The organism is Mitsuaria sp. GD03876, from assembly GCF_029840635.1.
In the GTDB taxonomy this organism is placed as follows: domain Bacteria; phylum Pseudomonadota; class Gammaproteobacteria; order Burkholderiales; family Burkholderiaceae_C; genus Roseateles.
In genome coordinates this window covers 56784-114454 of sequence record NZ_JAOCCU010000018.1, presented here as the reverse complement: position 1 = coordinate 114454, position 57671 = coordinate 56784, and the positions used below count along the sequence as shown (strand labels likewise).

Annotated in this window: 41 protein-coding genes (2 of these 41 cut by a window edge); 24 read left to right on the top strand and 17 right to left on the bottom strand. The window is 69.1% G+C overall.

Annotated features, from left to right (window positions below):
* Window positions 1–1266: the 3' portion of a cation-translocating P-type ATPase gene (locus tag N5D62_RS13655; RefSeq protein WP_279758372.1), read on the top strand. The gene continues 1227 nt to the left of window position 1, outside the view; 1266 of the gene's 2493 nt are visible here — the last part of the coding sequence; its start codon lies off the left edge, out of view; its stop codon occupies window positions 1264–1266.
* 239 nt (window positions 1267–1505) lie between these two features.
* On the top strand, window positions 1506–3050 hold the full coding sequence (locus N5D62_RS13650) for a peptide MFS transporter (protein ID WP_279758371.1): 1545 nt from the start codon (window positions 1506–1508) through the stop codon (window positions 3048–3050).
* A gap of 90 nt (window positions 3051–3140) precedes the next feature.
* Here N5D62_RS13650 and N5D62_RS13645 read toward each other — a convergent pair whose 3' ends face one another.
* Complete coding sequence (locus tag N5D62_RS13645) at window positions 3141–3842, bottom strand: hypothetical protein (RefSeq protein WP_279758370.1); 702 nt, start codon at window positions 3840–3842, stop codon at window positions 3141–3143.
* A 201-nt stretch (window positions 3843–4043) separates the two neighbouring features.
* On the opposite strand from N5D62_RS13645, the gene N5D62_RS13640 reads away from it, so the two are divergent.
* Window positions 4044–4781 (top strand): hypothetical protein, encoded by a 738-nt coding sequence (locus N5D62_RS13640; RefSeq protein ID WP_279758369.1) that lies wholly within the window; start codon window positions 4044–4046, stop codon window positions 4779–4781.
* A 14-nt stretch (window positions 4782–4795) separates the two neighbouring features.
* Here N5D62_RS13640 and N5D62_RS13635 read toward each other — a convergent pair whose 3' ends face one another.
* A complete protein-coding gene (locus N5D62_RS13635) occupies window positions 4796–5677 on the bottom strand; it encodes a hypothetical protein (RefSeq protein ID WP_279758368.1) in 882 nt (293 codons plus the stop codon).
* A 378-nt stretch (window positions 5678–6055) separates the two neighbouring features.
* Between N5D62_RS13635 and N5D62_RS13630 the strand changes: the two genes are divergently transcribed.
* From N5D62_RS13630 to N5D62_RS13620, 3 genes are read left to right on the top strand one after another with little or no spacing between them, the layout of a single operon-like run.
* Window positions 6056–7249 (top strand): efflux RND transporter periplasmic adaptor subunit, encoded by a 1194-nt coding sequence (locus N5D62_RS13630; protein ID WP_279758366.1) that lies wholly within the window; start codon window positions 6056–6058, stop codon window positions 7247–7249.
* A gap of 18 nt (window positions 7250–7267) precedes the next feature.
* Window positions 7268–10570: a multidrug efflux RND transporter permease subunit gene (locus N5D62_RS13625; RefSeq protein WP_279758365.1), complete on the top strand. Its 3303-nt coding sequence runs from the start codon at window positions 7268–7270 to the stop codon at window positions 10568–10570.
* Between the two features lie 20 nt (window positions 10571–10590).
* The gene (locus N5D62_RS13620) at window positions 10591–12006 is read left to right on the top strand and encodes an efflux transporter outer membrane subunit (RefSeq protein ID WP_279758364.1); all 1416 of its coding nucleotides are present in this window, start codon (window positions 10591–10593) and stop codon (window positions 12004–12006) included.
* Window positions 12007–12073: 67 nt separating this feature from the next.
* Here N5D62_RS13620 and N5D62_RS13615 read toward each other — a convergent pair whose 3' ends face one another.
* From N5D62_RS13615 to N5D62_RS13590, 6 genes are all read right to left on the bottom strand, one after another.
* Window positions 12074–14182, bottom strand: coding sequence for an alpha/beta hydrolase domain-containing protein (locus tag N5D62_RS13615; RefSeq protein ID WP_279758363.1), 2109 nt, complete (start codon window positions 14180–14182; stop codon window positions 12074–12076).
* Complete coding sequence (locus tag N5D62_RS13610; protein WP_279758362.1) at window positions 14179–14970, bottom strand: LytTR family DNA-binding domain-containing protein; 792 nt, start codon at window positions 14968–14970, stop codon at window positions 14179–14181. The genes N5D62_RS13615 and N5D62_RS13610 overlap by 4 nt, the downstream gene beginning before the upstream one ends.
* A 28-nt stretch (window positions 14971–14998) precedes the next feature.
* Window positions 14999–16177 (bottom strand): histidine kinase, encoded by a 1179-nt coding sequence (locus N5D62_RS13605; protein WP_279758361.1) that lies wholly within the window; start codon window positions 16175–16177, stop codon window positions 14999–15001.
* A gap of 279 nt (window positions 16178–16456) precedes the next feature.
* Window positions 16457–17212, bottom strand: a complete 756-nt coding sequence (locus N5D62_RS13600) for a class II glutamine amidotransferase (RefSeq protein WP_279758360.1) — start codon at window positions 17210–17212, stop codon at window positions 16457–16459.
* 20 nt (window positions 17213–17232) lie between these two features.
* Entirely contained in the window at window positions 17233–18462 is a 1230-nt protein-coding gene (locus N5D62_RS13595) for a geranylgeranyl reductase family protein (RefSeq protein ID WP_279758359.1), read from the bottom strand.
* 142 nt (window positions 18463–18604) lie between these two features.
* The gene (locus N5D62_RS13590) at window positions 18605–21220 is read right to left on the bottom strand and encodes a TonB-dependent receptor (protein ID WP_279758358.1); all 2616 of its coding nucleotides are present in this window, start codon (window positions 21218–21220) and stop codon (window positions 18605–18607) included.
* A gap of 626 nt (window positions 21221–21846) precedes the next feature.
* Here N5D62_RS13590 and N5D62_RS13585 point away from each other — a divergent pair.
* Together N5D62_RS13585 and N5D62_RS13580 are read left to right on the top strand one after the other, a co-directional pair.
* On the top strand, window positions 21847–24435 hold the full coding sequence (locus tag N5D62_RS13585; RefSeq protein WP_279758357.1) for a TonB-dependent receptor: 2589 nt from the start codon (window positions 21847–21849) through the stop codon (window positions 24433–24435).
* A gap of 75 nt (window positions 24436–24510) precedes the next feature.
* Window positions 24511–26508 (top strand): prolyl oligopeptidase family serine peptidase, encoded by a 1998-nt coding sequence (locus tag N5D62_RS13580; protein ID WP_279758356.1) that lies wholly within the window; start codon window positions 24511–24513, stop codon window positions 26506–26508.
* A gap of 111 nt (window positions 26509–26619) precedes the next feature.
* On the opposite strand, the gene N5D62_RS13575 is transcribed toward N5D62_RS13580, so the two are convergent.
* Together N5D62_RS13575 and N5D62_RS13570 are read right to left on the bottom strand one after the other, a co-directional pair.
* Window positions 26620–29307, bottom strand: a complete 2688-nt coding sequence (locus tag N5D62_RS13575) for a TonB-dependent receptor (protein ID WP_279758355.1) — start codon at window positions 29305–29307, stop codon at window positions 26620–26622.
* 365 nt (window positions 29308–29672) lie between these two features.
* Window positions 29673–31871 carry a malate synthase G gene (locus tag N5D62_RS13570; RefSeq protein WP_279758354.1) on the bottom strand — a complete coding sequence of 733 codons (2199 nt, stop codon included), beginning with the start codon at window positions 31869–31871 and terminating at the stop codon, window positions 29673–29675.
* Between the two features lie 241 nt (window positions 31872–32112).
* Between N5D62_RS13570 and N5D62_RS13565 the strand changes: the two genes are divergently transcribed.
* Window positions 32113–33039 (top strand): LysR family transcriptional regulator, encoded by a 927-nt coding sequence (locus N5D62_RS13565; RefSeq protein WP_279758353.1) that lies wholly within the window; start codon window positions 32113–32115, stop codon window positions 33037–33039.
* 14 nt (window positions 33040–33053) lie between these two features.
* Window positions 33054–33509 carry a DUF2214 family protein gene (locus N5D62_RS13560; RefSeq protein WP_279758352.1) on the top strand — a complete coding sequence of 152 codons (456 nt, stop codon included), beginning with the start codon at window positions 33054–33056 and terminating at the stop codon, window positions 33507–33509.
* Window positions 33510–33554: 45 nt separating this feature from the next.
* Here the strand turns inward: N5D62_RS13560 and N5D62_RS13555 are convergent, their stop codons facing one another.
* Both N5D62_RS13555 and N5D62_RS13550 read right to left on the bottom strand, forming a co-directional pair.
* Complete coding sequence (locus N5D62_RS13555) at window positions 33555–33887, bottom strand: PsiF family protein (RefSeq protein WP_279758351.1); 333 nt, start codon at window positions 33885–33887, stop codon at window positions 33555–33557.
* A gap of 166 nt (window positions 33888–34053) precedes the next feature.
* Window positions 34054–35436, bottom strand: a complete 1383-nt coding sequence (locus N5D62_RS13550; RefSeq protein ID WP_279758350.1) for a serine/threonine-protein kinase — start codon at window positions 35434–35436, stop codon at window positions 34054–34056.
* An 86-nt stretch (window positions 35437–35522) separates the two neighbouring features.
* On the opposite strand from N5D62_RS13550, the gene argS reads away from it, so the two are divergent.
* The 10 genes from argS (at window position 35523) to N5D62_RS13500 (ending at window position 47826) form a co-directional block, all read left to right on the top strand.
* Window positions 35523–37253: an arginine--tRNA ligase gene (argS, locus tag N5D62_RS13545; protein WP_279758349.1), complete on the top strand. Its 1731-nt coding sequence runs from the start codon at window positions 35523–35525 to the stop codon at window positions 37251–37253.
* A complete protein-coding gene (locus N5D62_RS13540) occupies window positions 37250–37912 on the top strand; it encodes an SPOR domain-containing protein (protein ID WP_279758348.1) in 663 nt (220 codons plus the stop codon). Before argS ends, N5D62_RS13540 begins: the two co-directional genes overlap by 4 nt.
* Before the next feature lie 138 nt (window positions 37913–38050).
* The gene (locus tag N5D62_RS13535) at window positions 38051–38731 is read left to right on the top strand and encodes a thiol:disulfide interchange protein DsbA/DsbL (protein ID WP_279758347.1); all 681 of its coding nucleotides are present in this window, start codon (window positions 38051–38053) and stop codon (window positions 38729–38731) included.
* A 173-nt stretch (window positions 38732–38904) separates the two neighbouring features.
* Window positions 38905–39825 (top strand): SPFH domain-containing protein, encoded by a 921-nt coding sequence (locus N5D62_RS13530; protein ID WP_279758346.1) that lies wholly within the window; start codon window positions 38905–38907, stop codon window positions 39823–39825.
* Between the two features lie 21 nt (window positions 39826–39846).
* Window positions 39847–40128 (top strand): hypothetical protein, encoded by a 282-nt coding sequence (locus tag N5D62_RS13525; protein WP_279758345.1) that lies wholly within the window; start codon window positions 39847–39849, stop codon window positions 40126–40128.
* A gap of 66 nt (window positions 40129–40194) precedes the next feature.
* A complete protein-coding gene (locus N5D62_RS13520) occupies window positions 40195–40875 on the top strand; it encodes a TetR/AcrR family transcriptional regulator (protein ID WP_279758344.1) in 681 nt (226 codons plus the stop codon).
* A 423-nt stretch (window positions 40876–41298) separates the two neighbouring features.
* Window positions 41299–42585, top strand: coding sequence for a solute carrier family 23 protein (locus tag N5D62_RS13515; RefSeq protein WP_279758343.1), 1287 nt, complete (start codon window positions 41299–41301; stop codon window positions 42583–42585).
* 2 nt (window positions 42586–42587) lie between these two features.
* On the top strand, window positions 42588–44675 hold the full coding sequence (locus tag N5D62_RS13510; protein ID WP_279758342.1) for a GGDEF domain-containing protein: 2088 nt from the start codon (window positions 42588–42590) through the stop codon (window positions 44673–44675).
* Complete coding sequence (locus N5D62_RS13505) at window positions 44672–46771, top strand: GGDEF domain-containing protein (protein WP_279758341.1); 2100 nt, start codon at window positions 44672–44674, stop codon at window positions 46769–46771. The genes N5D62_RS13510 and N5D62_RS13505 overlap by 4 nt, the downstream gene beginning before the upstream one ends.
* Window positions 46772–46833: 62 nt before the next feature.
* Window positions 46834–47826, top strand: a complete 993-nt coding sequence (locus tag N5D62_RS13500; RefSeq protein WP_279758340.1) for a tripartite tricarboxylate transporter substrate binding protein — start codon at window positions 46834–46836, stop codon at window positions 47824–47826.
* Between the two features lie 193 nt (window positions 47827–48019).
* Here N5D62_RS13500 and N5D62_RS13495 read toward each other — a convergent pair whose 3' ends face one another.
* Entirely contained in the window at window positions 48020–48805 is a 786-nt protein-coding gene (locus tag N5D62_RS13495) for an exodeoxyribonuclease III (RefSeq protein ID WP_279758390.1), read from the bottom strand.
* A 343-nt stretch (window positions 48806–49148) separates the two neighbouring features.
* Between N5D62_RS13495 and N5D62_RS13490 the strand changes: the two genes are divergently transcribed.
* Complete coding sequence (locus N5D62_RS13490; protein WP_279758339.1) at window positions 49149–51410, top strand: TonB-dependent receptor; 2262 nt, start codon at window positions 49149–49151, stop codon at window positions 51408–51410.
* A 90-nt stretch (window positions 51411–51500) separates the two neighbouring features.
* Here N5D62_RS13490 and N5D62_RS13485 read toward each other — a convergent pair whose 3' ends face one another.
* Window positions 51501–51938: an Lrp/AsnC family transcriptional regulator gene (locus N5D62_RS13485; protein ID WP_279758338.1), complete on the bottom strand. Its 438-nt coding sequence runs from the start codon at window positions 51936–51938 to the stop codon at window positions 51501–51503.
* A gap of 150 nt (window positions 51939–52088) precedes the next feature.
* On the opposite strand from N5D62_RS13485, the gene N5D62_RS13480 reads away from it, so the two are divergent.
* Complete coding sequence (locus tag N5D62_RS13480; RefSeq protein WP_279758336.1) at window positions 52089–53021, top strand: DMT family transporter; 933 nt, start codon at window positions 52089–52091, stop codon at window positions 53019–53021.
* Here N5D62_RS13480 and N5D62_RS13475 read toward each other — a convergent pair.
* Window positions 53011–53985, bottom strand: a complete 975-nt coding sequence (locus N5D62_RS13475; protein WP_279758335.1) for a hypothetical protein — start codon at window positions 53983–53985, stop codon at window positions 53011–53013. The genes N5D62_RS13480 and N5D62_RS13475 overlap by 11 nt on opposite strands.
* 163 nt (window positions 53986–54148) lie before the next feature.
* On the opposite strand from N5D62_RS13475, the gene pyrE reads away from it, so the two are divergent.
* Both pyrE and N5D62_RS13465 read left to right on the top strand, forming a co-directional pair.
* Window positions 54149–54838 (top strand): orotate phosphoribosyltransferase, encoded by a 690-nt coding sequence (gene pyrE / locus N5D62_RS13470; protein ID WP_279758334.1) that lies wholly within the window; start codon window positions 54149–54151, stop codon window positions 54836–54838.
* Between the two features lie 23 nt (window positions 54839–54861).
* Window positions 54862–55605: a hypothetical protein gene (locus N5D62_RS13465; RefSeq protein WP_279758333.1), complete on the top strand. Its 744-nt coding sequence runs from the start codon at window positions 54862–54864 to the stop codon at window positions 55603–55605.
* 105 nt (window positions 55606–55710) lie between these two features.
* On the opposite strand, the gene gatB is transcribed toward N5D62_RS13465, so the two are convergent.
* Both gatB and gatA read right to left on the bottom strand, forming a co-directional pair.
* Window positions 55711–57204, bottom strand: coding sequence for an Asp-tRNA(Asn)/Glu-tRNA(Gln) amidotransferase subunit GatB (gene gatB, locus N5D62_RS13460; RefSeq protein WP_279758332.1), 1494 nt, complete (start codon window positions 57202–57204; stop codon window positions 55711–55713).
* 5 nt (window positions 57205–57209) lie between these two features.
* Window positions 57210–57671 carry the final stretch of an Asp-tRNA(Asn)/Glu-tRNA(Gln) amidotransferase subunit GatA gene (gene gatA, locus N5D62_RS13455; protein WP_279758331.1) on the bottom strand. 1029 nt of this gene lie beyond the right edge of the window, so 462 of the gene's 1491 nt are visible here — the last part of the coding sequence; its start codon lies off the right edge, out of view; it ends in the stop codon at window positions 57210–57212.

The following is a 57671-nucleotide window of genomic DNA, read 5'->3' as shown; positions in this document are numbered from 1 at the left end:
CTCGACCGCATGGCCGCGGCGGTGCAGCAGGCGCAGTCGCAGCGCGCGCCGACGCAGGCCTTCATCGACCGCTTCGCCCGCGTGTACACGCCGGCGGTGGTGCTGGTCGCGGTGGCGCTGGCGGTGCTGCCGCCGCTGCTGGGCTTCGGCACCTGGAGCGACTGGATCTACAAGGGCCTGGTGCTGCTGGTGATCGCCTGCCCCTGCGCGCTGGTGATCTCGACGCCGGTGACGGTGGTCAGCGGCCTGGCCGCGGCGGCGCGCCGCGGCATCCTGATCAAGGGCGGCCTGTACCTGGAACGCGCCCGCCAGCTCAAGACGCTGGCCTTCGACAAGACCGGCACGCTGACCGAGGGGCGTCCGGAGCTCGTCGTCGTGCAGCCGCTGTACCCGTCGGTGAACGCCGACCAGGCGCTGCACCTGGCCGCGCGGCTGGACGCCGGCAGCGCGCATCCGCTGGCGCAGGCGATCGTCGCGGCGCACGCCCAGCGACTCGGCACCGCGCTGGAGCCGGTCGACCACCTGCAGAACCTGCCCGGCCTGGGCCTGACCGCGACGCTGGACGGCCAGGAATTCGCGCTCGGCAACGAACGCCTGGCCGAGCAGCGCGGCGCCGTCGACGAGCCGGCGCGCGACGCCGCCCGGGCGCTGCAGGCGCAGGGCCACACGCTGGTGTGGCTGATGCGCGGCGGCCAGACGCTGGCGCTGATCGCGCTGTCGGACACGCCGCGGCCGGAGGCGGCCGAGGTGCTGGCCGCGTTGCGCGCGCGCGGGCTGGCGTTGACGATGCTCAGCGGCGACCAGCGCGCCAGCGCCGTCGCGATGGCGGCGCGGCTGGGCATGGCGGAGGACGCGGTGCGCGCGCCGCTGCTGCCGCAGGACAAGCTGGACGCGATCGCGCGGCTGGCCGACGAGCAGGGGCCGGTCGCGATGATCGGCGACGGCGTCAACGACGCGCCGGCGCTGGCGCGGGCCGACATCGCGATCGCGATGGGCGCCGCCGGCAGCGCGACCGCGCTGGAGACCGCCGACATCGCGCTGATGCAGGACGACCTGCGCAAGCTGCCGGAGCTGATCGGGCTGTCGGAGCGCGTGGCGACGGTGCTGACGCAGAACATCGTCGTGGCGCTGGGCCTGAAGGCGATCGTCGCGGCGCTGACGCTGGCGGGGATCGGCTCGCTGTGGCTGGCGGTGCTGGCCGACGCCGGCGCGAGCCTGCTGGTGGTGCTCAACGGCCTGCGCCTGCTGCGCGAGCCGCGCGCCTGACCGGCTGGCGGACCCGGCGCGAGGCGGCGGCGGGAGCCGCCGTCACCTAGGGTGTCCCCTAATGCCGAGGGCCGGGTCGACGCTGACGTTTGGCTGACAATGGCGCGCCTGCCGCTGGCGGGCCCCGAGGGATCGATCGATCCGGGGCCTGGACCAGCGGCAAGCGCGTTCTGATCCATGGAACGCGCGATGTCCAGCGACCCGGAAGGCCGGGTCTTCGATCCATCACGGAGCGTCGTTTGAACACAATTCAAACTCCCGGAGCGCGGCAGACCATCCTCGGCCAGCCCAACAGCCTGTTCGTCCTGTTCTTCACCGAGATGTGGGAACGGTTCTCCTACTACGGCATGCGGGCGCTGCTCGTGCTGTACCTGATCTCGGAGGTCTCCAAGGGCGGCTGGGGCTGGACGCGGGCGGAGGCGACCAGCCTGTACGGCTGGTACACGATGCTGGTCTACCTGACGCCGATCATCGGCGGCTACATCGCGGACCGGTTCCTGGGCACGCGGCGCGCGGTGGTGCTGGGCGGCTTCATCATCGCGGCGGGTCACATCTCGCTGTTCTTCGACACGCGGGTGAGCTTCTTCCTCGGCCTGGGTCTGGTGATCCTGGGCACGGGCCTGTTCAAGCCGAACATCTCGGCGATCGTGGGCCAGCTCTACGGCAAGGACAACGAGGGCCAGCGCGACGGCGGCTACACGCTGTTCTACATGGGCGTGAACGCGGGCGCGTTCTTCGGCATCTCGCTGTGCGGCTACATCGGCGAGAAGATCGGCTGGCACTACGGCTTCGGCCTGGCGGCGGTCTTCATGATCCTGGGCGCGCTGCAGTTCTGGCTGGCGCAGGGCATCTTCGGCGAGATCGGCGGCGCGCCGGCCGGCAAGGACGCTCCGTTGGTGGATGCGAGCGAGCCGCTGGACGACACGCCGGCGCACATCGTGCGCGACCGGCTGATCGCGATCGGCGTGTTCTCGTTCTTCACGATCTTCTTCTGGTTCGCGTTCGAGCAGGCGGGCGGATCGATGACGATCTTCGCGGCGGACTACACGGACCGCGCGCTGGTGGGCACCAGCGGGCTGGTGTTCAAGATCGTCAATTCGCTGATGACGCTGATCCCGGTGGCGATCCTGAGCTGGCTGCTGATCAAGCTCACGCGCAGCACGGAAGGCCGCTACGGCCTGTCCAACCTGCTGCTGGCCGGCGCGCTGGCGCTGATCTGGGGCCTGTCGCTGTGGATGCTGGGCCGCGAGTTCCAGATGGAGCAATCGGAGATTCCGGCGACCTGGTTCGGGGTGCTGAATTCCTTCTTCCTGGTGATCCTGGCGCCGATGTTCAGCAAGATGTGGGAGCGGCACTGGAACCCGAGCGGTCCGGTGAAGTTCGGTGTCGGGCTGGTGCTGCTGGGGCTGGGATTCGCGGCGCTGTCGTACGGCGCGTCGGGCATCCCGGCGGGCGCGAAGACGGCGCAGGTGAGCATGGTGTTCCTGACGCTGGCCTACCTGCTCCACACGATGGGCGAGCTGTGCCTGTCGCCGGTGGGGCTGTCCTACATCTCGAAGCTGGCGCCGGCGCGACTGCTGGGCCTGATGTTCGGGGTCTGGTTCGTGAACGCGGCGATCGCCAACAAGATCGCCGGCATGACGGGCTCGTACATCGACGCGATCTCGTCGACGTACTCGATGTCGACCTTCTTCCTGATCTTCACCATCGTCCCGGCCGGCGCCGGCGTGCTGCTGATGCTGCTCAGCCCGTGGATGAAGAAGCTGATGCACGGCGTGCATTGAGGGCGCGTCCCGCGCCAACAGGCGCTTCGCGCAGACATGAAGAACCCGGGCAGTGCCCGGGTTTTTTCATGCCCGCCCAGTTGGCTCGAATCAACGATTGCAGCGGCCATTGGCAGCCAACGCCGCTGCCAACTTCTCCTGGATCGAACGCGCGATTGCGAGATCCGAGGACTTCAGCCGTTCGCGGACGGACCCGGCGTGCCGGGAATAGGCGTCGGCAGACGTGGCTGCCGCAGCCACCTGGAAGTAGGCATAGGACCTCGGCAGATCGGCCTCGATGAGGTCACCATCCCTGAGCAACGTGGCTAGCGCGAGCGCGGCCTCCAGCGACCCACGCGACGCCGAAATCTCAAGGCCGATCGCAGCGTCCTTCGTCATCTCGCGGCGCATCTCAAGTGGCGCATTCGACTTTTCCGCAGCCGAGAGGGTGGCGAGGGCGGCTGTCGTGTAGCCGCCCCGCGCGGCAAGTCGCATCCAGGCGGCGCGTTCTTCAACGCTCCAGGCGTTCACGGGAGAGCAGTCCAGCGGCTGGATACCGGGAGGTATCGGTCGCTCGGCTTGCTCTGAACAGCAGAGCGCGAGATCGAACAGTTTGTATGCGGCGCCCGGGTCGTGCTCCTCATTCGCCTGCTTGAGCAGCCACGGCAGATTCTTCAAGGCCTCATAGGGGTCGGGCCAATCGAATCCTTGCCCGCGCGGCCTTTCAAACTCGAAATCCATCGCTTTGAACCAATCGAACGGAAATTCCGTAGGAATTGAGAATGCTGGTTCGTGATTTCCATCATGTGTCATGGAAAACGCCTTGAATTAGTGCTGCGGTAGCAAAGACTGATCATTGAAAATGAATGATTCGGGCAATTGTTGAATCATTCGCTCCCAGATAGAAATACACAGCTCGCCATTCTTTGCCATTAGAAAAGCCAGCCCAACTTCGAAACAATCTGGAGAGTTGATATGCCTGGTTTTCGGGCGATCTTGGGAGGGCGGTTCTTCGTGATCGCATTCCCGCTTTGCGTCATCGTACCGCACGGTCTTGCAGCGCCGCGTGGCGCGGGGGATGCGCAGTGTCATGAGGAGCAAGTGGCAATGGCGGAGGCGCTGTCAAGAATTGGTGATTATCTGCGCGATGAATTCGCTGACCCTCCCGGGAGGGACATCATGAATGGTCCGTTTCATGCTTGGCCATTCAATACCAGTGGTTCCTGGAGAAAATACGCAATCCGCAGCATTCACCACGCCTCAGTGAATAACGGAGCTCCAGGTCAGTTCTGGCGGCGGCGAATGGAAATTGAAATTCACTACATGGTAGAGATGAAGACAAAAGTTGTGCGCCAAATCAAGTTCAAGTCCACCGTCAAAGAAAACTGCGAAGGCGTGCTTGAGCGTGTCGGCGGAGGACGAGGCCAGCCGATCTCCGCTCCGGCAGAGACCTTCGGCGGGTTGATGCCACCCGCACGTCGCGGAGAAGTCATCGTGGGCCCGGTCACCCCGCATCAAGGAGCCCCTGCAGGGGTGTCATGCGCGGCGTGCCATAACGGTCAGATATCCGGATCCAAGCGGGCTCCGCGACTGAAGACACCGACGCATCACCTGGAGTCCGTTTCGAAAGGGCGCGGAGACGCTTCGACCGCGGCAGCGGATGGCGACACATCACCCGAAGCGGACCTGCATCGCTTGATCGCCAGCTTCGAGCCGCAGGTTCGCGGTCGCATCATCGACTCGCTGCTCTGACGACCAAGGCCCGCTCAGCGGGCCTTGTTCTTTTCAAGCGCCTTCGCGAGGCGCTCTTGAAGCGCGCGAGCGAATTCGATGTCGATCGGCCGCAGGGAAGCGCGGAGCTTCTCGGCGTGCTCCGTGTAGATCGGCTCACCGCTCGCCGCGGCGGCCACCTGCAGGTAGGCAAAGCTGCGTCTCAGGTCCTGTTGCACGAGCTGTCCGTCCTTGAACAGCCCGGCCAGGGCCACGATGCAAGCGAGGCAACCTCGTCTCGCGGCGTAGTCCAGCGCCAGTGCCGCATCGGAAGCGGTTTCGGCCAGCAGGGGATTGCCCGGCCGCATGGACTCGGCCTCCTGGAGCATGCTCATCGGCGGCGAAGGGTCGCCGGTGAACACCGCCTGTCGACGCCACCCGCGCCGCTGATCCGCGCTCCAGGACCTGGGGGTGGAGCAATCCAGTCGCAGGTAGTCCGGCGGCAGCTCCGGCGCTTCTCGATGGTCATCGCAGTACTCGGCCAGGTCATGCAGCCGGAGCGCCGCTTCCGAATCGCCTCGCGCCGCTCGTGACAGCAGCCCCTGCAGATCGTCCACCGCATCGAACGGATCGCTCCGACGATGCCGGGCACGGCGCTCGTCGTCCGTCTCGAAGTGCAGCCATGTCGACCATGGCGCCGGGTACTCCGCCGCTGACACCGACACCGTCGAAGCTCTTGGCATCGAGGCAGGGGCAGCCGGTGCCGAAGCAGGCTCCATCGACGTCCTGCTCACGGCGCGTGATGGGTCCTGCGTGATGCCCGGCGTCGCCGGCCCGATGTCGGACTCCGTCCAACCGCTCCAAACGATCAGCGCGATCACGACGCCGAGTCCCACGATCACCGCGCCGCCAGCCCCCTTCATTGCCTGTCGACTCATGAGTCGCTCTCCATTGACGTGAAGGCCAAGCAGTCGCTCATGCACCTTCCTGGTTCGAAGTCGGCCTGCATCCCGCACCCGCCTCGAACATCCTCACTTTCAATCCCTAGGAAAGTTTCCCCCGCGCATCGCTTCGCCTGACCTCTTCGGATCCCCGCATCCGCCTTCGCGCGGTCCGGCGTCCTTGCCCAATCCTCCTGACGTTTTCCGGCAGCGCTTTCATCGAGACTTGCTCACACCCTCGACCGGGTCGTCAATGAAGCCCTCGGTCAAAGGGACAGGTATTGCCCTCGGCACTTTGCGGTCATTCATGTACCGCGTACATTCCGCCGCACGCTGCGGTGCACCAGATGCCGTGGGCGTTTTCGGGAGTGATGCATGGCTGGATCGAATTTCTCGCGCACCGCCGTCGCCGGCGCCTTCGTGGCGCTGCTGCTGACCGCTTGCGGACAACAACAGGACCAACAACAACAGCATGGCGGCCCCCCGCCCGTGAGCGTCGCCCCCGCGATCTCCCGCGAAGTCCAGGACTTCGATGAATTCACCGCGCGCCTGGAAGCGCCCGACACCGTCGAGATCCGCGCCCGCGTCGCCGGCACCCTCGACAAGGTCCACTTCCGCGAAGGCCAGGTCGTCAAGAAGGGCGACCCGCTCTTCACCATCGACCCCCGCCCCTTCCGCGCCGAGGTCGCCCGCGCCGAAGCCCAGCTCGCCGCCGCCCGCACCGCCGCCGACCTCGCCAAGGCCGACCTCGGCCGCGCCGAGAAACTCGTCGCGATCCAGGGCGTCAGCCAGCAGGAAATCGACCAGCTCAAGTCCAGCGTCCGCAACAACGACGCCAACATCCGCGCCGCCGAGGCCGCCGTCACCCAGGCCAAGCTGAACCTGGAGTTCACCGAGGTCCGCGCCCCGGTCACCGGCCGCAGCTCGCGCGCCAACGTCACCGCCGGCAACCTGGTCAACGTCGGCGAGCCGGTGCTCACCACCGTCGTCTCCAGCGACAAGGTCTACGCCTACTTCGACGCCAGCGAGGCCACCTTCCTGAAGTACGCCGCCGCCGCCCGCGCCGGCGGCGCCAAGCGCGAGCAGGCCAACAAGGTCTACCTCGGCCTGGCCAACGAACAGGGCTACCCGCACGAGGGCCGCATGGACTTCGTCGACAACCGCCTGAACCCGGCCACCGCCACCATCCGCGGCCGCGCCGTCTTCGACAACAAGGACGGCACCTTCACCCCGGGCCTGTTCGCCCGCGTCAAGCTCGAAGGCACCGGCGCCTACACCGCCACGCTGATCCCCGAACGCGCCATCGGCACCGACCAGAGCAACAAGGTCGTGATGGTCGTCGGCCCCAACAACATCGTCGCGCCACGCCCGGTCGTGCCCGGCGCCCAGTTCGACGGCTACCGCGCCGTCCAGGGCGTCAAGCCCGGCGAGCTCGTCATCTTCGACGGCCTGCAGCACGCGATGCCCGGCGCGCCGGTCACGCCGCAGACGGTCAAGCTCGACGACAAGGGCCGCGCCGTCGCCCCGCCGCAAGGCGCCGCCCCCGCCGCGCCGGCCGCGTCGAAGTAACCCGGCGCGAGGTCCTCCATGGATATTTCCCGCTTCTTCATCGAGCGGCCGCGCTTCGCGTCGGTCCTCTCGATCTTCATCTTCCTCGTGGGCCTGCTGGCGATCTTCCGGCTGCCCATCTCCGAGTACCCCGAGGTCGCGCCGCCGCAGGTCGTCGTGCGCGCCCAGTTCCCGGGCGCGAACCCGCGCGTGATCTCCGAGACGGTGGCCACGCCGCTCGAGGAACAGATCAACGGCCTCGAGAACGTCCTGTACTTCGACAGCCAGGCCACCGCCGACGGCGGCATGACGCTGACGGTCACCTTCAAGATCGGCACCAACCCGGAAGCCGCGGAAACGGCGGTCCAGAACCGCATCAACCGCGCGCTGCCCCGCCTGCCCGACATCGTCCGGCAGATCGGCGTGACCACCGAGAAGTCCAGCCCCAACCTGACCATGGTCGTGCACATGGTCAGCCCGGACAACAGCCGCGACGCGCTGTACCTGCGCAACTACGCGCAGCTGCAGGTCCGCGACGAGCTGCTGCGCGTGCAGGGCATGGGCTCGGTGCAGGTGTTCGGTTCGGGCGACTACGCGATGCGCATCTGGCTCGACCCGGCCAAGCTGGCCGGCCGCGGCCTGACCGCCACCGACGTCACCAACGCGATCCGTGAGCAGAACACGCAGGTCGCCGCCGGCGTCGTCGGCGCGCCGCCCGCGCCCAAGGGCACCGACTTCCAGCTGCAGATCAACACGCAGGGCCGCCTCGTCTCCGAGGAGGAATTCGCCAACGTCATCATCCGCACCGACACCGCCACCGGCGGCCTGGTCCGGGTGCGCGACGTCGGCCGCGTCGAGATGGGCCCCGGCACCTACGCGCTGCGCAGCCTGCTCAACAACAAGGAAGCGGTCGGCATCGGCATCTTCCAGGCCCCGCAGTCCAACGCGCTGAACATCTCCAAGGATGTCCGCGCGACGATGGAGCGGCTGAAGGCCAACTTCCCGGCCGGCGTCGCCTACGACATCGTCTACGACCCGACGCGCTTCGTCGCCACGTCCATCGAGAAGGTCATCGAGACCCTGATCGAAGCCGTGCTGCTGGTCGTGCTGGTGGTGATCATCTTCCTGCAGACCTGGCGCGCGTCGATCATTCCGCTGCTGGCCGTGCCGGTGTCCATCGTGGGCACGTTCGCCATCCTGCTGCTGCTGGGCTACTCGATCAACACGCTGACGCTGTTCGGCCTGGTGCTGGCCATCGGCATCGTGGTCGACGACGCGATCGTGGTGGTGGAGAACGTCGAGCGCAACCTCGAGGACGGCCTGACGCCGCACGACGCGACGATCAAGGCGATGCGCGAGGTCTCCGGACCCATCGTCGCGATCGCGCTGGTGCTGTGCGCGGTGTTCATCCCGCTGACCTTCGTGCCGGGCCTGTCGGGCCAGTTCTATCGCCAGTTCGCGGTCACGATCGCGATCTCGACGGTGATCTCGGCGTTCAACTCGCTGACCCTGTCGCCCGCCATGGCGGCCTTGCTGCTGCGTCCGCACGACGCGCCCAAGGACCCCATCATGAAGGTGATGGACAAGCTGTTCGGCCGGTTCTTCCACTGGTTCAACTGCTTCTTCCAGCGCCGCAGCGAGGGCTACAGCCGCGGCGTCACCGGCATCCTGCGCCGCAAGTCGGCCGCGCTGGTCGTCTACGCGGTGCTGCTGGGCCTGACCGCGCTGCTGTTCACGCGCATCCCGTCGGGCTTCGTGCCGGCGCCGGACAAGCAGTACCTGATCGGCATCGCGCAGCTGCCCGCGGGCGCCACGCTGGACCGCACCGACGAGGTGATCCGCCGCATGAGCGACATCGCGCTGAAGGTGCCGGGCATCCGTGACTCGATCGCCTTCCCGGGCCTGTCGATCGCGGGCTTCTCGGCCGCGCCCAACGAAGGCATCGTGTTCTTCGGCCTGGACGACTTCGAGAAGCGCACCTCGTCCGACCTGTCCAAGGACGCGATCCTGGGCAAGGTCAACGGCGCGATCCAGCAGATCCAGGGCGCGCGCATGTTCGTCGTGCCGCCGCCCGCGGTGGACGGCCTGGGCAACGCCGGCGGCTTCAAGGTGCAGGTGCAGGACCGCTCCGGCCTGGGCGAGCAGGCGCTGTTCGGCGCCGTCTGGGGCACGCTGGGACCGATCTACGGCGACCCCAAGAGCGGCATCGGCACGCCGTACTCGACCTACGACATCAACGTCCCGCAGCTGTTCGCCCACGTCGACCGGACCAAGGCCAAGCAGATGGGCGTGAGGTTGCAGGACATCTACGACACGCTGCAGATCAACCTGGGCTCGCTGTACGTCAACGACTTCAGCCGCTTCGGCAAGACCTACCAGGTGATCGTGCAGGCCGACGCGCCCTTCCGCGCCAACGCCGGCAGCATCACCGACCTGAAGACGCGCAACGAGAAGAACGAGATGGTGCCGCTGGGCGCGCTGATGCAGGTCGACCCGACCTTCGGCCCGACCCGCGTGACGCGCTACAACGGCTTCCCGAGCGCGGACATCAACGGCGCGGCCAAGCCGGGCTTCTCCAGCGGCCAGGCCGAGGCCGAGATGGAGAAACGGCTGAAGAACCTGCCGCGCGGCATGACCTACGAGTGGACCGAGCTGACCTACCAGGACCGGCTGACCCGCGACATCAAGGCGGGCGGCTTCTCGATCCCGACGATGGCGGCGGTGCTGGCGATCTCGGTGCTGCTGGTGGTGCTGGTGCTGGCGGCGCAGTACGAAAGCTGGACGCTGCCGCTGGCCATCATCCTGATCGTGCCGATGTGCATCCTGTCGGCGCTGTTCGGGGTGTGGCTGTCGCATCTGCCGCCATTCATGCAGGCGGGGGACCTCAACATCTTCACGCAGGTGGCGTTGGTGGTGCTGGTGGGCCTGGCGTGCAAGAACGCGATCCTGATCGTCGAGTTCGCCAAGGAACTCGAGGAGCGCGGCGAGGCGCTGGGCGACGCGATCATCCACGCCTGCCGCATGCGTCTGCGCCCGATCCTGATGACCTCGATCGCGTTCTGCGCGGGCGTGATCCCGCTGATCCTGGGCTCTGGCGCGGGCAGCGAGATGCGTCGCGCGATGGGCATCGCGGTGTTCTCCGGCATGGTCGGGGTGACGCTGTTCGGCATCTTCCTGACGCCGGTGTTCTATTCGCTGCTGCGCAAGGGCACGGAGAAGCAGCGCGCCCATGCGGTGGAGCTGCGTCATCAGATCGATGCCGCCGCCCATCCGTTCCATCCGGGCGTGGATGACGCCGATCCGCCCAAGGGCGGCACCCCGTCGCCGAAGGGAGGCGCGTGATGTTTGTTCGAGTCTCTTTGATGGCCGCCGCGGCGGCCGCGACGGTGGCGCTGACCGGCTGCTCGACGGCGCCGGCGCCGAAGAAGTCCGAGGTGCCGCTGGCGTCCGGTTTCGCCAACGCGCCGCAAGGCGACGCGGCGACGCTGGGCCAGGCGCCGGTGGGCCGCTTCTGGCAGGGCTTCAACGACAGCGGGCTGGACGCGCTGGTCAACCGCGCGCTGCAGGCCAACACCGACCTGCGGATCGCCTCGGCCAACCTGCGCGAGGCGCGGGCGCTGTCGCGCTTCGCCGATGCGCAGCTGTTCCCGACGGTGGACCTGACCGCCGGCGCGGCGCGGGTCCGGGCGCCGGACACGCAAGGCAATCCGCAGACCAACAACGCGTTCTCGGTCGGCTTCGACGTGCGGTGGGAGGCGGACCTGTTCGGCCGCCTGTCCGACGAGCGTCGCGCCGCCGCGGCCGAGCTGCTGGCCGGCGAGGCGGGCCTGCGCGCGGCGCAGGTGAGCGTCGCGGCGGAGGTGGCGCGCAACTACTTCGAGCTGCGCGGGCTGCAGGAGCAGCTGCGCGTGGCACAGCAGTCGCTGGACACGCAGCAGGGCGCGCTGAAGCTGGTCGCCGGCCGGCAGGAAGCGGGCCGCGGCACCGGCTTCGACACCGAGCGCGCCCGCGCGCTGGTGCAGAGCACGGCCGCGACGATCCCGGCGCTGGAGATGGCGCTGGCGCGCACGCGCTACCGGCTGGCGGTGCTGACCGGACAGCCGCCGACGGCGCTGGACGTGGAGCTGTCGGACGTCAAGCCGCTGCCGGGCCTGAAGACGATCGCGCTGGACCGCATCGGCACGCCGGAGGACCTGCTGCGGCGGCGTCCGGACGTGCGGGTGGCCGAGGCGCAGGCGGCCGCGGCCGCGGCGCGGGTCGGCGTGGCGCGCTCGGCGATGTTCCCGCGCATCACGCTGGGCGGGACGATCGGGCAGAACGCGTCGCGGATCGGCAACCTGAACGACGGTCCGGCCTACGCGTACAACCTGGGCGCGCAGCTGGTGTGGAACCTGCTGGACTTCGGCCGCATCCGCGCGCAGATCGCGGCGGCGGACGCGCGCAACGAGGCGGCCTTCATCAGCTACGAGCGCACGGTGCTCGCGGCGCTGGAGGAGACCGAGGGCGCGCTGGTGACCTACAACCGCAGCCAGCAGCAGGCGCAGGCCTTGTTCGACGCGGCGGTGTCGGCGGAACGCGCGGCCAACATCGCGCGCGAGCGGTTCAAGGTCGGCATCAGCGACTTCCTGGCGGTGCTGGACGCCGAGCGGGAACTGCTGACGGCACGCAACCAGCTGGCGCAGTCGCAGACCTCGGCGGCGACGTCGCTGGTGGGCGTTTACAAGGCGCTGGCCGGCGGCATCGATGCCGAGGCGCCGGCGCCTACCGCGATGCGCTGATCCTCGTGCCGCGCCAAAGGCGCGGAATGATGGAACGACAGGGGGCCTCACGGCCCCCTTGTCACTTTCAGCGCAGCACGTCGCTGCCCGCCGCTTCCTTCAGCAAGCGATCGCGGTCCGCGGGCAGCAGGAAGCCCTGCGCCATCGCGCGATCCGTCGCGGCCTTCACCGCGGCGAGGTAGCCCGCGCGATCCTTGTAGCGCTCCTCGAGCGACAAGCGCGGATCGCCACGAGCCTCGCGCTCGGCGCGCGTGCGCGCGAACGGCACGTAGCCGCCGGCGTAGTTGCAGACCTGCCCCGCATGGATGCCGTCGGCCGTGATGTTCCAGCCGAGGTAGGTCCCCAGCGGCGCCATCGTCAGCACCGTCGGCACGCCGCCGACCTCGTTGCCATCGGCATCGACGCGCGGCACCTTCGCCGGCAGGACGCTCCGGATCCTCGGCGGCACCTGGTCCGGCACCCCCGAGGCCTCCGTGCGATCGAACCCCGGACCCCAGTCGTAATCGAGCACCGGGAACACGAAGTTCTCCGGCTTGAAGATGCTCTCCGGGATGCCAGGCACGCCGCGCGGAAAGCCCATCGCCTCGCGCGTCGGGTCGACCAGTTCGCCGTCGGCCAGCGTCGGATAACGGCTCGGCGGCGGCGGCGTGCCCTTGAGCACCCACGCGCGCATCGCCGCGCTCAGCACGTTGCGCAGCTCCCGATGCGGCACCGGGTTCGCCGCCAGCGTGGCCTGGCCGAAGTTGTTGCCGGGGCACTGGAACGGCTTGCCGTCCACCTCGCTCCGGAAGCCGCCCGCCCCGCCGCCATGCGGGCTGCCGGCGACGTAGTAGCGCCGCACGTTCGGACCCAACGGGATGTCCGCGTCCGCCGACGAGCCGACCCACTCCAGCGACAGCTTGAGCGCATACACCTCGGCCGCGCCGAAATGCTCAAACACCTTCGGGCAGGTCTTCGTCGCCGTGCAGCGCGTGAGCAGGCCCTTGGCCGGCAGTCCGCGCGCCCTGTCCTCGCGGGCGACCCACCACTGCGGGCCTTCGCTGCCCATCTGGAAGAGCTCCAGCACCCCGTCCGGCTGCGCCCAGCGCGCGTTCGCGGCGACGCGGCGCCCCGCGATGATGGCCCAGGCGCCGTCATGGACCTGGCGGTTCGACTCGTCCTGGTTCAGGCCCATGAACAGGAACTGCCGGACCATGTTCCCCGATTGCGACACGCCCCGGATCGCGCTGCCGCGCACCTGGCCGGCGATCGGATTGGGCGTGCCGGCGTCGTCGGCCTTCGCGTGGCGGAAGAAGGCGCCGACGTCGCGGAACGCCGCCATGCCGACGCCCAGCACGTACGCGTTGCCCGCGGTGTAGGTGAGCTGATAGACCTTGCCCGGCTCGAAACCGCCGCGCACGCAGACGTGGACCGGCAGGTTGGCCGGTGCGCGGGCGGGGTCGATGTTGATCGGCGTGCCGGGGAACGGCGTCGCCACGTCGCAGCGCGCGAAGGCCCAGTCCTTCGGATCGATCGTGCGCTCGACGGTGACCTGTCCGTCGACGGTTTCCTTCGCATGCACGGTCAGCGTCGCGCCGGCCGTGTCGAGCGAGACCGGCAGGTAGGGCATCGGGTTGCCCTGCACCAGCAGCGGTTGCGAATCCAGCCCGGCGCGGTTGACGATGCGCGCCATCACCCGCCCGGTGACCGGCTTGCCGTCGATGCGGGCCACCGGCACGCGGACGTAGTGATGGCGCGCGGCCTCGGGCCGGACGGCCGGCACGCCGGTGTTGCCGGCGTTGTCGGCCTGCCAGCCGCTGCGCAGGCCGATGTCGCCGGCGGCCAGCTCGCCGGGCTGCAGCCGGACCTCGCCGCCGCGGTTGGGCACGTCGTGCCAGAGGAACCCGCTCGCGCGCTTGCGCCCGACGGGCCGGGTGAGGACCCAGTTCGTCTCATAGCGGACCTTGCCCTCGGCATCGGCGCCGAGCGTCAGGTCGGTGATCACCGCGTTGTGCGGGTCCGCCGGATCGAGCTCGCCGAAGGCCCGGCCGCGCAGCTGCTCATAGCCGCGCTGTTCGCCGATCAGCGGCGAGATCTCGTCGACGACGATGCGCGTCACCCGCGCCTGCGCGCTTCCGGCCGCCAGCAGGGCGACCGCCGCGGCCACCGAGGCCGCCCTCCGCGCGCGCCGGCTCATTGGCCCTTGAACAGGCCTTGGAACTGCCGCGACACCGGCAGCTTCTCGGCGCTGCCTTTCATCGACAGCTGCATCGTGTTCTCGTCCACGCGCGTGGCGCTGGCGATGAAGCGGCTGTTGACCAGCACCGAGCGGTGCACCTGCCAGAAAACCGCCGGATCGAGGTCGGTCAGCAACTCCTTGAGCGCGGTGCGGATCCAGGCCTCGCCGTCGCGGTGCACGACGCGGGTGTAGCGGCTGTCGCTCTGGAAGAACAGGATGTCGTCGGGCGCGATCAGCTGGATCTCGCGGCCTTGGCTGGCCTGGATCGGCCGCGACGACGGCCGCTGCGTGGGCAGCAGCTGGCGCAGCAGCTCGAGCGTCTCGGCGGGCATCGCCAGCATGCGCGGGGCATCGGGCTCGGCCGCGCCCGCCGCCTGGCGCTGGCGCAGCCGCTGCAGGCAGTGCTGCAGCCGCGCGTCCTCGACCGGCTTGAGCACGTAGTCCACCGCGCCGGCCTCGAAGGCCGACAGCGCGTGGTCGCCATAGGCGGTGACGAACACGACCCGCGGCGGCTCGGCGAGCTGCGACAGCCGCTGCGCGACCTCCAGGCCCGACATGCCCGGCATGCGGATGTCCAGGAAGCACAGCTGCGGTTCGTGCTCGAGGCAGTCGTCCCAGGCGTCGCAACCATTGACGCTGGCCGCCACGATCTCCAGCTCCGGCGCCAGCCGGGCCAGCGCGGCGCGCAGCTGCTCGCGCGGGCCTTCCTCGTCGTCCGCGATCAGCGTGCGGATCTTCGTTGTCATGGGTGTCTCCATCGATGTCGGTGGCGCGTCAGGCGCTCGGGGCGGAAGCCGGCACCTCGACCCAGGCCAGGCAGCCGGGCGCGTCCGCCGGCGCGGGCTCGAGCCCCAGCGCGGCGCGGCCGCCGAACTGCGCCATCAGCCGCTCCCGCGTGTTGGCCAGGCCCAGGCCGTCGCAGGCGCCGGGCGCCAGGCCCTGGCCGCCGTCCTGCACTTCCAGCCGCAGTCGTCCGCCGCCGATCGCCCGGGCCCTCACGGCGATGTGCCCGCCGCGCAGGCTGGGTTCGATGCCATGGGTGATCGCGTTCTCCGCCAGCGTCAGCAGCGTGCCCGGCGGCAGGCTCGCGCCCGCCATCGTCGCCTGCGCCGATTCGTCCAGCTCCAGCGACCACGTCAGCCGCTGCCCCAGCCGGGCCTGCATGATGTCCAGGTAGCTGCGCACGATCTGCAGCTCCTGCTCCAGCGGCAGCCGGTCCTGCTCGAACATCGGCAGCGTCGCCCTCAGATAGCGCGTCAGCGACCGCAGCGTCGGCCCCGCGCGGTCGTCGCGGGTGTCGACCCAGTGCTGCAGCGACGCCAGCGTGTTGAACAGGAAATGCGGCTGGATCTGCGCCGTCGCCAGCCGCTGCGCCATCGCGATGCGCTCATCCTGCGCATCCAGCTCCGCCAGCCGCGCGCCGAGCTGCTGCGTGCGGTACAGCGTCAGGAACCACCACGAGGACACCGTCAGCGTCATCCCGCCAGCACCGAACGGCAACAGGTCGCGCGCCTCCTCCCGGAAACCCAGCTTCACCATCACCAGCGTGACCAGCAGCATCAGCACGCTCAGTCCGAGCGTCGCGCCGTTGAACCGCGTGCGCGTCGGCTGGCGCCACAGCCAGCGCGCCACCCCCAGGCCCACCGTCGCCATCGCCAGGCCGCCAATCAAGATCACATGCGCCAGGTGCCGCGGCAGCATCGTGTAGAACACCAGACCCAGCACCAGCACGTTGCTCGTCACGTAGTAATCGATGCCGGTCGGCCAGGCGGCCAGGCCGGATCGGCTCAGCTCGGCATCCGTGAAGCTGCGTTGCGGGCCAGGGAAGATCAGGTAGGTCCAGTCGGAGCGCGCCGCTCCGGAAGCAGCGCGGGAGGCAGCGCCGGAAACAACGCCGGAAACCGCGCCTCGTGCGGCGTCAGGAGCATCGGCAGGAGCGCTGGGCGTGGTCATGCGGGCAGTCTAGGTCAGCATTCCTCGCCGCGTCGCCACTGGATGCGGTGAATGGCGGGCAGGTGGGATGGGCAGGCGACTGCGGCGACCGAGCAGGCCGCCTGGAAGACCGGTGCCCCTTTCCGCTCAGGCGCCTCCGCACGCTCGGCATTCGCTTCAAGGGGCACCGGTCTCCCAGGCGGCTTGGACGCCGTGGCGCGGTGGGGCGGCTTCGACGCCGTGGTGCGGTGCGGCAGCGTCGATGCCTTGGGGCGCGGCAGCGAGGTCAGGCGCGTCGCCTCAGCATTGGGGCTCGCCGCCGACGAAGACCTTCAAGGTCCCCGCGGGGATGGGAATCCAGGGCTCGCCGCGCGTCAGCGGCTCCGTCGCCACGATCGCGATGCGGTCGTCCTCCGTCGTCTTCGCCGCCAGGTCGACCGTCAGGTCCTCGTCCTGCAAGGTCACCGAGCCGAACGGCGGCTGGCGCAGCAGGTAATGCAGCTTCGTCGAGCCGTGCGCCCACAGCGCCTGGCCGTTGGACAGCAGCATGTTGAAGGTGCCATGCCGGTTCAGGGCGGGCAGCAGCTCGCGCAGCGTGTGGTTCAGCTCCTCGATCGCCGGCATCGTCGCGTGCGCCTTCGACAACTCCTGCATCAGCCAGCAGAACGCCTGCTCGCTGTCGGTCTGGCCCACCGGCTTGAAGGCCGCATGCAGCCGCGGCGCGAAACCCTTCAGGTCGCCGTTGTGCGCGAACACCCAGTACCGGCCCCACAGCTCGCGCACGAACGGGTGGGTGTTCTCCAGCGACACCACGCCCTGCGTGGCCTTGCGGATGTGCGCGATGACCACGTCGCTGCGGATCGGGTAGGTCTTCACCAGCTCCGCCAGCGGCGAGACCCGCGCGCTGTGGTGATCGACGAAATGCCGCAGCCCCCGCCCCTCGAAGAAGGCGATGCCGAAACCATCCTTGTGCTCGTGCGCCCGCGTCGCCAGCCCGGCGAAGCTGAACATCACATCCGTCGGTCGGCGGGCGTTCATGCCCATCAGCTGGCACATCGCGGACCTCGCTCAGCGCGTCATTCGAGGAACAGCCGGGTCAGCCCCTTCAGGCTGACCAGGTTGCCGGGGTTGCTGGTCTCGTTGAGCACGCCGCTCATGCGCTGCATCAACCGCGGACTCTTCTTCGCGCGCCAGATCAGCAGGTCCGCCAGCCACGGGAAGCGGTTCACGCGGTTGCCGCGCTCGTAGAGGTCGTACTTGGGCTGCAGCGCGCGCAGGCCCTGCTCGTACTGGGCGCGGACCTTCGCGTCGTCGGCGCGGTGCGCCAGGATCGCCTCGGCCGCCAGGATGCCGGTCTCCATCGCCTTGCCGATGCCCTCGCCGGTGAACGAGTAGGTCGACCCCGCCGCCTCGCCCGTCACCAGCAGCCCCGGCCGCGTCCAGCGCGCGCCCTTGAGCGTGCAGCGCAGCGGCGCGCCCTTGAGCTCGCCCACCAGCTCGCCCTCGGCCATCAGCCGCTTGGCCGGCGGGTAGTGCTCGACGAAGGCGTCGAAGATGGCCCGCAGGTTGACGTCCTTCTTGCGGCCCTTGCCGGCCATGTCCTTGTGGCTGTCGGTCACGCCGACGCCGATGTTGAAGCTGCCGTCCGGCGCCGGGAAGATCCAGCCGTAGCCCGGCTGCACCGGCTTGCACCAGACCACCTCCAGCGCCTTGATCTCGCCCACCAGCGACGGCGCGCGCACGTAGCCGCGCAGCGCGACGCCGCTGGGCGTGTGGCGCTCGCACATGCCGGCCGCCGTCAGCGCCTTGGGCACCGCGCCGGTGGCCAGGATCACCCAGTCCGCGGCGATCTCGTGCGCCTGGCCGTCGATCGTCAACCGCGCGCCGCGCACGCGGCCCTGGGCGTCCTCGAGCGCCGACTCGAAGCGCGCCGGCGCCAGGAACCGCGCGCCGGCCTCCTGGGCGCCGAGGTTCAGGATCTCGTCGAGCTGCTTGCGCGGCAGCACCGCCAGATGCCCGGGAACGTCGATGCGGCCGCCGCGCGGCCCGATGCAGCCCACATGCGTCGAGCGCTGCGCCCGCGCCATCACCCGCTCCAGCAGGCCCAGCCGGTCCAGCGCGTGGTGCGCGTCCGGGATCAGGCCGTCGCCGCAGACCTTGTCGCGGCCCAGCGGCTGCTGGTCGGCCAGGACCACGTCCAGGCCGGCCCGGGACAACCAGCGCGCCGCGGCGCTGCCGGCGGGACCGGCGCCGATGATCAGGACCTGGCAGGCGGCGGGCAGGCCCGCGGACGACTCGACGACCATGAATGCGTTTCGAACGGATGACGGAAGTCGGACATTCTAGGGAGCCCGGCCCAACGAAAAAAAGCGGGAGGGTCTCCCCTCCCGCTTTCGCGTGGCGTCGTGGCGCCGGCGAGGGCCGGAGCCCGCGCCGGTCCTCCCCTCATCAGAACGAGTAGGTCGCCCGCACGTAGTAGGCGCGACCGGTCGGGTCGGCGTAGCGCGAATCCCAGCCACCGCCCTGGAAGAGGTCTTCCTGGTTGGAGAACGGGGGATCGCGGTCGAACAGGTTGCGCACGCCCAGGACCAGCGACAGGTCCTTGCGCGGCGCCCAGCTGCCGAACACGTCGAAGGTCGTGTACGACGGCACGCGGGCATGCGTGCTCGGGTCGAAGTCGGCGTAGCCGGACTTGTAGCGCATGGTCACGCCGGCGCCGAACTGCTGGTACTTCCAGTTCGTCGTCAGGTTGTGCTGCCAGCGGAAGATCGGGCCCGACTCGCCGTAGTTGCCCACGTTCTGCACCCAGTAGCCGTCCTTGAAGTCCTGGAACTCGTACTTGGCGATGTAGGTGCTGTTCAGCGCGAAGTCGAACTGGCCGATCGGGCTGTTCAGGCGGTACTGCGCGCTCAGGTCCAGGCCGTTGGTGCGGACCTTGCCGAGGTTGAGCAGCGTCTGGTCGACGTAGCCGCACTCGTCGCCGGGGCAGTTGCTGGCGATGGACAGCGTGTTGCCCGGACCGAAGTGGTAGTACTGCTGCAGCGCCGGGAAGTCGTAGTAGCCGTTGAACAGGGCGAACTGCGGGATCGAGCCGATCTTGTCCTTCAGGTGCACCCACCAGAAGTCGATGCCCACGCTGGCGTTGGCCACCGGCTCGTAGACGAAGCCCAGCGTCGCGGTCTTGGACTTCTCCGGACGCAGGTTCTTGTTGCCGGCGTTGAGCACCTGGAACTGGGCCTCGCACTGGCTGCCGTTCTGGCCGTCCGCGCACAGCAGCGGGTTGGCGTAGTTGCCGGCGGTGTTGGTGTAGGCCGGGCTGGCGTACAGCTCATACAGCGTCGGGGCGCGGAAGCCGGTCGAGGCCGAGCCGCGCACCAGCAGTTCCTTGACCGGCTGGAAGCGGAAGCTGACCTTGGGGTTGGTCGAGCTGCCGAAGTCGCTGTACTTGTCGTAGCGCAGCGAGCCGGTCACGTCCAGCGACTTGAACACCGGCACGTTGAGCTCGCCGTACAGCGCCGAGACGTTACGCGAGCCTTCGGCCAGCGAGTTCGGATCCACGCCGGTGGAGGCCGAGACCTTGGAGGCGAACTCGGTGTTGGCGGCCGACTTGAACTTCTCGCGGCGCAGCTCGACACCCAGCGCCAGCTGGGCGGCGCGACCGGCGCCGAACCAGTCGCTCAGGTCGCGGCTCGCATGGGCGTTCAGGTTGGTGACGGTGCCCTTGGCGGACTCCAGCAGGCCGTTGAGCGCGGCCTGCTGCAGCAGCGCGTTGCCGGCGGCGGTCTGGTCGCCGAACGGGTTGATCGTGCCGTCGGCCAGGCCCGCGCCGATCAGGTCGCCGTCGCCGTAGCCGCTGACCAGGTACTGGTCGACCTTGTTGCGGTTGTAGGACAGGTTGACCGAGTAGTCCCAGCCCAGGCCGTTGCCGTCGGCCGTCAGCATCAGGCGCTGCTGGTTGTTCTTGTTGGTCTGGCCGCGCGAGCCGTTGGGGAAGTCGCGCCAGTACACCAGCACCGGCTTGGTCGGGTCGATGTTGGAACCCGCGGGCGGCGTCGGGTAGAACGCCGTGCCCGGGTTGACCGCGTAGCCGCCGTACGGCACCGGGGCGACGTAGGTGGTGACCTTGTTGGAGGTGGCGAACAGCTCGGCGCCCAGCGTCAGGCTGTCGTTGACCAGCAGCGAGCCCTTGAGCATGCCGGAGGTGTTCTCCGAGGCCGGCGTGAAGTCGACGAACGAGGCGGTGACCAGCTTGCAGTCGCCGGCCGAGTTGATCATCTGCGTGCCGCTGCAGGCGCTGCCCGTCGGGTTGTAGAAGGTCGCGTTGTCCTGCGTGTAGTTGGCCGGCGAGGTGCTGTAGGACAGGCCGCCCGGCATGCGCTGGTTGAACGGGCGCTGGGTGCCGTTGATCGGGTCCTGCTTGCGGTAGGAGATCGAGCCGAAGATGTTGAAGCCCTGCTTCTGCAGGTCGCCGTAGCCGTAGCCGGCGTTGATGTTGCGGGTCTTGCCGCCGGACTTCTCGGGCTGGTCCGCGCCCAGGGTGATCGAGCCGCCCTGGAAGTTGGACTTGGTGATGAAGTTGATCACCCCGCCGATCGCGTCCGTGCCGTACAGCGCCGAGGCGCCGTCACGCAGCACCTCGATGCGGTCGATCGCCGCGAACGGGATCATGTTCAGGTCCGGCGCCGTGCCGTCCACCGCGTTGTTGGCGATGCGCTGGCCGTTGAGCAGCACCAGCGTCTTGTCCGCGCCGATGCCGCGCATGTTGGCGAAGGAGGCGCCGCCGGTGTTCGACCCGATCGACTGCGCCGCGTTGGTGTTGGCCTGCACCGAGGACAGGTTGGCCATGACCTGCTCGACGGACGTGATGCCCGATTTCTTCAGGTCGTCCATCTTCACGACCGTCACCGGGACCGCGGTCTCGGCGTCGATGCGCTTGATGGCCGATCCCGTGACCACGACCCGCTCGAGCTGGGCCTGATCCTGTTGTTCCTGTGCCAGCGCCGGGAAAGACGCGGCCGCAATGGTGGCGGCGACTGCCAGGCTCACCGCGTTCAGCTTGTACATCTCTGCAACTCCTGATGGGTTACACCGAGGCTTGTCAGCACGGCGTAACAAAAAAAGGCCACGGGGTATCCATGGCTCAGGGCAGTGTGCAGAACCCCCCATGTACTTTTGTTGCGGGGGTGCGCTTAGTAATAGAAGGGGGCGGCTGGCATTTCTGAGTCGTCACAACTCCAGGAAAACCCTGACGCCGATTTGAGAAACCGTTGCTGTCGTGCGACAACTCGGTGACATATGGCGTCGTGAAGGATCCGCGAAGCCGCGGTTTCCGGCTGTTAACCAAGGGTGAACCCGAATCATCCGGCGACATTTCGTTGCCGGATACCAACGAGAAATTGGGGGGTTCTCTAGCAATTTAACTTTACGCGTATGGTGTTTTTGGAGGGTTTGTTTAGTAGGACACGTTGTGAATCAATGACTTATCTCACCCGTCGTGTCACCGAGGCGATAGGTGGATCAGCGCTTCCGGTCTTGTGACCTAGAGAGTTCCCCGACGGGCGCAAAAGGGGGCTGCCAAAGAATTGCCCGTTCGGAACAGCTATTCGGCGAGTGCTCCCAACCCGGGAACCGGCCGCCGCGCTGTCTGCCGTGGTTCGCAAAGGTTCCACAGCTCATATCGGGAAGCACATATGCATCAACGTACTACTCTCTCCGCAGCCGCCCTGTTGGTCCTGGGCGGGCTCGCGGGCCTGGCGCAGGCGCAGCAAACCACCGACCAGGGCGCCCAGAAGCTCGAACGCGTCGAGGTCGTCGGCTCCGCCATCAAGCGCACCAACGCCGAAGGCGTGTCGCCGGTGGAAGTGCTGTCGCGCAAGCAGATCGAGCGCACCGGCGCCACCTCGGTCAACGAACTGCTGCGTTCGATCCCCTCGATCGACATCTTCGACCAGGGCGAACTGGCGTCGAACTCGCCGGCCGGTTCCGGCACGGCCAACATCGCCATGCGTGGCCTGAGCAGCAGCGAAGTGCTGGTGCTGGTCAACGGCCGCCGCATGCCGGTCAACGCGCTGTATGACTCGTCGGGCGCGGGCGCCGCGTTCGACATCAACTCGCTGCCGATCGGCGCGATCGAGCGCGTCGAAATCCTGAAGGACGGCGGCTCGGCGCTGTACGGCGCGGACGCCATCGCCGGTGTCATCAACTTCGTCACGAAGACCGATTACCAGGGCATCGAGGCCTCGGGCAGCTGGGGCCAGTCCAGCCGCGGCGACGGCACCGAGAAGCGCGTGAGCCTGGCCGCCGGCTTCGGCGACCTGAGCACCGACCGCTACAACTTCCTGTTCGGCCTGGACGTGCTCAAGCGCGATCCGATCCTTCGCAAGGATCGTCCGATCTCGAACTCGGTGAACTTCACGCCTTACGGCGGCAACGACTCGCGCAGCTCGTTCTCGCCGACCGGCAACGTGATCGACCCGAACTTCGGCAACAACGTGATGCCGTACAAGGCTTGCCCCGAGGGCAACCTGTCCAACAACGTCTGCCGCTACGACTTCAACGCCTCGCTGCTGACCGCCTACAACGGCGCCGACCGCAAGAGCGCGATGGCCGTGGGCAGCTTCCAGATCAACCCGGACACGAAGGCCTTCGTCGAAGCGACCTACTCCGATTCGAAGGACCGCTTCGAAGCGCACCCGGTGCCCGACTTCTTCATCGTCCCGGTGACCAGCCCGTCGCAGCTGCCGTACCAGATCCTGGACGCGAACGGCAACGGCACCGGCAAGGTGTACATCGCCGGCCGCTTCATGCAAGGCGGCCCGCGCATCACCGAGCGCAAGTCCAAGTTCCTGAACGTCGCCACCGGCCTGGAAGGCACGTTCCGCAACTACGACTGGAAGGTCTCGCTGTCGCGCGGCCAGAGCAAGGTCACCAACAGCGACTTCAACTACTACGACGCCACGAAGTGGCTCGATGCCACCAGCAGCGGCGCGCTCGATCCGACCGTCGACACCAATGACGCCGCCTTCGTCGAAGGCCTGAAGGTCAAGCCGGTCCGCACCGGCAAGTCGGTGCTGACGACGTTCAACGCGCAGGTCGCAGGCGACCTGTTCAACCTGCCGGCAGGCGCGGTCAAGTTCGCCGTGGGCGTGAACGTCAACCGCGAGACGCTGTCGGACAACCCCGATCCGATGACGCAGGCCGGCGATGTCGTTGGCTCGATCGCCCAAGCCGCGGTGGAAGCCAAGCGCACCTACAAGGCGGTCTACACCGAACTGTCGATCCCGATCCTGAAGTCCCTGGAAGGCCAGGCCGCGGTCCGCTACGACAAGTACCCCAACGCCGACGCCACCAGCCCGCGCGTGGGCCTGAAGTGGACGGTGATGCCTGAGCTGGCGTTCCGTGGTTCGTACACCCGCAGCTTCCGCGCCCCGGTGCTCAAGCAGCTGTTCGGTGCCCAGGAACAGGGCGCTATCACCATCACCGATCCCAAGCAGTGCACCCAGCTGGGCGTGCCGCTCGACGCGTCGGGCAAGTGCCAGCTGAACGCCTTCGAGGTGAACGGCTCCAACCCGGACCTGCAGCCGGAGAAGGGCAAGACCTTCAACCTCGGCGCGGTGTTCGAGCCCTTCAAGGACGTCAACGCCAGCATCGACTGGTGGAAGATCAAGAAGACCAACGACATCTCGTCGCCGACGATCGGCTCCGCGATCGAGGACGGCCGCTGGGTCAAGGAAGGCGCGCGCTACAGCATCTTCACCAACCTGCAGAACATCGCCGAGCATGAGACCTCGGGCGTGGACGTCGACGCGCGCTGGCGCGTGGGCAGCACGTTCGCCGGCAACGTGACGCTGCGCAACCTGCTGAGCTACTACTACCACAACAAGAAGAAGAGCGGCGCCGGCGACGAGTGGGAAGAGTTCTCGGGCACCTACGCCACCCCGCGCTTCCGCAACACGTTCAACGTCAGCGTCGAGAACGGCCCGTGGGCCTACGGCGTGAGCTGGCGTACCGTGGGCGGCTTCTGGGATACCGACGAGGCCCGTCCGCTGGCCGCCGGTACCAAGAAGGTCGGCAACCACGAGGAAGCCGACGTCCTGGTGCAGTACTCGGGCGTCAAGAACCTGGAACTGAGCTTCGGCGTGAAGAACCTGTTCGACCGCATGCCGCCGTTCAGCGCCACCAACGCCAACAGCAACCTGTACACCCAGATGGGCTTCGCGGAGCTGTACAGCAACCGCGGCCGCTACTTCCAGCTGGGCGCGAAGTACACCTTCCGTTGAAATCCGGACGGCTGTAGACCGCACTGCGAAGGGCACCGGCAACGGTGCCCTTTTTCATTCCAACCTGAACCCGACATGACACGACACCAACCCGATGCGCGCCGCCGCGCGCTGGTGGCCGCGGCCACGCTGACGCCGCTGGCCGGCCTGCCCTCGCTGTCCCTCGCCCAATCGAGCGCGCCCCCCAAGCTCGAGGACTTCTTCCGCAACCCGGTGCTCAGCGGCGCGCGCCTGGCCCCCGGCGGCAAGCTGATCGCCGGCACCCGCGTGACCAACGGGCGCAACAACATCGTGGTGCTCGACGTCGCGACCCGCAAGGTCAAGATCATCACGAACTTCAGCGACGCCGACGTCACCGGCGTCACCTGGATCAACGCCGAGCGGCTGATCTTCAGCATGGTCGACCGCCAGCGCGGCGGCGGCGACCAGACCGCCGCCGCCGGCCTGTTCGCGATCGACGCCGACGCCGGCCGCTTCATGACGCTGGCCGAGCGCTCCTTCGTCTCCGAGGGCGGCAAGCTGCTGCCCGCCAGCAGCAGCTTCCACTCGCGCGTCGTCGAGAACGGCCAGCTGACCGACGAGGTCCGCGTCCAGGTCCACTCGTACCAGGCCAAGGGCAAGCAGTCCTCGACGCTGGTCAAGCTCAACACGGTCACGGGCCGCTACACCTCGCTGACGCTGGGCGCGCCCGGTGACGCGCAGCAATGGCTGGTCGACGGCAAGGGCGTCGTGCGCTGCTGCGTGAGCTACCACGACGAGACCTTCGCGCTGCACTACCGCGCCGCCGACGACGGCCCCTGGAGCAAGGTCTACAGCTGGCGCGACGAGGAGACCGCCGCGGCGCTCAAGCCCGAGTCGATCGCCACCGACGGCCGGATCTACGTCGTCGCCTACAACGGCAACGACACCAGCGGCATCTACCTGTTCGACCCCAAGACCCAGAAGCTCGAGCCCACGCCGGTCTTCGCCGTCAAGGGCTTCGACGCCGACGAGGTCGCGATGCTGCATGACCGTGTCGGCGAGCGGCTGCTGGGCATCGCCTACGAGGCGATCAACCCCGGCACCTACTGGCTCGACGACGAGCGCGCCGCGCTGCAGGCCACCGTCGACAAGGCGCTGCCCGACACGGTCAACACGATCCAGGTCGAAGGCAAGGGCGACGACCGGGTGGTGCTGGTGTCCTCCTCGTCCGACCGCGAGCCGGGCCGCTACTACCTCTACCAGGTCAAGGACGACAAGTTCCAGGGCCTGGGCGCGTCGCGGCCCTGGATCAAGGCCGACGCGATGCGGCCCACGACCTTCTTCCGCTACGCCGCCCGCGACGGCATGCAGATCCCCGCGCAGCTGACGCTGCCCGCCGGCGACGGCAAGCCGCCGCTGATCGTGCTGCACTACGGCGGCCCGTGGGTGCGACCGGTCCACATGCACTGGGACCCCATCGTGCAGTTCCTGGCCTCGCGCGGCTACGCCGTCTTCATGCCGGCGCCGCGCGCGTCGACCGGCTTCGGCGACAAGCTGTTCCGCGCCGGCTGGAAGCAGTGGGGCCTGGGCATGCAGGACGACGTCACCGACGGGGTCAAGCAGCTGATCGCGCAGGGCAAGGTCGACGGGCAGCGCATCTGCATCATGGGCGCCAGCTACGGCGGCTACCTGACGATGATGGGCCTGGTGAAGGAGCCTGGCCTGTTCAAGTGCGGCGTCAACTGGGTCGGCGTGACCGACCCGAGCTTCATGTTCACCGTCACCTGGACCGACTTCAACCGCTTCGGCGGTCCCGACACCAGCCTGCGCCGCCTGATCGGCGATCCGGACAAGGACGTGGAGCAGTTCAAGCAGACCTCGCCGCTGCTGCGCGCCGCCGAGATCAAGCAGCCGGTGCTGATGGGCTACGGCGCCCAGGACGTGCGCGTGCCGATGATCAACGGCGAGAAGATGCGCGACGCCTTGAAGGGCCACAACAAGAACGTCGAGTGGGTCGTCTATCCGGACGAGGCCCACGGCTGGCGCCGCGAAGCCAACAACGTCGACTTCTGGGGCCGCGTCGAGAAGTTCCTGGCCAAGAACCTGGCCTGAAGCGTGACCCGAGGCGTGGCCGGACCGGCCGCGCCGACGGGCCGCGCCAACGAAAAAGCCCGGCCGCGCGAGCGGCCGGGCTTTGTTTCGAGCGCAGGCCCGAACGGTCGATCAGAAGCCGTAGGCGGCGCGCACGAAGAAGGCGCGGCCCAGCGGGTCCGAGTAACGCGGGTCATAGCCGCGCTGCGAGCGCGACGACTGGTTGGAGAACGGCGGGTCGGTGTCGAACAGGTTCTTCACGCCCAGCGTCAGCGACGTGGCCTTGTTGAACTTGTAGGTGCCCGACAGGTCCACCAGCGTGTACGAGTCGACGTCGCCGTAGAACGACGCGCCGCCCACCACCGTGGTCGGATCGTTCTGGTCGCGGTAGCCGGACTGGTGGCGCACCGCCAGGCGCGCGCCCCAGTTGTTCATGGCCCACGCGGCGGAGATGTTGTGCTTCCAGCGGAAGACCACGCTGCCGTCGTTGTAGTTGGCCAGGCGGCTCTTGTACGGATCGGCCGGGTTGGTCTGGTAGTCGTACTTGCGCACGTAGGTGCCCTCGTACGCCAGCGACATGTTGCCCCAGCCGCCCAGGCCCTGGCTGTACGCCGCGCTGAAGTCGAAACCGTCGGTCTTGATGCGGCCGATGTTCTCGTTGTGCGTGATCAGGTAGGCGATCGCCGGACCGTTCACCCACAGGCCCGAGCAACGCTGCAGGTTGGCCTGCTCGGCCACCGGCACCTGGTTGCAGCGCACGATGCGGTCGGCGTAACGGGTCGAGTTCGCCAGCAGCGAGTCCACCGGCAGCACGTCGATCTGGTCGCGCAGCTTGATGTTCCAGTAGTCCACCGCGACGGTCAGCGCCTTCATCGGCTCGAACACCGCGCCCAGCGTGAAGGTCTTGGACTTCTCCGGCTTCAGGTTGGCGTCGCCGCCGTTCTGCACCTGCGGCTGCTGGCCGCAGTCCCGCGAACCCACCGCGCCGCGCGAGACGATCGGCTTGCCCTGCGCGTCGCACAGGAACGGATCGTTCTTGGCGCCCGCGGTGAAGGTCACCGACTTGGGCGCGTACAGGTCGTCCAGCGCCGGGGCGCGGAAGCCGGTGTTGTACGAGGTGCGGAAGGCCAGTTCCTTCATCGGCTGGAAGCGCAGGCCGATCTTCGGGTTGGTCGTGCGGCCGGCGTCGGAGTAGTCGTCGGTGCGCAGCGCCAGCTGGACCTCGACCATCTTGTGCACCGGCAGCAGCAGCTCGACGCCGATCGCCTTCACGTCGCGCTTGCCGCCGACGTGGTTGGGCGAACGGCCGGCCGACGGGATCGCCAGCACGACGGCGTCGTTGGTGTCGTTCTTGTAGAACTCCTTGCGGAACTCGCCGGCCACCGCGATCGCGGCGCGGCCGCCCGGCAGGTCGAAGATCTCCTTGCTGACGCGGGCGTCGATGCTCTTGGTCGTGCCCAGCGCGTTGGCGAAGACGCCGGAGCGCTTGGCCTGCTGGATGATCGCCAGCTGCGCCGGGGTGGCCTCGCCGAACGGGTTCAGGTTGCCCGCGGCGACCTGGGAGCGCACGAACGGCGCGTTGACGTAGCCGTCGACGGCCGCGTCATTGGCGGTGCTGCGCGAGTACAGCGCGCCGACGCGGTAGTCCCAGCCGGCGACCACGCCGGAGAGGTCGGCCACGACGCGTTGCGCCTCGGCATGCGCGGCGTTGGTCCGCGGACCCGCCGGCACCATGCGCCAGCCCACGCTGATCGGCTGCGTCAGGTCGATGCCGGGATAGTTGCGCGGGAAGAACGGGTTGCTCGGCTGCATCGTGATGCCGGTGACCGGATCCGGCGCGACGCGCGACACGTTGTCGTTGACCGTCTGGTTGCCTTCCAGCGAGAACTGGTGGTCCTCGGACAGCTTGAAGGTGAAGCGGCCGGCCAGCGTGTCCTGCTTCGTGTCCGGGACGATGTCGATCGTCGAGCTGAAGTCGAAGATGCAGTTGGCCGGGTTGGTCGGGCTGACGATGGACAGCGGCGGCTGGCAGCCCGGCGCGGTCGGGTTGCCGCCGAAGGTGCTGCCCTGCGAGAAGTTGCCCGGGAAGGTCGTGCCCGAGCTGCCGGCCACGCCGCGCGACGGGATGATGCCGGTCTTGGAGAAGTCGCGGTCCAGCGCCCGCACGCGCTGCTGGCGGCGCTGGTCGTAGGAGGCCCAGAAGTTGATGCGGTCCTTCTCCAGGTCGCCGAAGCCGACCGTGATGGAGGCGCCTTCCTTCTTGCCGCCGTCCTCGTCCGGACGGGTGGCTTCCACGACGAACTGGCCGCCGCGGAAATTGCTCTTCGTGATGAAGTTGATGACGCCGCCGATGGCGTCCGTGCCGTACACGGCGGAGGCGCCGTCGCGCAGCACCTCGACGCGGTCGATGACGGCGAACGGGATCGAGTTCAGGTCGACCGCGGTGGCGCCGAAGGCGAAGGCCGTCATGCGGCGGCCGTTCAGCAGCACCAGCGTCTTGTTGGTGCCCAGGCCCCGCAGGTTGGCGTAGGCCGCGCCGCCGGTGCTCGAGCCGATCGAGTTGGAGCCGGTGTTGCTGGACTGGCTGGACGCGAGCAGGTCGATGATCTGCTCGACGCTGGTGACGCCCGACTGGCGCAGCTCATCGGCCTTGATGACCGAGATCGGCAGCGCGCCTTCGTCGGAGATCGAGCGCTTGATGGCGGAGCCGGTGATTTCGATGCGTTCCAGCTGCTGGGGCTGCGCGTCCTGTGCGTGCGCGCCCATCGAGGCCGCGAGGATCGCTGCGGCCAGGCTGACTTGGCGAAGGGTGTGGGACATGCCTGTTCCGTGAAATGGCAAAAATGACAAGCAGCTTCCGGTCATGGACAAACGCCCCACGTCCGAATGCTGCGCGTTGGTGAAGAAACTTTAAGGAACAGGTGTTTCCGCCGACCCCAGGGCTCTTCCTTACGGGATTGCCGCTCTTGTGAATCGCTATGCGAACCTGTACTCGCGCCCGCGCCATCCCAGGTGCCGGAAGTCAGGGCGATGCTTCGGGCGGTGCTCGCCCGAAATAGCAGAAGTGATACGACGGAAAAAGCGAAGCGGCCCACGAGGGGCCGCTTCAGGCGCCGTTGTCGTACGCCGCACGAAGGCGGCGGATCGCGACAGATGACGGCGCGGTCGGGAGGTCGGGGGCGAACTCAGCGGGCCGCGGCCGCCTTGCGCTTCTGGCGCCAGGCGTGCAGCAGCGGTTCGGTGTAGCCGCTGGGTTGTTCACGCCCCTTGAACACCAGATCGAGCGCCGCTTGGTAGGCCATGCTGTCCGGATGGCCCGCCATCGGCTCGTACAGCGCGTCGCCGGCGTTCTGGCCGTCGACCACCGATGCCATGCGTTCGAATGTCGCCCGAACTTGTTGCTCGGTCACGACGCCGTGGGTGATCCAGTTCGCTATGTGCTGGCTCGAGATGCGCAGCGTGGCGCGGTCCTCCATGAGGCCGACCTGGTTGATGTCGGGCACCTTGGAGCAACCGACCCCCTGGTCGATCCAGCGCACCACGTAGCCGAGGATGCCCTGGACGTTGTTGTCGAGCTCCTGCTGCTTGTCGGCGTCGGACCAGTTCGGCGCCGCGGCGACCGGAATGGTCAGCAGGCGCTGCAGCAGTTCGGCGCGGTCGATCGACGGCGCCTCGGCCTCGATCTGCTGCTGCACCTGCGCGACGCTGACCTGGTGGTAATGCAGCGCGTGCAGCGTCGCGGCGGTCGGGCTCGGCACCCAGGCGGTGTTGGCGCCGGCCTTCGGATGGGCGATCTTCTGCTCCAGCATCGCGGCCATCAGGTCGGGCATGGCCCACATGCCCTTGCCGATCTGGGCGCGGCCGCGCAGGCCGGCGCTCAGGCCGACCAGCACGTTGTTGCGCTCGTAGGCCTGGATCCAGGCGCTGGTCTTCATCTCGCCCTTGCGCAGCATCGGGCCGGCCAGCATCGCGGTGTGCATCTCGTCGCCGGTGCGGTCCAGGAAGCCGGTGTTGATGAAGGCGACGCGGCTGGGCGCCGCGGCGATGCAGGCCGCGAGGTTCACGCTGGTGCGGCGCTCCTCGTCCATGATCCCCAGCTTCACCGTGGAGGCCGGCAGGCCCAGCAGCTGCTCGACGCGGCCGAACAGCTCGTTGGCGAAGCCGACCTCGGCCGGGCCGTGCATCTTGGGCTTGACGATGTAGATCGAGCCCTGGCGCGAGTTGCGCAGGCCCGAGCCCGACAGCTGCTTCAGGTCATGCAGCGCGATCAGCGTCGTGATCACCGCGTCCATGATCCCCTCGGGGATCTCGCGGCCGCCGTCGAGCAGGATGGCCGGGTTGGTCATCAGGTGGCCGACGTTGCGCACGAACAGCAGCGAGCGGCCCGGCAGCACGACGTCCTCGCCGCCGGTGGCGGCCTTGTAGACGCGGTCCGGATTCAGGCGCCGCACGAAGCTGCGGCCGCCCTTGCTGACTTCCTCGGTCAGCGAGCCGCGCAGGATGCCCAGCCAGTTGCGATAGGCCAGCAGCTTGTCCTCGGCGTCGACGGCGGCGATCGAGTCCTCGAGGTCCAGGATCGTCGACAGCGCCGATTCCATCAGCAGGTCGGCCACGCCGGCGGCGTCGGTCTTGCCGATCGGGGAGGCGCGGTCGACCTGGATCTCGATGTGAATGCCGTGGTGGCGCAGCAGGATCGCCGTCGGCGCGGCGGCGTCGCCCAGGTAGCCGACGAACTGCGCCGGATCGGCCAGCGCGGCGGTCTGGCCGTCCTTCAGCGCGACCGCGAGCGCGGTGCCCTCGACGCGGTAGCCGGTGGCGTCCGCGTGCGACGCGCCCGCCAGCGGCGCGGCCTGGTCCAGCACCTGGCGGGCGAAGGCGATGACCTTGGCGCCGCGCGCCGGGTTGTAGCCGCCGGCGCGTTCGGCGCCGTCGGTCTCGGGGATCGCGTCGGTGCCATAGAGCGCGTCGTACAGCGAGCCCCAGCGCGCGTTGGCGGCGTTCAGCGCGTAACGCGCGTTCAGGATCGGCACCACCAGTTGCGGGCCGGCCTGCAGCGCGAGTTCGGCGTCGACGTTGGCGGTCGTCGCGCGCGCGTCGGCGGGCACCGGCACCAGGTAGCCGATCTCGCGCAGGAAGGCCTGGTAGGCGGCCATGTCGGCGATCGGGCCCGGGTGGGCGCGGTGCCAGCCGTCGAGTTCGGTCTGCAGCCGGTCGCGCTCGGCCAGCAGCGCGGCGTTCTTGGGCGCCAGGTCGTGCGCCAGCGCGTCGAAGCCCTGCCAGAACGCCGCCGGCTCGATGCCGGTGCCGGGCAGGGCCTCGGTCTCGATGAAGCGGGCCAGGTCGGCGTCGATCTGGAGGCGGTGATGTTGGCTGCGTGCGCTCATGGGGACTCCCGGAAGACGGAGGAAGGACGGCGAAAGGGGTGGTGGAAAGACGGTAAAGAGACGGTGCGGAGACGGTGGAGCAACGGAGAAGGGGCAATCCGAATGCGTCGACTGTAGGGCGCGGTGGAGGCGCCATTCATGTCGGCCCTGGTCGAAGATCCCTGACTTTTCTGCATGAATCTGGCGCCTCAGGGTCTTCATTCATTGCCTTGGGCGGCGCAACGACGGAACATGGCCGCCCATGGACCGTCTCAAACAGATCGAGTCCTTCGTGCTGGTCGCGACCAAGGGCAGCCTGACGGCGGCCGCGCAGGCCGAGGGCGTGGCGCCCGCGGTGATGGGTCGCCGCCTGGATGCGCTGGAGGCGCGGCTGGGCGTGAAGCTGTTGCTGCGCACCACCCGCAAGCTGACGCTGACGCACGAGGGCATCGCCTTCCTCGAGGACTGCCAGCGACTGCTGGCCGATTTCGCCAGCGCCGAGGCCAGCGTCAGCGCCGGCGGCATCCAGGCCAGCGGCCACCTGCGGATCACCGCGCCAGCGGGTTTCGGCCGTCGCCATGTCGCGCCGCTGGTGCCCGCCTTCCTGGCGCGCCATCCGGAGGTCAGCGTGTCGCTCAACCTCAGCGACCGGGTCGTGGACATCGTCAACGAGGGCTTCGACTGCGCGGTGCGGGTCGGCGACCTCAGCGATTCGAGCCTGATCAGCATGCGCCTGGCCGACAACCGGCGGCTGTGCGTGGCCGCGCCGTCCTACCTCAAGCGCGCCGGCACGCCGAAGCACCCGTCGGAGCTGACGCGGCATGAATGCCTGATGCTGAGCTCCGATGCGAGCCAGACGCGCGGCTGGGCCTTCCGCATCGACGGCCAGGTCCAGCACCTGCGCCCGACCGGGCGGCTGGACTGCAGCGACGGCCAGGTGTTGCACGACTGGTGCCGGCAGGGCCTGGGCCTGGCGTGGCGCAGCACCTGGGAGGTCGCCGCGGCGATCCGCGCGGGGGAGCTGGTCAGCGTGCTCGACGACTTCGCGGCGCCGCCGAACGGGATCTTCGCGGTGCTGCCGCAGCGCAAGCACCTGCCGCTGCGGGTGAGGCTGTGGATAGACTTCCTGAAGGAACACCACGGCAGCGCCGACTACTGGGCGCGCGCCTCCACCTGGGAGACCCCATGAACCTCGGAGACCCCATGAGCCTCGAAGCCCTGCTGGCCGGCCTGCACATCCTGGCGATCCTCAGCCTGGTCGTGTTCCTGTCGAGCCAGGCGGCGTTGTGCCGCGTCGAATGGATGAATGCGGCGGTGGTGCGGCGGCTGGCGCGGCTGGACATGATCTACGGCATGACCGCGGTGGCGGTGCTGCTGACCGGCCTGGCCCGCACCTGGTGGGGCATGAAGGGCTTCGAGTGGTACTGGCACCAGCCGTTGCTGCACTTCAAGTTCGGGATGTTCGTCGTCATCGGGCTGATCTCGATCAAGCCGACCCTGACCTATCGCCGATGGGTCAAGGCGATCGATGCCCGGCAAGGGATCCCGAGCGACGACGAGGTCCGTGCGACGCGTCGCCTGGTGATGATCCAGGCGCACCTGCTGATGCTGATCCCGATCGCGGCCGTGATGCTCGCGCGCGGCGTCATGACGAAGTGAACAAGGCCCTCGCGAGAGGGCCTTGTCGTTCCGATCATCCGCCGTTTATTTCGCGGACAAACAAGCCTTCATGAACTTGTCGTGCTCGGCCTTGCCGCTCTTGCCGGACGCCTTGTAGTCCGCGTTGCAGGTCTTCATCTTGGTCTGCTGCTCGGTCATCGCCGGCGCGGACGCGGCGGCGGTCTCGCCCTTCAGGCAGCTGCTCATGAAGGCCTTGCGCTCGTCGCCGGACTTGCCCTTGGCATCGGCGTTGCACGTCTTCATGCGCTGCTGCTGCGCGGTCGGGGCCTTCTTGGCCTCGTCCGCGGCATGCGCGCCCAGCGAGGCCAGGGCCAGCATCGCGCCGGCGATCAGCGAGATCGGGGTCAGTCGTGTCATCTCTCTCTCCTTCAGGGGGCTACGGGGTTAAGGAAGGACCTCTGGGCCAGTGGAGCACAGCAACGGGCGCCTCTCAATAGCGGTTGACGGACGTCAAGAGAATGACCGACTCAGACCGATTGACGCCGAACCGGCGCGCCATGCCGACGACGAGTCGGTCGCTGACTCACATGATTCGGCGCGGAGATGCCAGCGCCTCATGCGCCAGATGCAGTCGCCTGACCAGGACCTGGATGAACGCGCGGTCGAAGCGGTGCTGGCACTCGGGACTGAGCTGCCCCAGCGATTCCGGCGTGAAGGACACGGTCGTGCAAAGTTGGGTCACCCGGATGTCGGTGCTGTGACGCCGCAGGTCGGGGTTGGGGGCGAGGTAGGCCATCTCGCCGACCGAGGTGCCGGTGCCCAGCGTCGCCACCAGCGCGCCATCGCGCCAGACCTCGACCTCGCCCTGCGTGATGATGTGGAAGGTGTTGCCTTCCTGGCCCTTCTTGAACAGCAGCACCTCCAGCGGATAACGCCGCCAGCGCGCGCGCCGCACCACCTCCCAGAGCTCCACGTCGCCGAAGCCGGCGAAGAACTCCAGCCCGCGCAGCAGGTTGAAGCGCTCGGAGTCCTTGACCTCGTTGAGCCGCGCCAGCGGCACCAGCTGCCGCGCCACCAGCTCCGACAGCGCCAGGCCGAAGGCCTCCCAGTCGGCGTGGCGCTCGTGCGGATGCTTGGCCAGGGCCTTCTGGATCACCGCGTCGAGCTCCGCCGTCACGCCGCCGCGCTGGCCCAGCAGCGGCTGCGGCGCCTGGTGGTAGATCTGGTGCATCAGCGCCATCTGGTTGGGCGCGTCGAAGGGCGGGCGGCCGCTGACCAGGTGGTAGAGCACCGCGCCCAGCGCGTAGATGTCGGCCTGCGCGCCGACGTCGCCGCCCTCGATCTGCTCGGGCGGCATGTAGGCCAGCGAGCCGACGCGGTGCACCTGCGTCATGTCCGCGTTGAGGTTGAGCGCGCTGCCGAAGTCGCTGACCTTGACGTCGGTGACCTGGCCCTGGTTGTCCAGCACGGCCAGCAGGTTGGCGGGCTTGATGTCGCGGTGCACGACGCCCTGGCGGAACACGTAGGACAGCGCCATCGCGCACTTGAACCCGAGTTCCACGATCTGGTCCAGCGGCAGCAGCCGGTCGCTGCGGCAGAAGTGCTTGAGCGTGACGCCGTGGACGTACTCCATGACGAGGTAGGGCAGGTCGCCGTCCTGCACCGCGTCCAGGATCTGCACGACGTTCGGGTGCTGCAGCCGGCCGGCCAGCGCGGCCTCGGCGGCGAAGAAGCGGATGCTGAGCGTGTCCTCCTCGGAGCGGCCGCCGCCGGACCAGGCGCGCATGCGCTTGATGGCGACCTCCTGCCCCTTGAAATCGTCCATCGCGAGGAAGACGTCGCTGGTCGCGCCCTCGCCCAGCCGCCGCAGCACGCGGTACTTGCCGATCTGCTCCGGCAGGTCGGCCAGCCCGCCGAGCGTCGAGTCGGAGAAGGTGGAAGGGCGGGATTCGCTGGGGGCGCTCATCGGAGGGGCATCGTGCCCCACGGGGAGGGCCTCGACAAGGGGGGCTCACGGTCTCTTACAGGGGAGGACCCCTAAAATGCGACACCATGATCCAAGCCAAGCAGGAATTGCTCGCCGCCCTCGGCACCGTGCTCCAGGGCCTGAGCCAGGAGGCCGTCGACGCCGGCCTCGTCGCCGCCGCGCCGGTGGCCGCTTTCGAGACCCCCAAGCAAGCCTCCCACGGCGACTTCGCCTGCACGGCCGCGATGCAGCTGTCCAAGGCGCTGAAGAAGAACCCGCGCGAGCTGGCCACGACGCTGATCGCCCAGCTGCAGGCGCAGCCAGCGTTCGAGCGCTGGGTCGACGCGCTGGAGATCGCCGGCCCGGGCTTCATCAACATCCGGCTGAAGCCGGCGGCCCGCCAGGCGGTGCTGGGCGAGGTGGTCGCGGGCGCCGCGCGCTTCGGCCACCAGCCGGCGCGCGACACCTCGGCGCTGGTCGAGTTCGTATCGGCCAACCCGACCGGTCCGCTGCACGTCGGCCACGCGCGCCAGGCGGCGCTGGGCGACTCGCTGTGCCACCTGTTCGCGACGCAGGGCTGGAACGTCAAGCGCGAGTTCTATTACAACGACGCCGGCGTGCAGATCGGCACGCTGGCGCAGTCGACGCAGGCGCGGCTCAAGGGCCTCAAGCCCGGCGACGCGGGCTGGCCCGAGTCCGCCTACAACGGCGACTACATCCAGGACATCGCCGAGGCCTTCCTGCGCAAGGAGACGGTCAAGGCGGACGACCGCGCGTTCACCGCCTCGGGCGACATCGACGACCTGGACGGCATCCGCCAGTTCGCCGTGGCCTACCTGCGTCACGAGCAGGACCTGGACCTGCAGGCGTTCGGGCTGCGCTTCGACAACTACTTCCTCGAGTCCTCGCTCTACACCGGCGGGCAGGTCGAGGACGCCGTCTCGCGCATGGTCGCCAACGGCAAGACCTACGAGGACGGCGGCGCGCTGTGGCTGCGCTCCACCGACTACGGCGACGACAAGGACCGCGTGATGCGCAAGTCCGACGGCACGTACACCTACTTCGTCCCGGACGTCGCGTACCACGTGAACAAGTTCAAGCGTGGCTTCTCGAAGTGCATCAACATCCAGGGCACCGACCACCACGGCACGATCGCCCGGGTGCGCGGCGGCCTGCAGGCCACCGGCGTCGGCATCCCGCAGGGCTTCCCCGACTACGTGCTGCACAAGATGGTCACGGTCATGAAGGGCGGCGAGGAGGTCAAGATCTCCAAGCGCGCCGGCAGCTACGTCACGCTGCGCGACCTGATCGACTGGACCAGCCGCGACGCGGTGCGCTTCTTCCTGATCAGCCGCAAGGCCGACACCGAGTTCGTCTTCGACGTCGACCTCGCGCTCAAGGCCAACGACGAGAACCCGGTGTTCTACGTGCAGTACGCGCATGCGCGGATCTGCTCGGTGCTGCGCAAGGGCGCCGAGCAGGGCCATGGCGAGGACACGCTGGCGCAGGCCGATGCCGCGCTGCTGACCGCGCCGACCGAGTACGCGCTGATGGCCCGGCTGGCGGACTATCCCCGCATGCTGTCCGCGGCGGCGCAAGACCTGGCCCCGCACGACGTGGCGTTCTACCTGCGCGACCTGGCCGGCGCGCTGCACAGCTACTATGGCGCCGAACGCGTGCTGGGCGACGACCCGGCCCTGACGCGCGCGCGCCTGGCGCTGCTGGCCGCGACGCGGCAGGTGATGCGCAACGCGCTGGCGGTGCTGGGGGTGTCGGCCCCGGACGCGATGGAACGTGACTCGCAGGAGCAGCAATGAGCAAGCAGAAGCAGCGCGGCGGATTCGCCATGGGCCTGATCGTGGGCCTGCTGCTGGGTCTGGGGATCGCGCTGGGCGTGGCCCTGTACGTGACGAAGGCGCCGGTGCCGTTCGTCAACAAGCTGCCGCAGCGCACCGCGGAGCAGGACGCCCAGGAAGCCGAACGCAACAAGAACTGGGACCCGAACGCGCCGCTGGCCGGCCGCGCGGGCGCGAAGGCCGCCTCGGGCGTCGTGACGCCGGCGCCGGCGCTGGTGCCGCAGACGCCGGCCCCGCAGGTGACCAGCGGCGCGACCCCGGCCCCGGCCGTGGAAGGCCGCCCGGCTGAACGGGCGCCCGCAGCGACGCCGGCGCCGGCCGCCAAGCCCGAGCCGCGCCCGGCCGAGACCCGCAGCGCCGACGGCGCGCGTTCGGACGGGTCGCGCGGCAGCTTCTTCGTCCAGGCCGGTGCCTACACCCGCATGGAGGACGCCGAGCAGCAGCGCGCCAAGCTGGCGATCCAGGGGTTCTCGGCCAAGGTGATGGAGCGCGAGCAATCGGGCCGCACCGTGTACCGCGTGCGCCTGGGACCGTTCGACACCCGCGACGAGGCGGAGTCGCAGCAGAAGAAGCTCGAGGGCGCCGGCGTCGAGGCCAACCTGGTCGCGATCCAGCGCTGAACCGCCGGGGCGTCGATGGGGATGGCCGCGTGCCGTCACCATCGTTCGATCAGCGGTTAATCCCGTTCTAAGCTTGCATTTCTAGGATGGCCGGCCGCCGCGGCGCCGGTCGCAGCGGAACCAACAAGGAATCGAAAAATGAAGCGTCGCGAATTCACCGCCCTCACGGCCCTGTCGACCACCGCGGGTGGCGGCCTGCTCCTGACCGGCGCGTCGGCGCAGGCCCAGGGCGGTCCGATCGAGGGGCGCCAATACCAGCGCCTGGCGACGCCGGTGCCGGGTTCGGCGCCGGGCAAGATCGAGGTGATCGAGTTCTTCTGGTACGGCTGCCCGCACTGCTACGTGTTCGAGCCGACCATCGAGGCCTGGGCCAAGCAGCTGCCGTCGGACGTCGCCTACCGCAAGGTCCACGTGGCCTTCCGCGCCAACGTCAAGATCCACCAGCAGCTGTTCTACACGCTGGAGGCGATGGGCAAGGAAGCGCAGGTGCGCCCCGCCATCTTCAACGCGATCCACCGCGGCGGCCAGTCGCTGACGGACGTCGACGAGATGGCCAAGTTCCTGGCGCCGCTGGGCGTGGACGCGGCCAAGTTCAAGGAGACCTTCAAGTCCTTCACCGTGCAGACCCGCTGCCAGCAGGCCGAGAAGCTCCAGAACCAGTACAACATCGACGGCGTGCCCACCGTCGGGATCGGCGGCAAGTTCATGACCTCGCCGTCGATGGCCGGTTTCGGCCTGCGCGTTCCCGAGGAGGAGCTCGCCCAGCGCTGCGTCCTCATCATGAACGAGCTGGTGGCGAAGGTCCGCACCGGCAAGTGACCCGCGCGTCCGCGCAGGCATGACGGAAGCGCCCCTCGCGGGCGCTTCGTGCTTTCCGGGGTCCGCTTCCCGGGGGCTGCCCGCCCCTCTCTTGGGGGACCGGCGCCGACAGGGCTTGCGCGAACCGGTGTCCGCCGCTTAAAGTGATATCACCTTTTTGGAGGAGCCAGGTGATGAGCACGACCGCAGTCCCGAAGAATGTCCCGCCGCGCACGGCGACGACGCCGCTGGAGCGCCGCGCCGGCACGGCCAACGGCTATGCCGCGCTGCTGATCGGCCTGGGCCTGCTGGCGCTGGCGATCTGGCGCTTCGCGACGCTGGGCCATGACGCGATCGGGCTGCCGCAGCTGGCGCTGGTGCTGGGCGGCGTGATCCTGATGACGGGGCTCTACATCCAGCAGCCCAACGAGGCCCGCGTGCTGATGCTGTTCGGCCGCTACGTCGGCACCGACCGGGCGGCGGGCCTGCGCTGGACGATCCCGCTGTTCATGAGCAAGCGCCGCCTGTCGCTGCGCGCCCGCAACCTGGACGCGCCCACGCTCAAGGTCAACGACAAGCGCGGCAATCCGGTCGAGATCAGCGCCGCGGTCGTGTGGCGGGTCGAGGACACGGCGCGCGCGGTGTTCGAGGTCGACGACTTCGAGCAGTACGTGCGCATCCAGGCGGAGGCCGCGATCCGGCACCTGGCCTCGCAGTTCGCCTACGACGAGGGCGAGGACCTCGACACCCACGAGACCACGCTGCGCGCCGGCGCCGACGAGGTCATGGCCGCGCTGATCGCCGAACTCCAGGCGCGGCTGCATCCGGCCGGCGTCGGCGTGGAGACGGCGATGCTGACGCACCTGGCCTACGCGCCGGAGATCGCGCAGGTGATGCTGCGCCGCCAGCAGGCCGAGGCCATCATCAGCGCCCGCAAGAAGATCGTGCACGGCGCGGTCAGCATGGTCGAGGAGGCGCTCAAGGGCCTGAGCGAACGCGAGATCGTGCAGCTCGACGACGAGCGCAAGGCGGCGATGGTGTCCAACCTGCTGGTGGTGCTGTGCTCCGACAAGGACACGCAGCCCATCGTCAACGCGGGCACGCTCTACAACTGAGCGCCGAGCGGCGACGCACCGATGGGCAGCCCCGGCAAGAAGCAGTTCCCGTTGCGGCTCGATCCCGCCCTGTGGGAGGAGATCGAGCGCCTGGCGGCGATCGAGTTGCGCTCGTCCAATGCCCAGATCGAGCTGCTGCTGCGCGAGGCGCTGAAGCGGCGCGGCATCAAGCCCGCGCCGTCGCCGTCGGCGCGCCGCGGCCGGCCGCCGGTGGCGGGTGAATCCCCGGCCGAGGGCGACGGCGATCCCGGCGCCGATGCCAGCGCCGATGACGGCGACGCCCGGGACGGGCGCGACGAATAACCCGATCGACATCCCCGCCATTCGGCCGCCCGGCGCTCTCCGCACGACCGTGCTAAATTGCGCCGCATGGAAGCCAAGACCGCCCGCAGCGAACTGACCCAGAGCGCCATCGTCGATGTCGCGCTGGAGATGGCGCGCCTGGACGGCCTGGACAGCCTGTCCATCGGCGAGGTGGCCAAGCGGCTGAACCTGTCCAAGAGCGGCGTGTTCTCGCGCATCGGCTCGCGGGAGGCGCTGCAGTGCGCGGTGCTGGATGCCTTCGAGAAGACCTTCCAGCAGGAGGTCATCCTGCCGGCGCTGCGCGAGCCGCGCGGCCTGCCCCGCATGGACGCGATGGTGCGCGGCTGGCTGGGGCGGGTCGACGGGCCGCACGGCAACTGCCTGTACGTGGCCGGCGCGTTCGAGTACGACGACCGCGACGACGCGATGCGCGACCGGCTGCTCGACGGCGTCAGGCGCTGGCGCGCGACGCTGCGCCGCACGCTGGTCCAGGCGCAGGACGCCGGGCAGGTGCGCGAGGACGCCGACCTCGACCAACTGATCTTCGAGCTCGACGGCCTGTTCACCGCGCTGGTCCGCGAGGTGCGCTTCCTGCGCACGCCGGGCGCGACCGACCGGGCCTGGACCAGCTACCGCCGCCTGATGGCGCCGGTGCTGATTCCGGCGGGCAGCGCCGCGGCCGCCGGCGTCGCCCCCGGTTCCCAAGCCTCTCCCGCATCTCCGGCATCTCCGGCTTCTCCCGCCTGAGGACCCCCGACATGACCACGACCCACCCGCTCGCGCCGCCCGATTTCGCACGTGCGTGCGAAATCGTCGGCGACGACGTCCCCTTCCCGCGACCGCGCCTGCCGTCGCCCTTGTCCCTGCCCCGTTCCTGAGGAGTCCATCATGACCATCCTGCTGATCCTGAGCCTGGTGTTCGGCGGCGCGCTGTGGCGCGCCTGGGTGTCGTGGCGGCGGCTGCTGCGCATGCTGCCGCGCCACAACCGCGACCTGGTGCTGTTCTGACCCGGCACCCGGCGGCTGCCGGGCCGGCCGCGGCGCCGCGCCGAACCCCCTCGCCGCCGCCGCGTCAAGCCTTGGCCGTCCCTGTGGTCACGGGATATGCCCGGAGTGGCGATGTCCTGGGGGCTCCTTACACTCGATGGCTTGTTCCATTGAGGAAAGTCCATGGCGTGGTTGATGCGCTGGCGGCCCGTGACCGTCGGCCCCGAGAAGGCGATTGCCCCCGATGAACGCCTGTCCTGGCCGCAGACCGCGGCGCTCGGCCTGCAACATGTGATCGCCATGTTCGGCGCCACCGTGCTGGCGCCGCTGCTGATGGGCTTCGATCCGAACGTCGCGGTGCTGATGAGCGGCGTCGGGACGCTGCTCTTCTTCTTCCTGACCGGCGGCCGGGTGCCGAGCTACCTGGGCTCGAGCTTCGCGTTCATCGGCGTGGTCATCGCCGCGACCGGTTATGCCGGCAGCGGCCCCAATCCCAACCTGCCGCTCGCGCTGGGCGGCATCATCGCCTGCGGCGTGCTGTACACGCTGATCGGGCTGGTGGTCTCGGCCTCGGGCAGCGGCTGGGTCGAGCGGCTGATGCCGCCGGTGGTGACCGGTGCCGTCGTCGCGGTGATCGGGCTGAACCTCGCGTCGGTGCCGATCAAGAACATGGCGCCGACGGCCTTCGACGCCTGGATGCAGGCCGCGACCTTCCTGAGCGTCGGCCTGGTGGCGGTGCATGCGCGCGGCATGCTGCAGCGGCTGCTGATCCTGGCCGGCCTGATCCAGGCCAGCCTGATCTACGCGCTGCTGACCAACGGTTTCGGGCTGGGCAAGCCGATCGACCTGACGGCGGTCTTCGCGGCGCCGTGGTTCGGGCTGCCGCGCTTCCAGGCGCCGGTCTTCGACGCGAAGGCGATGCTGATGATCGCGCCGGTGGCGCTGATCCTGGTGGCGGAGAACCTGGGCCACCTCAAGGCGGTCGGCGCGATGACGGGGCGCGACATGTCGCCCTTCCTCGGCCGGGCCTTCGTCGGCGACGGGCTGGCCACGATCGCCAGCGGCGCGGTCGGCGGCACCGGCGTCACGACCTATGCCGAGAACATCGGCGTCATGGCCGCGACCCGCATCTACTCGACGGCGGTCTTCGTCGTGGCGGCGCTGATGGCGCTGGCGCTGGGCTTCTCGCCGAAGTTCGGCGCGCTGATCCAGGCGATCCCGCTGGCGGTGATGGGCGGCGTCAGCATCGTCGTCTTCGGCCTGATCGCGATCGCCGGGGCCCGCATCTGGGTCGACCACCAGGTCGACTTCCGCGATCCGCGCAACCTGATGGTGGCCGCGATCACGCTGGTCATCGGCACCGGCGACTTCACGCTCAAGCTGGGCGCCTTCACGCTGGGCGGGATCGGCACGGCCACCTTCGGCGCGATCCTGCTGCACGCGCTGCTGCGGCGCGGACGCGCGGATTGAGCATGACGGGCCTGCCGCGACCCGCCTCCCTGGCTTCGGCCGCCGGCCTCGCGCTGGCGCTGCTGGCCGGGTGCGGGCCTCGGCCGGGCGACGGCGCCTCGCCGGCATCGCCGCCTTCGGCCGCGACGGCCGGCAGCGGCGTGCAGGACCGCGCGCTGCAAGGCGAGCTCGAGCAGCAGGAGCGAGTCGCCCAGGCCCATCCGCGCGAACACCTGCGCGAGCTGCAGGCGATCGAGTCGCGGGCCGCGCCCGGCAGCGCCGAGCGGCTGGAGGCGCTGAGCCAGCGCGCGGCGCTGTTCGCGCAGCTGCGCGACCGCACCGGCCACGAGGCCGCGCTGGAGGCGCTCAAGGCCTGGCCCGAGGACGCGCCGTCGCGCGCGCAGGTGCCGCTGGCGCTGATGCTGGCCAAGGCGCAATGGCTCAAGGCCAATGGGGAACTGGGCGCCGGCGTGCGGCTGCTGGGCGGGCTGTCGGAGGTCGACGCGGCCCGGGCCGACCGGCGGCTGCTGTGGCGCGCGGTCGAGCTGCGCGCCTACATGCAGGGCGACTACGGCGAGGTCGACGCCGCGGTCGAGAGCGGCCTCAAGGCGCTCGAGATGGCGCGCGCGATGGAGGCGCACTGGCGGGCCGCGACCACCGAGGCGACGCTCGCCTTCAACTACTTCCGCAGCCAGCAGACCGACCATGCCAAGCGCACCGCGCGCGAGGCGCTGGCCGCGGCGCAGCAGGACCCGGACCCGGTGCTGATGTACTCGGTCCACACGATCCTGGGCATCGTCTATTCGCAGGACGAGGATCCGCGCCCCAGCCAGCAGGCGCGCGAGCAGGCGCTGCAGTACGCGCGCGAGGCGCAGGCGCCGACGCTGCAGGCGCTGGCGCTGGGCAACCTGGCCGACTACGAGCTGCGCAGCGGCAACTACGCGCAGGCGCTGGAGCTCTCCACGCAAAGCCTGGCGCTGGCGCACGAGAGCGCCGACATCTCCACCGAGATCCTGGCGCGGCACAACATGGGGATCGCGAAGATCGGGCTGCGCAAGCTCGACGAGGGCAAGCGCGACGTGCTGCAGGCCATCACGATGGACGCGCAGCGCGAGGCCGGCAGCTACACCGCCGACGCGTGGCTGGAGCTGGGCGGCTACCTGGAGAAGTTCGAGGACCTGGCCGGCGCGGTCGACGCGTACCACCGCTCGCGCAAGGAATTCGACGCGGTCCTGCGCGACGAGACCCGCAAGGCGGTGCTGGAGGCGCAGGCGCGCTACGAGGACCAGCAGCGCCAGCGCGAGATCCGGCTGCTCAACCAGGACAACAGCCTCAAGAGCGAGCAGATCCGCACCCGCGACCTGCAGCTCAAGCTGTGGGCGGAGGTCGGCGGCTGCGTGCTGCTCTCGAGCGCGCTGCTGGCGCTGGCCTACCGGCGCATCCGTCGCACCAACGCGGCGCTGGCGCAGACCAATGAATCGCTGCGGGTGCAGAGCGAGCGCGACCCGCTGACCGGGCTGGCCAACCGACGCCACTTCCAGCAGGCGATCGCGCGGCACACCCGCGAGTCGGGCGGCCTGCGCGGCAGCCTGTTCCTGATCGACATCGACCACTTCAAGCGCATCAACGACCAGTGGGGCCACGCGGCCGGCGACACGGTGCTGGTCGAGGTCGCGCGCCGGCTGCGCGGCGTGCTGCGCGAGCAGGACCTGGTCGTGCGCTGGGGCGGCGAGGAGTTCCTGATCCTGGTGAATTCGGAATCGACCGAGGACGCGCGCCAGCTCGGCCAGCGGCTGCTGGACCAGATCGGCGGTCTGCCGGTCGACCACGGGCCGCTGCGCATCCCGATCAGCGCGTCGATCGGTTTCGCCAGTTTCCCGATGGCGCCGCAGGACCTGACGCTGGCCTGGGAGCGGGCCATCGACCTCGTCGACACGGTGATGTACATGGCCAAGGCACATGGCCGCAACAAGGCCTATGGCGTCGCGGCGATGCAGGCACGCGACCGCGACCAGTTGCTGGCGCTGGCCGGCCGCATCGAATCGGCCTGGCACCAGGGCCAGGTGCAGCTCGTGAGCCTCATCGGCCCGGTGCAGGAGGGACGCGCATGAGCCGCCGGCCGACGCGATGCCCGCGCGTTCTGGAGCGCCTTCCAGAGCGCCTGCGCCGACGGCTGACCGGCGGCCTGTCCGCGGCGTTTCTGGGCGCGCTGCTCGGCGCGACGGCGCCCGGCGCCCGCGCGGAGATCCCCGACCGCGCGTTCGACGCGCAGCTCGTCCAGCTCGACCGCTTCGGCTACAACGAGCCGGACAAGGCCGCGCAGCAGCTGCGCGCGCTGCTCGCCGATCCGGCGCATGCGTCGCACCGGACGCACCTGGTCTACGCGCTGGGCCGCAACCACGTCTACGCCGGCCGTCCCGACGAGGCCCGTCGCATCGCCGCCGAGCTCGAGACCCGTCCCGGCGGCAAGCCGCTGGCGCGGGTGCTGCTGGCGGAGCTGCAGGACCGGCTCGGCCAGACCGGGCGCTCGGGCGAGATGGCGCAGCAGGCGCTCGACGAGCTGGCGCCGACCTGCCCGGCGCCGCAGAACCAGGCCGTGCCGCCGGGCTGCGACGCGCGCGTCGCGCTGCAGGCGCTGCGCCTGGTGGCGCGGGCCCAGGGCGCGCGCGGCGAGTACGCCTTCGTCGACACCACGCTGCGGCGCGCGCTGGCGCTGGCGCAGGCGCTGCAGGACCACAACGCGACGGGGCTGATGATGGCCTCGCTCGCGCTCAACAGCCAGGTGCGCGACGAGTCCGAGGCGGCGCAGCAGTGGATGGCGCAGGCGTGGCAGCTGGCGCAGGGCGACGTCGCGGCGATGAGCCGCGTCAAGATGTACGAGTCGATGGTCGCGTCGCGCCGCGGCGACCGCGCGACGCAGATGGGCACGCTCGAGGAGGCGCTGCGCCTGGCCGAGCAGGCCGGCGCGCGGCGCGACGTCGCGCTGCTGCAGAACAACCTGCTGGACGCCTACATCCACACCGACCAGTCGGCCAAGGCGGTCAAGCTGGCGCAGCTGGCGTTGCCGGTGGTGCAGTCCTACCGCGACCAGACGGTGGAGCGCACGCTGCGGCACAACCTGGCGGTGGCGCTGGTGCAGCAGCGCCAGTTCGAGCCGGCGCGGCGCGAGGTGGCACGCGTCGTCGAGCTCGCGCAGGGCGACTACGACCCGGTGCGCCGCGCCCTGCAGCTGCGCGAGCTGGGCGAGGCCTATGCCAAGGTCGGCCAGTGGAAGGAAGCGCTCAAGCTCTATCACGAGGAACGCGCGCTGAGCGCCGAGACGGCGCGGCGCAACCGCGAGTCCTCGCTGCAGCAGCTGCGCCTGAAGTACGACAGCGAGGCCAAGCAGCGCGACCTCGAGCTGCTGCGGCGCGAGCAGACGCTGAAGGACCGCGAGCTCGACAACCGCGAGCTGGCGCAGTACGTCGGCGTCGGGCTGGCGGCGCTGATGGGGCTGTCGCTGGTGTTGATCGGCGTGATGCTGGCGCGGGTGCGGGAGGCCAATCGCAAGCTCAAGGCCAACCAGAGCCTGCTGCGCGCGCAGAGCGAGCGCGATCCGCTGACCGACCTGGCCAACCGCCGCCACTTCCTGGCGGTCATGGATCGCCACGCGAAGGACGTCTTCACCGGCGCGCTGCTGATGATCGACATCGATCACTTCAAGCATGTCAACGACCGCTACGGCCATGCGGCCGGCGATTCGGTGATCGTCGAGGTCTCGCGGCGCATCGCGCAGGCGGTGCGCGCGGAGGACCTGGTCGTGCGCTGGGGCGGCGAGGAGTTCCTGGTCTTCGCGCGCAACGTCGCGCCGGACCAGCTGCAGCTGCTGGCCGAGCGCATCCTGTTCATCGTCGGCCAGGAGCCGGTGCGCACCCAGGCGGGCGCGCTGCGGGTGACCTGCTCGATCGGCTTCGCGCATTTCCCGTTGCCGCCGGCGCAGCTGGCGCTGCACTGGGAGCAGGCGGTGAACTGGGCGGACATGGCGCTGTACACGGCCAAGTCGCAGGGCCGCAACCGCGCGCGCGGCATCGTCACCGTCGAGGCGGGCGACGCGCAGGCGCTGATCCAGATCGAGGCGGACTTCGATGCCGCCTGCAGTTCCGAACGCGTGCAGCTCCAGACCATCCTGGGCCCGGAGCCGCCCGAGGTGCCCGAGGCCGCGGCCTGACGGCGCGGGCGGCCTCCCGGCGCGTCGCGATCGAGCATCGAGATCACAACGAGGAGACCCCCATGAGCCTGAACCGCCGCGCGCTGCTCGCGCTGTCGTCCGTTGTTTGCCTGCCGGGTGGGGTGCGCGCGCAAGCCGCGTGGCCGTCGCGGCCGCTGCGCATCGTCGTGCCCTTTCCGCCGGCCGGCACGACGGACCTGATGGCCCGCGCGATGGCGCCGGAACTGCAGAAGGCGCTGGGGCAGCCGGTGATCGTCGAGAACAAGCCGGGCGCGGGTGGGAACACCGGTTCCGCCGACGTGGCGCACGCGACCGATGGGCACACCTTGCTGATGGGCACGGTGGGCACGCATGCGATCAACCAGTCGCTGTATCCGAAGATGCCTTTCGATCCGGTGAAGGACTTCGCGCCGATCACGCTGGTGGCAGCGGTGCCCAACGTGCTGGTGATGAATCCGGCGAACGCGCAGAAGTACGGCATCCACAGCGTCGCCGACCTGGCGCGGGTGGCCAAGGCCAATCCGGGCAAGCTGAACATGTGCTCCAGCGGCAATGGCACCTCGATCCACCTGGCGGGGGAGTTGTTCAAGAGCCTGACGGGGACCTACATGGTCCATTTCCCGTACCGGGGGTCGGGTCCGGCGCTGCTGGACCTGATGGGCGGGAACATGGACCTGATGTTCGACAACCTGCCGTCGGCGCTGCCGCACATCAAGTCGGGCAAGTTGAAGGCGATCGCGGTGACGAGCGCGCGGCGCAGCGAGGCGTTGCCGGATCTGCCGACGATCGCCGAGAGCGGCTTGCCGGAGCTGAAGGGCTTCGAGGCCTCGTCCTGGTTTGGGTTGTTGGCGCCGTCCTCGCAGCCGGCGGACCAGGTGGCGCGGGTGCAGCGCGAGGCGGCGAAGGCGTTGGCGACGCCGGTGATGAAGGAGCGTCTGGCGAGTCAGGGCGCGGTGCCGGGCGGTGGTTCGAGCGCGGAGTTCGCCGCGCTCATCGCCAGCGAGACGGCCAAGTGGGCGAAGGTCGTGAAGGCGTCCGGCGCGAAGGTGGACTGATCAACTTCCCTTGCCCCACTCCCTCCCGCAGTCAGCGAACTCGGTGCAGTCAGTGACTTCGAAGCCGGCGGCACGGGGGCCCCTCGGCGCGAATTCCGAGCGGCGAGGAGGAGATTGAGCGACGAGGGGCCCCCGTGCCGCTGGCTGAGCGGCGTGCAAGGAGGGGTCCCATGCCGCCGGCTGAGCGACCGCCTCAGATCTTGAAGTCGTAGTCGATGGTCAACGGCGCGTGGTCGCTGAACCGCTGGTCGAGGTAGATGGCTTCGCGTTTGGCCAGGTGGGCCATGCCTGGCGTGGCCAGGTGGTAGTCCAGGCGCCACCCGACGTTCTTCGCCCAGGCTTGCCCGCGGTTGCTCCACCACGTGTACTGCTCGGCCTTGTCGTTGAGCGTGCGGAACACATCGACGAGCCCGATGTCCTTCTCGAGGAGTTTGGTCATCCAGGCGCGTTCTTCCGGGAGGAAGCCGCTGTTCTTCTGGTTGCCTTTCCAGTTCTTGAGGTCGATTTCCTTGTGGGCGATGTTGACGTCGGCCACGAGGATGAATTCGCGTTCGGCGCGCAAGGCCATGAGGTAGGGGTGCATTTCCGCGAGGAAGCGGAACTTGGCGGCCTGGCGTTCCTCTCCGCTGGAACCGCTGGGGAAGTAGCAGGAGATGAGGCTGAGTTTGCGGCCGGGCTTGTCGAAGCGTTTTTCGATCCAGCGGCCCTCGTTGTCGAACTCGGTGCTGCCGAAGCCGACGATCACGTCGGAGGGGGTTTCGCGGGTGTAGAGGCCCACGCCGGAGTAGCCCTTCTTCTGGGCGTAATGGAAGTGGCCGGAGAGGGTGTCGTAGCCGGCGAACTGGGATTCGACGACATCGGCCTGGGCCTTCAGTTCCTGGACGCCGACGACGTCGGCCTGCTGGGGCGGCAGCCAGTCGAAGACGCCCTTGGTGGCGGCCGAGCGGATGCCGTTGAGGTTGAGGGTGATGAAGCGCATGACGGGAGCCCCCTGGAAGAGGGCGGCAGTATCGCAAAGCCTCGGCGCGGAAGTTGGCAGGAGCGGACCGCGCCGGTGCCGCGCGGGGTGGGGGCTGGCGCACCGCTGGGAGGCCACGGCGTGACCCATTCCCGTTCGTCTGGGCGACCGGCGGCCGGATGCAGTGTTTGGGCAACACAAACCGCACCATGGTGGTGCGTGGGGTGACGCCTTTATGACGAACTTGCTAGATTCGCGTCCACCGCGCCATCGCGCACACACATTTTTGCCATTGCCCACCGCTGTCACCACGTGGCTGGGTCCGGCATCTCCCCGGTTTCTCATCCTCCCCCGGAGTTCATCCATGAATCGATTCGCCACCCAGCGCGCTGCCCTGCCGGCGCTGCGCGAGGCCGCCGCGGCTGTGTCGCTGGCCTTGCTCGCCTGGCCCGCGCTGGCCCAGGACGCCCAGACCGACGCCCCCGCCAAGGAAAAGGGCCAACTGGACACCGTGACCATCACCGCCGAGCGGCGCGTCGAGAACATCAAGGAAGTCCCGAACGCGGTCACGAAGATCTCCGGCGAGAAGCTCGACGTGCTGAACTCCGCCGGCCAGGACGTGCGCTTCCTGTCGGGCCGCGTCCCCAGCCTGAACATCGAATCGTCCTTCGGCCGCGCCTTCCCGCGGTTCTACATCCGCGGCTACGGCAACACCGACTTCCGCCTGAACGCGTCGCAGCCCGTCTCGCTGGTCTATGACGACGTGGTCCAGGAGAACCCGATCCTGAAGGGCTTCCCCGCGTTCGACCTGGCCGCCGTCGAAGTGGTGGCCGGCCCGCAGGGCACGCTGTATGGTCGCAACACGCCGGCCGGCGTGGTGAAGTTCGACTCGGTGAAGCCGTCGCAGCGCCAGGAGGGGTACCTCAACGTCTCCTACGGCACCTACGGCACGATGAACCTGGAAGGCGCCGCCAACGTGCCGCTGACCGGCGACTGGGCCGCGCGCATCTCCGCGCAGATCCAGCACCGCGACGACTGGGTGAAGAACCAGGTCCCGACCGGCAAGACCGGCGAGCTCGAGGGCTACGACGACCGCGCCATCCGCCTGCAGGCCCTGTACCAGCCGCACAAGGATTTCAGCGCGCTGTTCAACTTCCATGGCCGTGACCTGAAGGGCAGCGCGCGCCTGTTCCGTTCCTCGATCATCAAGCCGGGCACGAACGACCTGGTCGATGGCTTCGATCCGGAGAAGGCCTACACCGACGGCGTCAACGAGCAGACGCTGCACGCCACCGGCGGCAGCGCGCGCCTGCGCTGGGGCCTGGGCCAGGTGAACCTGTACTCGATCACCGGCTACGAGTCGGTGCGCCCGTTCAGCCGCGGCGACGTGGACGGCGGCTACATCTACGGCGGCACCAAGCCGTTCACGCAGGAAGGCCAGGCGAGCTTCCCGGCCGAGTCCTCGAGCTCGATGAGCGGCCATCGCCAGATCACGCAGGAATTCCGCCTCGAATCGGCGACGCCGGGCCCGCTGCGCTGGCAAGGCGGCCTGTACTTCTTCAACGAGCGCTACACCGCCCGCAGCACCGATTACACGACCTCCAGCGGCGCGGCCGCCGGCTACGTCGACACGTACCAGAAGAACACCGCGTGGGCGGCGTTCGGCTCGGTGAACTACGCGGTCACGCAGGACTTCTCGGTGCGCGGCGGCCTGCGCTACACGCACGACAAGAAGGACGTCAACGTCACCAGCAGCTACGCGGACCTGAACACCAGCACCGGCGTGTCGGCCAGCACCGCCGACAAGAAGTGGAACTGGGACGTGTCGGGCACCTATGCGCTGACCAAGGACACCAACCTGTACGCGCGCGTCGCGACCGGCTTCCGCGCCTCGTCGGTGCAGGGCGCGTCGCGCTTCGCCGGCCAGTCGCAGGCGACGCCGGAGAACGTGACCTCCTATGAGATCGGCGTGAAGTCGGACTTCTGGGATCGCCGCGCGCGCCTGTCGGCCAGCGTCTTCGACTACACCGTCAAGGACCTGCAGCTGACCGCCGTCGGTGGCCAGAACAACGCCAACCGTCTGCTGAACGCCAAGAAGGCCACCGGCAACGGCGTCGAGGTCAACCTGGAACTGCTGCCGGTCGACCAGCTGCTGATCACCCTGGGCGGCAGCCTGAACAACACCAAGATCCGCGACGCGAGCCTGTCGCTGCCGGCGTGCGGCGGCGGCTGCACGATGCTGGATCCGCTGGTGGCCGGTTCCACGACCAACTACAGCATCGACGGCAACGCCCTGCCGAACGCGCCGAAGTGGGTCGCCAACCTGACCGCGCGTTACTCGATCCCGACCCCGGCCGGCAACGAGTTCTACATCTACACCGACTGGGCCTACCGCTCGAAGGTGAACTTCTTCCTGTACGAGGCCAAGGAGTTCACCGGCAAGTCGCTGACCGAAGGCGGCCTGCGCGTGGGCTACGTGTGGAACAACGGCAAGTACGAGGTCGCGACCTTCGTCCGCAACATCACGAACCAGATCCGCGTGACCGGCGCGATCGACTTCAACAACAACACGGGCTTCATCAACGACCCGCGGACCTACGGCGTGCAGTTCAAGGCGCTGTTCTGATCGACGGCATCGCGGCATCGCGGCCTCCGGGCCGCGCCGCGCGAAGGCCTGCCCCGGCGACGGGGCAGGCCTTTTTCTTTGCGCCGAGTGTCAGTCCAGCGGTGGCAGGCGGCGCTTGACCGGCGACTTCTTGACGATCGCGGTGCTCGTCTGCGCATGCAGGTTGAAGGCGTCCAGCGCCACGTCGAGCTCGTCCATCGAGCGGACCTGCAGCCGCGCGAGGAAGCAGTCGTCGCCGGTGATGCGGTCGCACTCGATGACCTGCGGCGTCTCGATCAGCTGCTGCTCGACCACCTGCAGGTGCCCGGGCAGCGGGCGGATCCGCACCAGCGCCTGGAACTGGTAGCCGAACTTGCGGGCATCGATGTCGACCGTCGTGCCGATCAACTCGCCGCGTTCCTCCATCTTGCGCAGCCGCTCGGCCACGCTCGGCGCCGACAGCCCGCAGGCCTGCGCGAGCGATTTCAGCGATTGGCGCGCGTCCTGCGAGAGCAGGCGCAGCAACAGATGGTCGATGTCGTCGGTCATGGCGGCGGCCTCGAAGACGGTGAAAAGGAGAAAGCGCGGATTCGCCTTGATCCTAAAGGCCATCGCCTCCCTTTGCCTTCGTCATGCGCTGGAGAGCGCAGCCCTCAGTGGGAAGAATGAAGGCCATTCCCTTCACTTCCAAGGCGTTCCATGACCCGCCACCCCGGCTCCTTGTCCATGATCGTCGCGATGCTCATCTCCGGGACGATCGGCTGGTTCGTGCTCGCCGCCGGCGTGCCGGTGATGACCGTCGTGTTCTGGCGCTGCGTCATCGGCGCCGCGACGCTGGGCGTGGTCTGCGCGGCGCTGGGCCAGTTCCGGCGTGAATGGCTCGACCGGCGGGTCGTCCTGCTGAGCGTGCTCAGCGGTGTCGCGATCGTCTTCAACTGGGTGTTGCTGTTCGCGGCCTTCCCCCGCGCGTCGATCGCGATCAGCACGGCGGTCTACAACGTGCAGCCCTTCCTGCTCGTCGGACTGGCCGCGCTGTTCCTCGGCGAGCGGCTGATCTGGGTCAAGCTGTCCTGGCTGGCGGTCGCCTTCGCCGGCGTGGTCGCGATCGCCACCGCGCGCCAGCAGGCCGGCGCCACGGCGCCGGGCAGCGACTATCTCGGCGGCATCGCGCTGGCGCTGGGCGCCTCGTTCCTCTACGCGGTCACGGCGCTGCTGGTGAAGCGCCTGGCGGGCACGCCGCCGCAGCTGGTCGCGCTGATCCAGCTGATCACCGGCGCGCTGCTGCTCAGCGCCTGGACGCCGTGGCAGCACGCACCGATGGCGCCGTCCGGCTGGGCCAGCCTGGTCACACTGGGCATGGTCCACACCGGGTTGATGTACCTGCTGCTCTACGGCGCGATCCAGAAACTGCCCACCGCGATCACCGGCGCGCTGTCCTTCGTGTATCCGGTGGCCGCGATCGCGGTCGACTGGATCGCCTTCGGGCATCGACTGGCGCCGGTGCAGTGGGCCGGCGTCGCGGCCATCCTCGTCGCGGCCGCGGCGATGCAGCGTGGCTGGGTGCCGCGCTGGCCGGGCGCGGCGTCCGGGCAGTTCAAGGCCTTCAAGCCCTTCAAGCCCTTCAAGCGATAGGCAGGTCCGTCGTCGCGCGGCTCAGCGTGTCGTGCAGCGCGCGCACCGGCGCGACCTCGGGATGTTCCTCGGCGCCGCCGAACTCGCCCGCGAAGCGGCAGGCGGCGAAGCCTTCGGCGCGCTGGTCGTAGTCGGCGGACCAGGCGCGGCGGTCGTCCATCCGCGCCGGATTCACCGGCCAGGTGCCCGGCCGCGGCACGATGTGGCGCGCGATCCCCATGCGCCACGGCTTGCCGGTCAGCCGCGCCCGGAAGCAGCGCTGCGTCAGCGACAGTCGCTGGTACAGCCGGTCCGCGCCGAGCTCAGTCATCGCGGCCTGCGCCACCGGATCGGCCGGATCGAACGGCCGGTGCGTCACCAGCAGCCGGTAGCCGGCCGGCGTCTCGTACAGGCGGATGCGCCAGTCCTCGTGCGCCTTCAGGAAGGCGTCGACGCGCGCGCGGGTCAGCACCTGCGGCGTGCGGTCGTGGCGGCGGTTGAGCCGGTCGATCGTCCCGTGCAGCCAGATCGCCAGGATCACCGACGGGATCAGCACGCCCACCTGCCACCCCCATCCCCGTCCCCAGACGGCCAGCTGGATCCCGACGATCACGGCCAGGTAAAGGCCCGCCGACACCTTCGGCGGCAAGGTGGAGTCGGGCACGTCGACATCGATGAACAGCGCCGACGGCGTGTTCAGGCAATGCGCGCCGTAGGCGTTGCGGGTGATCACGCAGTCGCCGTGGCGCGCCAGGATCTCCTCGCGGATCGGCAGGCCGGCCTCGCCGTACGGGGTCTTGTATTCGCGCGGCGCGACCTTCTCGCCGGCCACGGCGCGGGCCATCGCCTCGGCGGCGCGCTCGTCGGCGTGGCATTGCGCGTCCACCTGGCCGAGGTCGGACCAGCCGAAGCGGCGGATCGTGCGCGGACGGCCGCCGACGCGAGCGCGCGCGCGGCCCTCGGCCCAAAAGGCGGGTACCAGCATCCCGGGGTCCTCCCTCGTGGTGATCTCGTGTCGATCGTCGTTTCCCGGGCCCGGACCATACCGGATAACGGCGACATCACCGCCAGGGAACGCGGCCTGCCCGGCGACCCCACGTCCTACAATTCCGCCCCAATTTCACTGTCACGTTCCGACGTCGCCCGCCATGACCCCTGCCGCTGCCCGCCCGGATGCCCTCGACGCCCTGGCCCAGGAATTCGTCGCCTTCGCCGTCGACGCCGGCGTGCTGCGCTTCGGCGAGTTCAAGACCAAGGCGGGCCGCCTGAGCCCTTACTTCTTCAACGCCGGGCTGTTCGACGACGGCCTGAAGCTGGGCCGGCTGGCGGCGTTCTACGCGCAGCGGCTGCTGGCCTCGGGCCTCGAGTTCGACATGATCTTCGGCCCCGCCTACAAGGGCATCACGCTGGCCGCGGCGGTGTCGATCGAGCTGGCGCGGCTGGGCCACAACAAGCCGTTCGCCTACAACCGCAAGGAAGCCAAGGACCACGGCGAGGGCGGCACGCTGGTCGGCGCCAAGGTGCAGGGCCGGGTGCTGATCATCGACGACGTGATCTCGGCCGGCACCTCGGTGCGGGAGTCGATCGCGATGATCCAGGCCGCCGGCGCCACGCCCTGCGGCGTGACCATCGCGCTGGACCGCCAGGAGAAGGCGGCCGAGAACGGCCAGGACCTGGCCTGGTCGGCGGTACAGTACGTGCGTGACCAGCTGCAGCTGCCGGTTGTCGCCATTGCGGGGCTCTCGGACTTGCTCCAGTATCTGCAGACCACCAGCAGCACCGCCGTCGCCGCCCATGCGGCGGCGGTCCATGCCTACCGCGATCGCTACGGAGTCTGATGCGCCCCTCGATCCCACGCCGCTTGCCGTCCCGACCGGTCGCGCCCTTGGCGCTCGCCGGCCTGCTGATGCTGGCCTGCGGCCTGACGGGTCCCGCCGCGGCGCAGAACAAGCCGCCGCCGGCGCCCACGATCTACACCTGCAACACGCCCGACGGCCGCCGGCTCACCTCCGACCGCCCGATCGCCGAGTGCCAGGCGCGTGAGCAGCGCATGCTGAATTCCGACGGCTCGGTCCGCAAGATGGTGCCGCCGGCGATGTCGCCCGAGGAGCAGGTCGCCGCCGACCAGCGCAAGCGCAACGAGGAAGTGCAGCGCGCCGCCCAGCAGGACGCGATCCGGCGCGACCGCAACCTGCTGCAGCGCTTCGCCGACCAGGCCGCCCACCAGCGCGCGCGCGAAGGCGCGCTCGACGACATCCGCGAGGCGATGCAGCAGTCCGAGAAGCGGCTGCAGGTGCTGGCGACCGAACGCAAGCCGATGCTCGACGAGGCCGAGTTCTACAAGGGCAAGCGCCTGCCGCTGAAGCTGCAGCACCAGCTCGACACCAACGAGGCCGCCGCCGCCGCGCAGCGCGAATCGATCGACAACCAGAAGGCCGAGATCGTGCGCGTGAACAAGCTCTACGACGAGGAACTCTCGCGGCTCAAGCGGCTGTGGGCGGGCGCGGCGCCGGGCTCGTTGGACAACAAGCCCGCGGCCTCCGGCGCGTCGCAGGCGCCGCCGGCGAAGCCGCCGGTGCAGGCCTCGCCGGCCAGCGGACGCTGAACGGGACACGGTCCCGGGCCGCATCCGCGGGCGCGTTTCGACGCACCGACCGCGGCAAAGAAAAAGGGGGCCGGTCAGCCCCCTTCGTTCAAGCGCGGAGCTTCTTCAAGCGCCGAGCTTCTTCTTCAGCAGCTCGTTGACGGCGGACGGATTGGCCTTGCCCTTGGTCGCCTTCATCGCCTGGCCGACCAGCGCGTTGAACGCCTTCTCCTTGCCGGCGCGGAACTCCTCGACCGACTTGGCGTTGGCCGCGAGCACCTCATCGAGGATGCGCTCGAGCTCGCCCGTGTCGCTCATCGGCTTGAGGTCCTTCGCCTCGATGAAGGCGTCAATCGCGCGCATCGATTCTTCGAAGGAGCCGAAGACGCCATCGAAGGAGTCCGACTGCTTCCAGGCGGCTTCGAACACCTGCTTGGCCGAGTTGTTGGAGAGGGTGCCGTCCTGGATGCGCTTGATCAGCGCGGCCAGCAGCGCCGGCGTCACCGGCGCGTCCTCGATCGAGCGCTCCTCGGTGTTGAGCCGGCGCGAGACCTCGCCCATCACCCAGTTCGCCACCAGCTTGGGCGCGCCGCAGCCGTCGCGCGCGGCTTCGTAGAAGCGCGCCGTCGCCAGGCTCTGCGTCATCATCGTGGCGTCGTAGGCGGGCAGGCCGTCGGCCTCCTGGAAGCGCGCGGCCATCACCGTGGGCAGCTCCGGCATCTCGCCGCGCACGCGCTCCACCCATTCGGGCGCGATCATCAGCGGCGGCAGGTCCGGATCGGGGAAGTAGCGGTAGTCGGCCGCGTCCTCCTTCGTGCGCATCGAGCGGGTCTCGCCGGTGTCCGGGTTGTAGAGCACCGTCGCCTGCTGGATCGACAGGCCGTCCTCGATCTGGTCGATCTGCCAGTTGACCTCGTAGTTCACCGCGTCGACCAGGTAGCGGAAGCTGTTCAGGTTCTTGATCTCGCGCCGCGTGCCGAAGGGCTCGCCGGGCTTGCGCACCGACACGTTCACGTCGCAGCGGAACGAGCCTTCCTGCATGTTGCCGTCGCAGATGCCCAGCCACATGACCAGCGCGTGCAGCGTCTTCGCGTACTCGACGGCCTCGGCGCCGGAGCGCATCTCGGGCTCGGAGACGATCTCCAGCAGCGGCGTGCCGGCGCGGTTCAGGTCGATGCCCGACTGGCCGTGATAGTCCTCGTGAAGGCTCTTGCCGGCGTCCTCCTCCAGGTGGGCGCGGGTGAGGCGGACGGTCTTCTTCTGGTCGCCGACGAAGAACTCGATCTGGCCGCCCTGCACGACCGGGATCTCGTACTGGCTGATCTGGTAGCCCTTGGGCAGGTCGGGGTAGAAGTAGTTCTTGCGCGCGAAGATCGACAGCGGCGCCACCTTCGCGCCGACCGCCAGGCCGAAGCGGATGGCGCGCTCCACCGCGCCGCGGTTGAGCACCGGCAGCGTGCCGGGCAGCGCCAGGTCCACCGCGCTGGCCTGCGTGTTGGGCGCCGCGCCGAACGCGGTCGACGAGCCGCTGAAGATCTTCGAGACGGTCGAGAGTTGGACGTGGTTCTCCAGGCCGATCACGACCTCGTAGCCCCGCACCAGTTGGCTGTTCTTGCTCATGACGTTCACACCCCCGCCGGCATCTGGCGGTGCCAGGTCGTGGCCTGCTGCAGCGCATGCGCGGCGTGCAGCAGCGTGCCTTCCTTGAAGTAGTTGCCCAGCAGCTGCAGGCCCACGGGCATGCCGCCCTCGCCCAGGCCCACCGGCACGCTCATGCCGGGCAGGCCGGCCAGCGAGCCCGGCAGCGTGAAGATGTCGGCCAGGTAGGCCTTGACCGGATCGTCCGCGCCCTCGCCCTGCTTCCACGCCACCGTCGGCGCCACCGGGCCGGCGATCAGGTCGCAATGCTGGAAGGCCTGCTGGAAGTCGTCCGCGATCATGCGGCGCAGCTTCTGCGCCTGCAGGTAGTACGCGTCGTAGTAGCCATGCGAGAGCACGTAGCTGCCGATCATGATCCGGCGCTTGACCTCGGCGCCGAAGCCTTCGGCGCGGGTCTTCTCGTACATGTCGATCAGGTTGCCGTAGTC

Coding starts and splice junctions, on each gene's coding strand:
- N5D62_RS13565 (WP_279758353.1), top strand. CDS start 32,113: ATGGACCGTCTCAAACAGATCGAGTCCTTCGTGCTGGTCGCGACCAAG.
- N5D62_RS13560 (WP_279758352.1), top strand. CDS start 33,054: ATGAGCCTCGAAGCCCTGCTGGCCGGCCTGCACATCCTGGCGATCCTC.
- N5D62_RS13510 (WP_279758342.1), top strand. CDS start 42,588: ATGACGGGCCTGCCGCGACCCGCCTCCCTGGCTTCGGCCGCCGGCCTC.
- N5D62_RS13520 (WP_279758344.1), top strand. CDS start 40,195: ATGGAAGCCAAGACCGCCCGCAGCGAACTGACCCAGAGCGCCATCGTC.
- pyrE (WP_279758334.1), top strand. CDS start 54,149: ATGACCCCTGCCGCTGCCCGCCCGGATGCCCTCGACGCCCTGGCCCAG.
- N5D62_RS13605 (WP_279758361.1), bottom strand. CDS start 16,177: ATGACCACGCCCAGCGCTCCTGCCGATGCTCCTGACGCCGCACGAGGC.
- N5D62_RS13610 (WP_279758362.1), bottom strand. CDS start 14,970: ATGACAACGAAGATCCGCACGCTGATCGCGGACGACGAGGAAGGCCCG.
- N5D62_RS13550 (WP_279758350.1), bottom strand. CDS start 35,436: ATGAGCGCCCCCAGCGAATCCCGCCCTTCCACCTTCTCCGACTCGACG.
- N5D62_RS13625 (WP_279758365.1), top strand. CDS start 7,268: ATGGATATTTCCCGCTTCTTCATCGAGCGGCCGCGCTTCGCGTCGGTC.
- N5D62_RS13540 (WP_279758348.1), top strand. CDS start 37,250: ATGAGCAAGCAGAAGCAGCGCGGCGGATTCGCCATGGGCCTGATCGTG.
- N5D62_RS13595 (WP_279758359.1), bottom strand. CDS start 18,462: ATGGTCGTCGAGTCGTCCGCGGGCCTGCCCGCCGCCTGCCAGGTCCTG.
- N5D62_RS13615 (WP_279758363.1), bottom strand. CDS start 14,182: ATGAGCCGGCGCGCGCGGAGGGCGGCCTCGGTGGCCGCGGCGGTCGCC.
- N5D62_RS13635 (WP_279758368.1), bottom strand. CDS start 5,677: ATGAGTCGACAGGCAATGAAGGGGGCTGGCGGCGCGGTGATCGTGGGA.
- gatB (WP_279758332.1), bottom strand. CDS start 57,204: ATGAGCAAGAACAGCCAACTGGTGCGGGGCTACGAGGTCGTGATCGGC.
- N5D62_RS13555 (WP_279758351.1), bottom strand. CDS start 33,887: ATGACACGACTGACCCCGATCTCGCTGATCGCCGGCGCGATGCTGGCC.
- N5D62_RS13590 (WP_279758358.1), bottom strand. CDS start 21,220: ATGTACAAGCTGAACGCGGTGAGCCTGGCAGTCGCCGCCACCATTGCG.
- N5D62_RS13620 (WP_279758364.1), top strand. CDS start 10,591: ATGGCCGCCGCGGCGGCCGCGACGGTGGCGCTGACCGGCTGCTCGACG.
- N5D62_RS13495 (WP_279758390.1), bottom strand. CDS start 48,805: ATGCGCTTCATCACCCTCAACCTCAACGGCATCCGCTCGGCCGCCACC.
- N5D62_RS13530 (WP_279758346.1), top strand. CDS start 38,905: ATGAGCACGACCGCAGTCCCGAAGAATGTCCCGCCGCGCACGGCGACG.
- N5D62_RS13505 (WP_279758341.1), top strand. CDS start 44,672: ATGAGCCGCCGGCCGACGCGATGCCCGCGCGTTCTGGAGCGCCTTCCA.
- N5D62_RS13490 (WP_279758339.1), top strand. CDS start 49,149: ATGAATCGATTCGCCACCCAGCGCGCTGCCCTGCCGGCGCTGCGCGAG.
- N5D62_RS13575 (WP_279758355.1), bottom strand. CDS start 29,307: ATGTCCCACACCCTTCGCCAAGTCAGCCTGGCCGCAGCGATCCTCGCG.
- N5D62_RS13600 (WP_279758360.1), bottom strand. CDS start 17,212: ATGTGCCAGCTGATGGGCATGAACGCCCGCCGACCGACGGATGTGATG.
- N5D62_RS13570 (WP_279758354.1), bottom strand. CDS start 31,871: ATGAGCGCACGCAGCCAACATCACCGCCTCCAGATCGACGCCGACCTG.
- argS (WP_279758349.1), top strand. CDS start 35,523: ATGATCCAAGCCAAGCAGGAATTGCTCGCCGCCCTCGGCACCGTGCTC.
- N5D62_RS13535 (WP_279758347.1), top strand. CDS start 38,051: ATGAAGCGTCGCGAATTCACCGCCCTCACGGCCCTGTCGACCACCGCG.
- N5D62_RS13500 (WP_279758340.1), top strand. CDS start 46,834: ATGAGCCTGAACCGCCGCGCGCTGCTCGCGCTGTCGTCCGTTGTTTGC.
- N5D62_RS13645 (WP_279758370.1), bottom strand. CDS start 3,842: ATGACACATGATGGAAATCACGAACCAGCATTCTCAATTCCTACGGAA.
- N5D62_RS13485 (WP_279758338.1), bottom strand. CDS start 51,938: ATGACCGACGACATCGACCATCTGTTGCTGCGCCTGCTCTCGCAGGAC.
- N5D62_RS13580 (WP_279758356.1), top strand. CDS start 24,511: ATGACACGACACCAACCCGATGCGCGCCGCCGCGCGCTGGTGGCCGCG.
- N5D62_RS13525 (WP_279758345.1), top strand. CDS start 39,847: ATGGGCAGCCCCGGCAAGAAGCAGTTCCCGTTGCGGCTCGATCCCGCC.
- N5D62_RS13480 (WP_279758336.1), top strand. CDS start 52,089: ATGACCCGCCACCCCGGCTCCTTGTCCATGATCGTCGCGATGCTCATC.
- N5D62_RS13475 (WP_279758335.1), bottom strand. CDS start 53,985: ATGCTGGTACCCGCCTTTTGGGCCGAGGGCCGCGCGCGCGCTCGCGTC.
- N5D62_RS13630 (WP_279758366.1), top strand. CDS start 6,056: ATGGCTGGATCGAATTTCTCGCGCACCGCCGTCGCCGGCGCCTTCGTG.
- N5D62_RS13585 (WP_279758357.1), top strand. CDS start 21,847: ATGCATCAACGTACTACTCTCTCCGCAGCCGCCCTGTTGGTCCTGGGC.
- N5D62_RS13515 (WP_279758343.1), top strand. CDS start 41,299: ATGGCGTGGTTGATGCGCTGGCGGCCCGTGACCGTCGGCCCCGAGAAG.